General features: G+C 62.1%; 60 protein-coding genes and 1 pseudogene. 42 read left to right on the top strand and 19 right to left on the bottom strand.

All coding sequences use genetic code 11. The features are described from left to right. The first annotated feature begins 15 nt into the window (after window positions 1–15). Together istA (ACI6S0_RS26560) and istB (ACI6S0_RS26565) are read left to right on the top strand one after the other, a co-directional pair. On the top strand, window positions 16–1,509 hold the full coding sequence (gene istA / locus ACI6S0_RS26560; RefSeq protein WP_228168055.1) for an IS21 family transposase: 1,494 nt from the start codon (window positions 16–18) through the stop codon (window positions 1,507–1,509). Further along, window positions 1,506–2,273 (top strand): IS21-like element ISSsp5 family helper ATPase IstB, encoded by a 768-nt coding sequence (istB, locus tag ACI6S0_RS26565; RefSeq protein ID WP_228168054.1) that lies wholly within the window; start codon window positions 1,506–1,508, stop codon window positions 2,271–2,273. The genes istA (ACI6S0_RS26560) and istB (ACI6S0_RS26565) overlap by 4 nt, the downstream gene beginning before the upstream one ends. 88 nt (window positions 2,274–2,361) lie before the next feature. Here the strand turns inward: istB (ACI6S0_RS26565) and ACI6S0_RS26570 are convergent. After that, a pseudogene (locus ACI6S0_RS26570) lies at window positions 2,362–2,676 on the bottom strand (recombinase family protein); the annotation flags it as partial. On the opposite strand from ACI6S0_RS26570, the gene ACI6S0_RS26575 reads away from it, so the two are divergent. Together ACI6S0_RS26575 and istB (ACI6S0_RS26580) are read left to right on the top strand one after the other, a co-directional pair. Further along, the gene (locus ACI6S0_RS26575) at window positions 2,675–3,790 is read left to right on the top strand and encodes a DDE-type integrase/transposase/recombinase (RefSeq protein ID WP_010409293.1); all 1,116 of its coding nucleotides are present in this window, start codon (window positions 2,675–2,677) and stop codon (window positions 3,788–3,790) included. The pseudogene ACI6S0_RS26570 and the gene ACI6S0_RS26575 overlap by 2 nt on opposite strands. Then, complete coding sequence (istB, locus tag ACI6S0_RS26580; RefSeq protein ID WP_006949666.1) at window positions 3,787–4,632, top strand: IS21-like element helper ATPase IstB; 846 nt, start codon at window positions 3,787–3,789, stop codon at window positions 4,630–4,632. The genes ACI6S0_RS26575 and istB (ACI6S0_RS26580) overlap by 4 nt, the downstream gene beginning before the upstream one ends. Window positions 4,633–4,686: 54 nt before the next feature. Here istB (ACI6S0_RS26580) and ACI6S0_RS26585 read toward each other — a convergent pair whose 3' ends face one another. The 3 genes from ACI6S0_RS26585 to ACI6S0_RS26595 all read right to left on the bottom strand — a co-directional run bounded on the left by ACI6S0_RS26585 (window position 4,687) and on the right by ACI6S0_RS26595 (window position 7,443). Then, window positions 4,687–5,295 (bottom strand): TetR/AcrR family transcriptional regulator, encoded by a 609-nt coding sequence (locus ACI6S0_RS26585; protein ID WP_228168052.1) that lies wholly within the window; start codon window positions 5,293–5,295, stop codon window positions 4,687–4,689. Between the two features lie 121 nt (window positions 5,296–5,416). Beyond that, window positions 5,417–6,616, bottom strand: a complete 1,200-nt coding sequence (locus ACI6S0_RS26590; protein WP_228168051.1) for an MFS transporter — start codon at window positions 6,614–6,616, stop codon at window positions 5,417–5,419. Between the two features lie 59 nt (window positions 6,617–6,675). After that, the gene (locus tag ACI6S0_RS26595) at window positions 6,676–7,443 is read right to left on the bottom strand and encodes an IclR family transcriptional regulator domain-containing protein (protein WP_228168050.1); all 768 of its coding nucleotides are present in this window, start codon (window positions 7,441–7,443) and stop codon (window positions 6,676–6,678) included. A 105-nt stretch (window positions 7,444–7,548) separates the two neighbouring features. On the opposite strand from ACI6S0_RS26595, the gene ACI6S0_RS26600 reads away from it, so the two are divergent. Genes ACI6S0_RS26600 through ACI6S0_RS26625 form a run of 6 tightly spaced genes read left to right on the top strand, consistent with a single transcriptional unit; the run spans window position 7,549 to window position 14,246 of the window. Beyond that, the gene (locus ACI6S0_RS26600) at window positions 7,549–8,787 is read left to right on the top strand and encodes an aromatic ring-hydroxylating dioxygenase subunit alpha (protein ID WP_434406037.1); all 1,239 of its coding nucleotides are present in this window, start codon (window positions 7,549–7,551) and stop codon (window positions 8,785–8,787) included. Then, on the top strand, window positions 8,784–9,260 hold the full coding sequence (locus ACI6S0_RS26605; RefSeq protein ID WP_228168048.1) for an aromatic-ring-hydroxylating dioxygenase subunit beta: 477 nt from the start codon (window positions 8,784–8,786) through the stop codon (window positions 9,258–9,260). Before ACI6S0_RS26600 ends, ACI6S0_RS26605 begins: the two co-directional genes overlap by 4 nt. Next, a complete protein-coding gene (locus ACI6S0_RS26610; RefSeq protein WP_228168047.1) occupies window positions 9,257–10,270 on the top strand; it encodes a 4-hydroxythreonine-4-phosphate dehydrogenase PdxA in 1,014 nt (337 codons plus the stop codon). The genes ACI6S0_RS26605 and ACI6S0_RS26610 overlap by 4 nt, the downstream gene beginning before the upstream one ends. Continuing rightward, entirely contained in the window at window positions 10,267–11,277 is a 1,011-nt protein-coding gene (locus ACI6S0_RS26615; RefSeq protein ID WP_434406033.1) for a 2Fe-2S iron-sulfur cluster-binding protein, read from the top strand. Before ACI6S0_RS26610 ends, ACI6S0_RS26615 begins: the two co-directional genes overlap by 4 nt. Window positions 11,278–11,326: 49 nt before the next feature. Further along, the gene (locus ACI6S0_RS26620) at window positions 11,327–12,697 is read left to right on the top strand and encodes an MFS transporter (protein ID WP_228168046.1); all 1,371 of its coding nucleotides are present in this window, start codon (window positions 11,327–11,329) and stop codon (window positions 12,695–12,697) included. Then, window positions 12,690–14,246 (top strand): alginate export family protein, encoded by a 1,557-nt coding sequence (locus tag ACI6S0_RS26625; protein WP_228168045.1) that lies wholly within the window; start codon window positions 12,690–12,692, stop codon window positions 14,244–14,246. Before ACI6S0_RS26620 ends, ACI6S0_RS26625 begins: the two co-directional genes overlap by 8 nt. Before the next feature lie 143 nt (window positions 14,247–14,389). On the opposite strand, the gene ACI6S0_RS26630 is transcribed toward ACI6S0_RS26625, so the two are convergent. From ACI6S0_RS26630 to ACI6S0_RS26680, 11 genes are all read right to left on the bottom strand, one after another. After that, window positions 14,390–15,022 (bottom strand): tyrosine-type recombinase/integrase, encoded by a 633-nt coding sequence (locus ACI6S0_RS26630; protein WP_228168044.1) that lies wholly within the window; start codon window positions 15,020–15,022, stop codon window positions 14,390–14,392. A 178-nt stretch (window positions 15,023–15,200) separates the two neighbouring features. Then, the gene (locus ACI6S0_RS26635; RefSeq protein ID WP_266102919.1) at window positions 15,201–16,001 is read right to left on the bottom strand and encodes a sigma-70 family RNA polymerase sigma factor; all 801 of its coding nucleotides are present in this window, start codon (window positions 15,999–16,001) and stop codon (window positions 15,201–15,203) included. 80 nt (window positions 16,002–16,081) lie between these two features. Further along, complete coding sequence (locus ACI6S0_RS26640) at window positions 16,082–16,240, bottom strand: hypothetical protein (protein ID WP_434406034.1); 159 nt, start codon at window positions 16,238–16,240, stop codon at window positions 16,082–16,084. Between the two features lie 88 nt (window positions 16,241–16,328). Beyond that, a complete protein-coding gene (locus ACI6S0_RS26645; protein ID WP_228168065.1) occupies window positions 16,329–16,889 on the bottom strand; it encodes a recombinase family protein in 561 nt (186 codons plus the stop codon). A 275-nt stretch (window positions 16,890–17,164) separates the two neighbouring features. Beyond that, complete coding sequence (istB, locus tag ACI6S0_RS26650; RefSeq protein WP_434406035.1) at window positions 17,165–17,944, bottom strand: IS21-like element helper ATPase IstB; 780 nt, start codon at window positions 17,942–17,944, stop codon at window positions 17,165–17,167. Continuing rightward, window positions 17,938–19,455, bottom strand: a complete 1,518-nt coding sequence (gene istA / locus ACI6S0_RS26655; protein ID WP_434406038.1) for an IS21 family transposase — start codon at window positions 19,453–19,455, stop codon at window positions 17,938–17,940. The genes istB (ACI6S0_RS26650) and istA (ACI6S0_RS26655) overlap by 7 nt, the downstream gene beginning before the upstream one ends. Before the next feature lie 104 nt (window positions 19,456–19,559). Beyond that, entirely contained in the window at window positions 19,560–21,908 is a 2,349-nt protein-coding gene (locus tag ACI6S0_RS26660; RefSeq protein ID WP_434406036.1) for a VirB4 family type IV secretion/conjugal transfer ATPase, read from the bottom strand. Next, the gene (locus ACI6S0_RS26665) at window positions 21,895–22,239 is read right to left on the bottom strand and encodes a type IV secretion system protein VirB3 (protein WP_006949650.1); all 345 of its coding nucleotides are present in this window, start codon (window positions 22,237–22,239) and stop codon (window positions 21,895–21,897) included. Before ACI6S0_RS26665 ends, ACI6S0_RS26660 begins: the two co-directional genes overlap by 14 nt. Window positions 22,240–22,245: 6 nt before the next feature. Continuing rightward, window positions 22,246–22,587, bottom strand: coding sequence for a TrbC/VirB2 family protein (locus ACI6S0_RS26670; RefSeq protein WP_004213202.1), 342 nt, complete (start codon window positions 22,585–22,587; stop codon window positions 22,246–22,248). 21 nt (window positions 22,588–22,608) lie between these two features. Continuing rightward, a complete protein-coding gene (locus ACI6S0_RS26675; RefSeq protein ID WP_020819812.1) occupies window positions 22,609–23,274 on the bottom strand; it encodes a lytic transglycosylase domain-containing protein in 666 nt (221 codons plus the stop codon). A gap of 397 nt (window positions 23,275–23,671) precedes the next feature. Then, window positions 23,672–23,980, bottom strand: a complete 309-nt coding sequence (locus tag ACI6S0_RS26680) for a hypothetical protein (RefSeq protein ID WP_020819813.1) — start codon at window positions 23,978–23,980, stop codon at window positions 23,672–23,674. A 255-nt stretch (window positions 23,981–24,235) separates the two neighbouring features. Here ACI6S0_RS26680 and ACI6S0_RS26685 point away from each other — a divergent pair, with 255 nt between their 5' ends. The 14 genes from ACI6S0_RS26685 (at window position 24,236) to ACI6S0_RS26750 (ending at window position 34,645) form a co-directional block, all read left to right on the top strand. Continuing rightward, window positions 24,236–24,388 carry a hypothetical protein gene (locus ACI6S0_RS26685; protein ID WP_006949649.1) on the top strand — a complete coding sequence of 51 codons (153 nt, stop codon included), beginning with the start codon at window positions 24,236–24,238 and terminating at the stop codon, window positions 24,386–24,388. Between the two features lie 302 nt (window positions 24,389–24,690). Continuing rightward, on the top strand, window positions 24,691–25,473 hold the full coding sequence (locus tag ACI6S0_RS26690) for a hypothetical protein (protein ID WP_006949648.1): 783 nt from the start codon (window positions 24,691–24,693) through the stop codon (window positions 25,471–25,473). A 111-nt stretch (window positions 25,474–25,584) separates the two neighbouring features. After that, window positions 25,585–26,466 (top strand): DUF7146 domain-containing protein, encoded by an 882-nt coding sequence (locus ACI6S0_RS26695; protein ID WP_006949647.1) that lies wholly within the window; start codon window positions 25,585–25,587, stop codon window positions 26,464–26,466. Further along, window positions 26,460–27,050, top strand: coding sequence for a thermonuclease family protein (locus ACI6S0_RS26700; RefSeq protein WP_006949646.1), 591 nt, complete (start codon window positions 26,460–26,462; stop codon window positions 27,048–27,050). The genes ACI6S0_RS26695 and ACI6S0_RS26700 overlap by 7 nt, the downstream gene beginning before the upstream one ends. Window positions 27,051–27,166: 116 nt before the next feature. Beyond that, window positions 27,167–27,502: a hypothetical protein gene (locus ACI6S0_RS26705; protein ID WP_434406032.1), complete on the top strand. Its 336-nt coding sequence runs from the start codon at window positions 27,167–27,169 to the stop codon at window positions 27,500–27,502. Window positions 27,503–27,790: 288 nt separating this feature from the next. Next, window positions 27,791–29,566 carry a ParB/RepB/Spo0J family partition protein gene (locus ACI6S0_RS26710; RefSeq protein ID WP_021319980.1) on the top strand — a complete coding sequence of 592 codons (1,776 nt, stop codon included), beginning with the start codon at window positions 27,791–27,793 and terminating at the stop codon, window positions 29,564–29,566. 483 nt (window positions 29,567–30,049) lie between these two features. Further along, window positions 30,050–30,922: an ArdC family protein gene (locus ACI6S0_RS26715; protein WP_004213405.1), complete on the top strand. Its 873-nt coding sequence runs from the start codon at window positions 30,050–30,052 to the stop codon at window positions 30,920–30,922. 147 nt (window positions 30,923–31,069) lie between these two features. Next, window positions 31,070–31,330, top strand: a complete 261-nt coding sequence (locus ACI6S0_RS26720; RefSeq protein ID WP_006968047.1) for a hypothetical protein — start codon at window positions 31,070–31,072, stop codon at window positions 31,328–31,330. 3 nt (window positions 31,331–31,333) lie between these two features. Further along, window positions 31,334–32,614, top strand: a complete 1,281-nt coding sequence (locus tag ACI6S0_RS26725; RefSeq protein WP_006968049.1) for a Fic/DOC family protein — start codon at window positions 31,334–31,336, stop codon at window positions 32,612–32,614. A gap of 327 nt (window positions 32,615–32,941) precedes the next feature. Further along, window positions 32,942–33,331, top strand: coding sequence for a DUF3768 domain-containing protein (locus tag ACI6S0_RS26730; RefSeq protein WP_013054018.1), 390 nt, complete (start codon window positions 32,942–32,944; stop codon window positions 33,329–33,331). Window positions 33,332–33,342: 11 nt separating this feature from the next. After that, window positions 33,343–33,630: a hypothetical protein gene (locus tag ACI6S0_RS26735; RefSeq protein ID WP_006953883.1), complete on the top strand. Its 288-nt coding sequence runs from the start codon at window positions 33,343–33,345 to the stop codon at window positions 33,628–33,630. After that, window positions 33,627–33,893 (top strand): hypothetical protein, encoded by a 267-nt coding sequence (locus ACI6S0_RS26740; protein WP_004213311.1) that lies wholly within the window; start codon window positions 33,627–33,629, stop codon window positions 33,891–33,893. The genes ACI6S0_RS26735 and ACI6S0_RS26740 overlap by 4 nt, the downstream gene beginning before the upstream one ends. 12 nt (window positions 33,894–33,905) lie before the next feature. After that, window positions 33,906–34,115, top strand: coding sequence for a hypothetical protein (locus tag ACI6S0_RS26745; protein WP_004213310.1), 210 nt, complete (start codon window positions 33,906–33,908; stop codon window positions 34,113–34,115). After that, entirely contained in the window at window positions 34,112–34,645 is a 534-nt protein-coding gene (locus ACI6S0_RS26750) for a hypothetical protein (protein WP_007016089.1), read from the top strand. Before ACI6S0_RS26745 ends, ACI6S0_RS26750 begins: the two co-directional genes overlap by 4 nt. 41 nt (window positions 34,646–34,686) lie before the next feature. Here ACI6S0_RS26750 and ACI6S0_RS26755 read toward each other — a convergent pair whose 3' ends face one another. Continuing rightward, window positions 34,687–34,977, bottom strand: coding sequence for a hypothetical protein (locus tag ACI6S0_RS26755; RefSeq protein ID WP_006953889.1), 291 nt, complete (start codon window positions 34,975–34,977; stop codon window positions 34,687–34,689). Between the two features lie 465 nt (window positions 34,978–35,442). On the opposite strand from ACI6S0_RS26755, the gene ACI6S0_RS26760 reads away from it, so the two are divergent. The 9 genes from ACI6S0_RS26760 to ACI6S0_RS26800 all read left to right on the top strand — a co-directional run bounded on the left by ACI6S0_RS26760 (window position 35,443) and on the right by ACI6S0_RS26800 (window position 39,865). Further along, a complete protein-coding gene (locus tag ACI6S0_RS26760; RefSeq protein WP_006953891.1) occupies window positions 35,443–35,679 on the top strand; it encodes a hypothetical protein in 237 nt (78 codons plus the stop codon). A gap of 399 nt (window positions 35,680–36,078) precedes the next feature. After that, window positions 36,079–36,339 (top strand): hypothetical protein, encoded by a 261-nt coding sequence (locus ACI6S0_RS26765; RefSeq protein ID WP_006953895.1) that lies wholly within the window; start codon window positions 36,079–36,081, stop codon window positions 36,337–36,339. Between the two features lie 496 nt (window positions 36,340–36,835). Next, window positions 36,836–37,084 carry a hypothetical protein gene (locus ACI6S0_RS26770; RefSeq protein WP_006953897.1) on the top strand — a complete coding sequence of 83 codons (249 nt, stop codon included), beginning with the start codon at window positions 36,836–36,838 and terminating at the stop codon, window positions 37,082–37,084. After that, on the top strand, window positions 37,081–37,359 hold the full coding sequence (locus tag ACI6S0_RS26775) for a hypothetical protein (RefSeq protein ID WP_228168060.1): 279 nt from the start codon (window positions 37,081–37,083) through the stop codon (window positions 37,357–37,359). The genes ACI6S0_RS26770 and ACI6S0_RS26775 overlap by 4 nt, the downstream gene beginning before the upstream one ends. Window positions 37,360–37,370: 11 nt before the next feature. Further along, entirely contained in the window at window positions 37,371–37,991 is a 621-nt protein-coding gene (locus ACI6S0_RS26780; RefSeq protein WP_007016086.1) for a DUF6884 domain-containing protein, read from the top strand. Between the two features lie 256 nt (window positions 37,992–38,247). Beyond that, window positions 38,248–38,505 carry a hypothetical protein gene (locus ACI6S0_RS26785; protein WP_006953903.1) on the top strand — a complete coding sequence of 86 codons (258 nt, stop codon included), beginning with the start codon at window positions 38,248–38,250 and terminating at the stop codon, window positions 38,503–38,505. A 221-nt stretch (window positions 38,506–38,726) separates the two neighbouring features. Continuing rightward, complete coding sequence (locus ACI6S0_RS26790; protein WP_006953908.1) at window positions 38,727–39,044, top strand: hypothetical protein; 318 nt, start codon at window positions 38,727–38,729, stop codon at window positions 39,042–39,044. Between the two features lie 297 nt (window positions 39,045–39,341). Further along, a complete protein-coding gene (locus ACI6S0_RS26795) occupies window positions 39,342–39,563 on the top strand; it encodes a hypothetical protein (protein ID WP_004213291.1) in 222 nt (73 codons plus the stop codon). 62 nt (window positions 39,564–39,625) lie between these two features. Further along, complete coding sequence (locus ACI6S0_RS26800; protein ID WP_006953912.1) at window positions 39,626–39,865, top strand: hypothetical protein; 240 nt, start codon at window positions 39,626–39,628, stop codon at window positions 39,863–39,865. A gap of 17 nt (window positions 39,866–39,882) precedes the next feature. Here ACI6S0_RS26800 and ACI6S0_RS26805 read toward each other — a convergent pair whose 3' ends face one another. After that, complete coding sequence (locus tag ACI6S0_RS26805) at window positions 39,883–40,143, bottom strand: hypothetical protein (RefSeq protein WP_225870704.1); 261 nt, start codon at window positions 40,141–40,143, stop codon at window positions 39,883–39,885. 32 nt (window positions 40,144–40,175) lie between these two features. After that, complete coding sequence (locus ACI6S0_RS26810) at window positions 40,176–40,433, bottom strand: helix-turn-helix domain-containing protein (protein ID WP_081215339.1); 258 nt, start codon at window positions 40,431–40,433, stop codon at window positions 40,176–40,178. A 125-nt stretch (window positions 40,434–40,558) separates the two neighbouring features. Here ACI6S0_RS26810 and ACI6S0_RS26815 point away from each other — a divergent pair, with 125 nt between their 5' ends. The 9 genes from ACI6S0_RS26815 to ACI6S0_RS26855 all read left to right on the top strand — a co-directional run bounded on the left by ACI6S0_RS26815 (window position 40,559) and on the right by ACI6S0_RS26855 (window position 47,008). Further along, complete coding sequence (locus tag ACI6S0_RS26815) at window positions 40,559–41,317, top strand: sigma factor-like helix-turn-helix DNA-binding protein (protein WP_051768229.1); 759 nt, start codon at window positions 40,559–40,561, stop codon at window positions 41,315–41,317. Then, entirely contained in the window at window positions 41,307–41,999 is a 693-nt protein-coding gene (locus ACI6S0_RS26820; protein WP_030540873.1) for a recombinase family protein, read from the top strand. Before ACI6S0_RS26815 ends, ACI6S0_RS26820 begins: the two co-directional genes overlap by 11 nt. A 393-nt stretch (window positions 42,000–42,392) precedes the next feature. Further along, window positions 42,393–42,707 carry a single-stranded DNA-binding protein gene (locus tag ACI6S0_RS26825; RefSeq protein WP_030540874.1) on the top strand — a complete coding sequence of 105 codons (315 nt, stop codon included), beginning with the start codon at window positions 42,393–42,395 and terminating at the stop codon, window positions 42,705–42,707. Between the two features lie 108 nt (window positions 42,708–42,815). Next, window positions 42,816–43,067, top strand: a complete 252-nt coding sequence (locus ACI6S0_RS26830) for a helix-turn-helix transcriptional regulator (protein ID WP_059153604.1) — start codon at window positions 42,816–42,818, stop codon at window positions 43,065–43,067. Between the two features lie 9 nt (window positions 43,068–43,076). Next, on the top strand, window positions 43,077–43,424 hold the full coding sequence (locus ACI6S0_RS26835) for a hypothetical protein (RefSeq protein WP_228168057.1): 348 nt from the start codon (window positions 43,077–43,079) through the stop codon (window positions 43,422–43,424). A 30-nt stretch (window positions 43,425–43,454) separates the two neighbouring features. Continuing rightward, window positions 43,455–44,213 carry a ParA family protein gene (locus ACI6S0_RS26840; protein ID WP_197524567.1) on the top strand — a complete coding sequence of 253 codons (759 nt, stop codon included), beginning with the start codon at window positions 43,455–43,457 and terminating at the stop codon, window positions 44,211–44,213. Next, a complete protein-coding gene (locus ACI6S0_RS26845; protein WP_059153603.1) occupies window positions 44,210–45,235 on the top strand; it encodes a ParB/RepB/Spo0J family partition protein in 1,026 nt (341 codons plus the stop codon). The genes ACI6S0_RS26840 and ACI6S0_RS26845 overlap by 4 nt, the downstream gene beginning before the upstream one ends. Window positions 45,236–45,426: 191 nt before the next feature. Next, entirely contained in the window at window positions 45,427–45,978 is a 552-nt protein-coding gene (gene mobC, locus ACI6S0_RS26850; protein ID WP_021245545.1) for a plasmid mobilization relaxosome protein MobC, read from the top strand. Continuing rightward, window positions 45,965–47,008, top strand: a complete 1,044-nt coding sequence (locus ACI6S0_RS26855) for a relaxase/mobilization nuclease domain-containing protein (protein ID WP_021245546.1) — start codon at window positions 45,965–45,967, stop codon at window positions 47,006–47,008. The genes mobC and ACI6S0_RS26855 overlap by 14 nt, the downstream gene beginning before the upstream one ends. Here ACI6S0_RS26855 and ACI6S0_RS26860 read toward each other — a convergent pair whose 3' ends face one another. Continuing rightward, complete coding sequence (locus tag ACI6S0_RS26860) at window positions 47,009–47,239, bottom strand: hypothetical protein (protein ID WP_020819802.1); 231 nt, start codon at window positions 47,237–47,239, stop codon at window positions 47,009–47,011. Window positions 47,240–47,701: the final 462 nt, after the last annotated feature.

The raw sequence follows: 47,701 nt of genomic DNA on the forward strand, positions 1-47,701 counted from the left end.
GTGGGGATCTACAGCGTGGAACTTTATCTTCAGGTCCGTTTGGCTTGCGCGGATGGCATGAGCCAACGGGCGGCGGCGAAGCGTTTCAATGTGTCGCGCGATACGGTGCGCAAGATGCTGTCGTTTTCATCGCCACCGGGTTACCGGCGTCAGTCTGTACCGCAGCGCCCGAAGCTGGACGGGTTTGTAGCGATCATCGATGGATGGCTTGAAGGTGACCGCGGCGTCCCGCGCAAACAGCGGCATACGGCGAAGCGGGTATTCGACCGCTTGCGCACCGAGCATGGTTTCACCGGCGGCTATACGATCATCAAGGATTACATCCGGGAGCGCGAGCAGCGCAGCCGGGAGATGTTCGTGCCGCTGGCGCACCCGGCGGGAGATGCGCAGGCCGATTTCGGGGAAGCGCTGGTGGAGATCGGCGGGGTGGAGCAAAAGGCCTACTTCTTCGCGCTCGATCTACCGCACAGTGATGCCTGCTATGTGCGGGCCTATCCGGCGGCAGTGGCGGAAGCCTGGGTGGACGGACACGTTCATGCCTTTGCGTTCTTCGGCGCGGTGCCGCGCTCGATCGTCTACGACAACGATCGCTGTCTTGTGGCGAAGATCCTGCCAGACGGCACGCGCAAGCGTGCCACGCTGTTCAGCGCTTTCCTGTCGCATTACGTGATCCGCGACCGCTATGCCCGCCCGGGCAAGGGGAACGAGAAAGGCAATGTGGAAGGGCTGGTTGGTTACTGCCGCCGCAATTTCATGGTGCCGATCCCGAAGTTCCCGACCTGGGAGGCCTTCAACCTGTGGCTGGAGGAGCAATGCCGCAAGCGCCAGCAGGACAAGGTGCGCGGGGAGAGCGAGACGATCGGTGAGCGCTTGCAACGCGATCTCGCGGCCATGCAGCCTCTACCCGCTACACCCTTCGAGGCCTGCGATCAGGCGGGCGGGCGGGTCTCCTCGCAATCCCTGGTGCGCTACAAGACCAATGATTATTCGGTTCCGGTGGCCTGGGGCCATCAGGAGGTCTGGATCAGGGCCTATGTCGATGAGGTGGTGATCGGCTGCCGCAGCGAAGTCATCGCCCGTCATCCTCGTTGTTATGCCCGCGAGGAGGTTATCTTCGACCCGCTCCATTATCTCCCGCTGATCGAGCAGAAGATCAACGCATTCGACCAGGCTGCCCCTTTGCAGGGCTGGGATTTGCCCGAAGCGTTCACGACACTGCAGCGGTTGATGGAAGGCCGCATGCACAAGCATGGCAGGCGTGAATATGTACAGGTGCTGCGCCTGCTGGAAACGTTCACCGTCGCCGATCTCCAGGCGGCGGTGGAACAGGCCATTGATCTTGGCGCCATCGGCTTCGATGCCGTCAAGCACCTCGTCCTGTGCCGGGTCGAACGCGTACCGCCCAGGCTGGACCTGGACGTCTATCCCTTCCTGCCACGCACCACGGTCGAGAAGACTTTTGCCAGAGCCTATCTGAGCCTGCTCTCCGACCAGCAGGAGGCCGCATGAGCGATCAGGCCCCGGAGATCCTTCTCGCTCACAATCTCAAGGCGCTCAAGCTGCCTACGTGCCTGCGAGAGCATCACAAGCTCGCCCGGCAATGTGCCGCCGAAGGCGTCGATCATATCCGCTTCCTCGCCCGTCTCGTCGAGATGGAGATGATCGACAGGGAGCGTCGTATGGTCGAGCGGCGCATCAAGGCCGCGCGCTTCCCCGCCGTCAAAAGCCTCGACAGCTTCGACTTCGCCGTCATCCCCAGGCTCAACAAGATGCAGGTGCTCGAGATGGCGCGCTGCGAGTGGATCGAGCGGCGTGAGAACGCCATCGCTCTGGGACCATCGGGCACCGGAAAGACGCACGTAGCTTTGGGGCTCGGACTGGCAGCATGCCAGAAAGGGCTGTCGGTGGGCTTCACCACTGCGGCGGCGCTGGTCAGCGAAATGATGGAGGCGCGCGACGAGCGGCGTCTCCTGCGCTTCCAGAAGCAGATGGTCGGATACAAACTGCTCATCATCGACGAACTGGGCTTCGTACCGCTCTCCAAGACCGGCGCCGAACTGTTGTTCGAGCTGATCTCCCAGCGCTACGAACGCGGCTCCACCTTGATCACCAGCAACCTACCCTTCGACGAGTGGACCGAAACCTTCGGATCCGAGCGTCTCACCGGCGCGCTCCTTGACCGCCTGACCCATCACGTCAGCATCCTCGAGATGAACGGCGAAAGCTATCGCCTCGCTCACAGCCGGGCCCGCAAGGCTAAAATCAGACCCTGAAAAGCAAGCCAATGCGGGGGGAGTGGCCCTCGGGCTACGCCCTCACGCCACTCCCCCCGGGCATGTAACACGATGGCCTGGTTTTACGCCGCCCCATGGCCGACTTTTGCTCCGCCGTTGACATCATCGCGACCACCGACACGCGCCAGCCCGACAGCCGGTTGAGTGTATCGAGCAGGTCCTGGGTCGAACGCCCCCAGCGACTGAGTTCGGTAACGAGGATCGCATCGATATGGCGTGCCTGCGCCAGCTTCATCACCTCAGCCCGCGCCGAACGGTTTGCCTTCATGCCCGACGCGGTTTCGCGGAAGACCTCGACCACTTCATAGCCGCCACGCTCGGCAAAGCCGGCCAGGTCGCGGAGCTGCCGTTCGCACGACTGGTCGGCTGTCGAAACGGGCATGTCGGATTTCTTTGACGCCCGCGATCTGAAGGTCACCATCTCCGGCAATCCGAGCCCGCACCTGATCTATCACTTCGCGCTGGTCTATTCCGGGTGGGAGCATGCCGAGGTCGTGCTGGGAGGAGAAAGCTTCACGGCGCTGGCCTGCGGCCTTCAGAATGCGCTGTGGCAGCTTGGCGGCGTGCCGCACGAGCATCGCACCGATAGCCTCTCCGCGGCGTTCGCCAACCTGGAGCAAGATGCCCAGGAAGATCTGCGGACCCGCTATGCCGCCCTGTGCGCCGATTACCAGATGGAGCCCACCCGCAACAATCGCGGGGTCGCCCATGAGAATGGGTCCATAGAAAGCCGTCATGGTCACCTTAAGGATCGGCTCGATCAGGCACTCCAGTTGCGCGGGACACGTGACTTCGCCTCCATCGAGGACTGGCGCACGTTCCTCGCCCAGATCGTGGGCCGCCACAATGCCCGGCGGCGCGATGCCTTGCGCATCGAAGCTGAGCACCTGCGCCCGTTACCTTCACGCCGCAGCTGCGATTATGATGAAGCTACGGTGCTCGTCACCTCATCGGGCGGCTTCGTGCTGCGCAAGGTCTTCTACACCGTGCCTTCCCGGCTCATCGGCCATAGCCTGCGAGCCAGGATCTTCGATGACCGGATCGACCTTTATCTGGCCGGGCAGCCCATCGAGACCCTGCCACGCGGGAGGGCGCCCGATCGCGGACGGGGCGGTCATGACCACGTAGTCAATTATCGGCACGTGATCCACAGCCTGCGTACCAAGCCCCACGCGCTGGCAAACCTTGTCTATCGCGACAAGCTCTTCCCTCGCAGCGAATATCGCCGCTGCTGGGATGCTCTGGAGGGTGCGCTTCCCAAAGCCGCCGCATGCCGCAGCATGGTGGGGCTGCTGTGGCTTGCGCATGACCAGGCCTGCGAGGCTGAGCTCGCCGCGACCCTGACCGGCATACTCGATGGCCAGGGTTTACCCGATCTGAGGGATCTGCAGGAGCGCTTCCAACGCCCCGGCAAAGAGCCGGCCGATGTGGTCGTCGATATTCCCCAGCCTGACACATACGACGATCTGCTCACCGCCAGGGAGATGGCCGCATGAGCATCACTGTCGACACCGCCCAGCTGCCCATGTTGCTTGGCACGCTGCGTCTGCCCACCATTGCCCGTCTCTGGCCGGACTTCTGTTCACGAGCGGACAAGGAGGGGTGGCCGGCTTCGCGCCTGCTGGCAGCCTTGGCCGAACTGGAACTCGCCGAACGCGAACAACGCCGGATCCAGCGCCATCTTACAGAAGCACGGCTGCCTCCCGGCAAGACCCTGGATGCCTTCGACTTCAGCCTCGTTCCCACCTTGAGCAAGGCCCAGGTCATGGCTCTGACCCAAGGAGATGCCTGGCTCAAGGCGGGCCACAATCTTCTGGCATTTGGTCCGCCCGGTGCCGGCAAGAGCCACGCCGCAGCCGCCATCGGCAACGAGCTCGTCGCGCGCGGATACCGGGTCTTCTTCACCCGAACCACCGATCTCGTCCAGCGTTTGCAGGCCGCACGTCAGTCCCTGACCTTGACCCAGGAGATCGCCAGGCTCGACCGCTTCGACCTGCTCATCCTCGATGACCTGTCCTACGTCCGCAAGGACCAGGCAGAGACCAGCGTCCTGTTCGAACTCATCTCTGCCAGATACGAAAGGCGCTCCATCATGATCACCGCCAACCAACCATTCAGCGGTTGGGATTCCATTTTTTTGGATAAGGCAATGACTGTCGCTGCCATCGACAGGCTCGTTCACCACGCCACTATCCTGGAAATGAACGTCGAGAGCTATCGCAGGCGATCCGCCCTGGCCTCAGCGACATCGCTCCGCGACAGTGCTCCTGATCCAGCGACATCGCCCAGCGACATCGAAACCATGCCAGCGACATCGCTGCGCGACAACGCCTCTTGATCCAGGCCAACCTCGTGTGACACTATCCCCAACGTCACCGCTGACACATCACCATCAATGTCGCTGACCAGTCACCGACGATGTCGCGCTACACGCATCCACGCTTTCGCCATGGCGGATTGCCAGATCGCGCCAGAACGCCGTTTCAGCGAACATTTCCTCGCGCAGCGCCTCTTCGATAGCGGTCTGACCGCTGGCGACGGCCTCGTTCTCCAGTTCCTGCAAAAGTGCCATCACCATACGGCCGGTGCTCAACCGATCCTGCAACAGCGACGTGAACACGTGATCAAGCTCGGCCCACCTCGGGGCACCCTCTTCCTGTAAAGCGGCCTGCGACTGCCGCCAGCGGCTAGATACCGCGATAGCCTTGAACGCGATCTGCGCGATGAGCCGCTCGCGATTGCCGATGTGGTAATTGATTGCCGACGGGCTCATTCCTGTCTTTCGCGCCAGACTTCGTGCGCTGAGCGCTGCCAGACCGCTCTCTTCGGCAAGGTCATACGCGGCCGTGCCCCATGTTTGCAACAGAGCCTCCTCACGCAAGACAAAGGCTCGGTTCTTGCAGGTTCTTACCGCGCCGCTGCGGTGATCGCAGCGTCGATGGCCGGGCGGGCTCCCGCCACCGAGGGAGAAACGGGCCGCGTCGGGGTTAAAGGGTTGCATCGTGTCGAGCTGCCTGCACGCGGCGCGTCCGCTGCTCTCTATCCCTCGCCAAACCTCGAAGCACGAGCGCTATCTCACCGCCTCGCACCCCTGCCGCGCAGCGGCTTCGTGCGGTGGGTCATTACCGCCACCGTCCACCCAAGCTGGATATTGTAAGCAATGCGCAAGCGTAACAGCCCGCCACCAGCAACCACCCATACATGAAGTTGCCGGTCGAACTGAGCGGAATGCTCATCGCGAGCGGCCCAGATGCGAACCCCAGATACATGCCGGTGGCGATCGTGGCAGAGGTTGCGCCTGCTCGAGATGGAGGAGCCTCGCGGATGGCGCCGGCCATGATGATAACGTTGCTGCCGATGGCGGTTGCGCCGTGGAGCACGACGCCTACCCAGAGCAGAGCATGGACTGCGAGGATCTGCGCTAGCACTAGGCACGCTACGCCGCCAAACGCCACGGCCGCTAGGCGCAAGAGCAGTGTCGCAGCATCGCCGCCGCGTTCCATCACCTGGCCCCAGAATATGCGTGCGGACAGGCCCACGGTCCCGGCCAGCGCCACCGTCAGCCCGGCCATCACCTCACTGAAGCCAAGAGCCTCATGCGCGAAAAGGGGAAGGTAGACGTTGGTGGCTTGCAAGCCTGCACCCGAGAACATCGCATAACCGGCAAAACGCAGGACCAGTCCGTCGGGCGCGGAGGGCAAGAACGAGGGCTGGTCGTCACTGCGACGGGGAGGCGTCGTCGGGCCCTCGGGCGCGGCATGACGTCCCAAATACGAGCTTGACCATAGCAGCAACAAAAGCAGCGCAACGGCGAGCACCATGACGCTCACGCGCCAACCCGCCAGCGCTGCGGCCACCGGCACGATGAGCCCGGCGAGGGCTTGGCTGCATTGCACGCCTGATTGCTTGATCCCCATCCACCGTGCGCGCAGCCGTTTCGTCACGCGCGTGGCGATCACCCGGTTGGTCAGCGGATTGGACAAGGCATGGGCCGGACCGCTGATGATCGCCGCCGCCAAGGCCCACCACAGGTCGCGAGCCGCTGCGAGGATCAGGAACGACAAGGCAGCAAAGGCGAAGACGGTCGCGAGTTGCACGCGCACTGAGAGCCGGTCGCTTGCCCCGGCGAGCAACCGCGAGAACACGGTGGCGCTGACGAAGCTTGCCGTGGCGAAGAGTCCGAACTGCGCCGGATCGATCCGCAATTCGGAGGTTAGAAGCGGCCCAAGAACGGTCGCAGTGTAACTCACCATCGGCCCTGCCGCCATGATGAGCACGAGCACGATCAGGAGGCGTGGCTGTGCCGTACCATTGGCTGGCAAGCGCTGCTCCTCCGCCGCGTCCGATCCGTCTGACAATTCCGTTCTCACCCGGCCTGTTCTCACCCGCGGATGGCCGACGCGACGGCTTCCAGCCTGGGGAGATAGACACGCTTCATCTCGTCGAGGGTCACCCGGGATGCAGAGGTGCTGAGGCTACACGCGGCGATGATGTCTCCCGCCACGTTGTGGATCGGGACCGCCATGGACCGCATGCCCAGTTCCAGTTCCTCGTCGCTGAAGCTAACACCTTCCATCGAGGCCTGCCCGATGAGAGCCTTCAGCGCCGCCAGGTCGGTCACGCCCTTGGGAGTGCGCGCGACCGGCTTGATCCGGCCGAGATACTGGTCGACCTCCATGGGCTCTAGGCCCGACAGAAGGACGCGGCCGGTAGCGCTGCAATACGCCGGGATGCGCGCACCGAGCCGCACACCCGTGGACACGATCCGGTGCGCCTCCGCGCGCGCGATGAACAGCGACGCATCATTGTCGAGCACAGCAACCGATATCGGTTCGTTGAGCTCCTCGCACAATTGCTCGATCAGCGGCTGCGCCCGTTCGGCCAGGCCGGTGGCGTAGGCAGCAACGCCGCCTAGGCGGCGAAGGCGTGCGCGCGGGGCGAAATACTTTCCGTCGAACTCGACATAGCCCAGCCCCTCCAGCGTCAGCAGACAGCGACGTGCGGCGGCACGGGTCAGACCCGCGCCATTGGCCGCGTCCGAAACCGTGAGGCGGGGCCGTTCCAATCCGAACAGTTCGATAATCGCGAGCCCTTTCGCAAACCCTCCCATGATCTCGACCCGAGCACCGCCCCCGTCCGCACTTGACATCGTCGCTATCCCTCGTAAATGTAGTTCGAATAACGCACAGTATGTTCGGATAACGAACGATAGTCAAGAGAGGTCTGCATGGCCGTTGTTGAAAAAGAACTCGGGATGGCCTCGTTGAACGGCCCGGCCCAGTGGGCTCCCGATCAGCTGACACGGATCCCGTATTGGCTATTTCAGCGCGAGGATGTGTACGCGCGGGAGCAGCAGCGCATCTTCAAGGGCGACAGCTGGAGCTATTTGTGCCTTGAGGCCGAGGTCCCCGAGATCGGCGATTTCGTCGCGACCCGCGTCGGCGACCAGCCCGTGCTGGTTACGCGCGGGCACGACGACCAGATCTACGCTTTCGAGAACCGGTGTGCGCACCGCGGCGCGTTGCTGGCGCTGGTGGATCGCGGCAACGCGAAGGATTTCACCTGCGTCTACCACGCGTGGACTTACAGCCTGGAAGGCGACCTGACCGGGGTGGCCTTCGAAGGCGGGGTGAGTGGCGTCGGCGGGATGCCGGAAAGCTTCTGCAAGACCGCGCACAGCCCCCGCAAGCTTCGCGTGACCAACCTTCACGGCCTGATCTTCGGCAGCTTCTCCAACGACGTGCCCGCGATCGAAGAGTACCTGGGCGAGGAGGTGCTGACCCGGATCGAGCGCGTGCTGGGCGGGCGCAAGCCAGTGGTGATCGGCCGCTTTACTCAGATGCTGCCCAACAACTGGAAGCTCTATTTTGAGAATGTGAAGGACAGCTATCACGCGTCCATCCTCCACCTGTTCTTCACTACCTTCGAGCTCAACCGCCTTTCCCAGAAGGGCGGCATCATCGTAAGCCCGGACGGCGGTAACCACGTGAGCTACTCCGCGATCGACCCTGATGCCGAACGCGATCAGCACTATGCCGATCAGAACCTGCGGTCCGAGAGCGCATACCAGCTGAAGGACCCATCGCTGCTGGAAGGCTTCGATGACTTCGGCGATGGGGTGACGCTGCAGATTCTGTCGGTGTTCCCCGGCTTCGTGCTCCAGCAGATCCAGAACTCGCTTGCGGTGCGGCAGATCCTGCCAACTGGCACCAATCGAACCGAGCTGAACTGGACGTACCTGGGCTTCGATACCGATACGCCCGAGCAGCGGCGAGTGCGGCTGAAGCAGGCGAACCTGATCGGTCCGGCCGGCTTCGTCTCGATGGAGGACGGCTGCGTTGGCGGCTTCGTGCAGCGCGGTATCGCTGGCGCGCAGGAGGCGGCGTCGGTGATGGAGATGGGTGGTCACGACGCCCTGTCGAGCGCGAGCCGCGTCACCGAAGCGTCGATCCGCGGCTTTTGGAAGGCCTACCGCCGGGAGATGGCGCTTTGACCGAGATCGATAGCCTGTTCCGCCGGGTCGGTAGCTTTCATGCCCGCTACGCGCGCGTGATCGACGATGAGGGCGCACAGGGCTGGCCCGAGCTGTTCGCGCCAGAGTGCCTTTATGTTGTGACTACGGCAGCCAACCACCGCGCGGGCATGGAAGCGGGGCTCATATACGCCGACTCTCGCGGCATGCTCGAGGATCGCATCACCGCGCTCAACGAAGCCAACATCTACGAGCAGCACGTCTATCGTCACCTGATCGGCCAGCCGTCGATCAGCGTGGAGGCCGACGGGGCGATAACGAGCGAAGCCAGCTTCCTTGTCGCGCGCATCATGCGCACCGGCGAAACGGAGGTGTTTGCGACCGGCCGTTACCTTGACCGTTTTGTCGAGTGCGGTACCGACCTGCTGCTGCGAGAACGCATCGTGGTTTGCGACAGCAATCGCATCGACACGCTGCTGGCGCTGCCGCTGTGAACGACGGCGCGGTCCGTCGGATCGGGGTGACACTCGGCGATCCCAACGGCATCGGTCCCGAGATCGCCGTCAAGGCGGCACTCGCGGAAGCCGACGCACGGCTCCTTCTCATCGGTGACCCGAAGGTGGTGCAGCACTATGCCGCAGGACGGGCAGTGCGCGAGGTCGATCCCGCTTCGCCTCCGCCGGCCGAGCCTGGCGTCATCGATCTTGTGCCGGTCCGATCGCTGCCAGGCGATGCATTTGCGCCCGGGCGCTGCGACGCGGCATCGGGACGCGCGATGGTCGCCTACACGGAGCGCGCAGTCACGATGGCGCACGCTGGGCAGATCGATGCGATCGTCGGCGGACCGCACCACGAAGGCGCTGTGCACGCCGCGGGTGTTCCCTTCTCGGGCTATCCTTCGCTCATCGCGCGGCTGAGCGGTGCCCAAAGCGACGCAGTGTTCCTGATGCTGGTGGGTGGCGGGCTGCGGATCGTCCACGCGACGCTGCACGAGCGACTGGCGGACGCGCTGGAGCGGCTGGATACAGGGCTGGTAGTCGCGGCGGCCCAAGCTGCTGATGGTGCCTTGCGGCGGCTCGGCATCTTGCAACCGCGTATCGGCCTGTTCGGGATCAACCCGCACGCGAGCGAGGACGGGCTATTCGGAGACGACGATGCCCGAGTAACCATCCCTGCCGCCGCGGCGCTGCGCCGCTACGGGCTCGACGTGGTCGGGCCGACCGGCGCTGACCTCATCCTGGCGCGGGACGACTGTGACGCTTTCGTCGCGGCCTACCATGACCAGGGCCATATCCCCATCAAACTCCTGGCCGGACGCGAGGCCACCGCGTTGACGATCGGCGCGGACCTGATCTTCGCCAGCGTGGGTCATGGCAGCGCCCCCGATATCGCCGGGCGCGACATTGCGGACCCCTCAGCGATGCTGCGGGCGGTCAAGCTGATCGCCACTACGGGGCACCCGGCCGAGCATGCCCGCCCCACCGTTACCGGAGCCATGACTTGACCGACTACATCCACGTCGAAGGGCGGGACATCGCGATCCCGTTTGAGGATGGGCAGACGATCCTCGATGCCGCCGAAAAGGCTGGATACGCTCTTCCATATTCCTGCCGAAAAGGCGTCTGCTCGAGCTGCAAGGGCGGGCTCGTCTCGGGCGAGCTGATCATGGGTCGCCAATCCAGCCTGTCCGGCCGCCATGAGGACGTGCTCTACTGCATGGCCCATCCGCGCGGCACGGTCGAAATCGCGCCCAAGTGGATCGAAGCGCGGGAGGCTCCGGCGCGGCGGCGCTTCACCGCACGCGTACATCGCATCGATCGACCGGCGCCGGACGTCGCTATCGTGCACCTGCGGCTGCCGATCGGCCGGCGCATGCCGTTTCGCGCGGGGCAGTACGCCAAGGTGTTCCTGGAAGACGGCGAAAGCCGCAACTATTCGCTCGCCAATCCTCCCCACGACAATGACGTGGCGACCCTGCACGTGCGGCGCGTACCCGGCGGACGCTTCTCGGACCAAAGGCTGGCGTTGCTCGAACGGGGAAGTGAGCTCGATATCGAGCTGCCGTACGGCCTGTTCTCCATGAGCGCGCAGGAAGGCACGCCCGCCGTGATACTCGCTACGGGCACCGGCTTCTCTTCCATACGGTCCATGGTGGAAGACCTCGTGCGGCGGCGTCAGCGACGAGCGGTTCATCTGTTCTGGGGCGGCCGGACCATCGGCGACCTCTATGCGCTGGAGGAGGTGCGCCGTTGGGCAGAGCGGCACGCTTGGTTCGAGTTCACGCCCGTGCTGTCGCGCCCCGACGCCGGATGGGGAGGCGCGACGGGCCACGTCCATCGCGCCGCCTTGGCGCGCTATCCCGACCTTCGCGAGTACGAGGTCTACGCCTGCGGCAATCCGGGCATGATCGACGATGCGCGCGCGTTGCTGACCGGGTCGGCGGGGCTCGCGGAGGACAACTTCTACGCCGATCCCTTCGTGCCGGCGGGGGAGCCGGTGCCTCTGCCCTGAGCACGCCTCGTCCCGATGACGCCAAAATAAGAACACAAGGAGAGAGATAATGACGGCCCAAGCATCACCGTCGATCGCCACACTGATCGACGACAGACCGATGCGCCCGTCTCAGTGGATGACCGTGCTCATGTGCGGCCTGGTCATGTTCCTGGACGGGTTCGACACCCAGGCAATCAGCTATATGGCGCCGCATATCGCAGAGGAATGGGATCTGCCCCGCGCGATGCTGGGGCCGATCTTCTCGGCCGCGCTGGTAGGCCTGATGGTCGGCTACCTCTTCTTCTCACCCTTGTCGGATCGGTTCGGCCACAAGCGGATGGTGGTTTGGAGTACCGCCGCGTTCGCAGCATCGACCCTGCTGTGTCTGATCGCCGGCAACGTGACCACGCTGGTCCTCTTGCGGTTCCTGACCGGTGTGGGCCTAGGCGCAGCAACACCGAGCGCGGTGGCCCTCACCAGCGAATACAGCCCCAAGCGCTGGCGCGCCTCGTTCGTTCTCGCGATCTACTGCGGCTTTTCGCTCGGCTTCGTCGCTGCGGGGCTGGCGGCTGGCTGGTTGATCCCGGCGCACGGCTGGCGCTCGCTGTTTTGGATCGGCGCCATCTTGCCGCTTGCGCTCGTCCCAATCCTCTTCCTCTTCCTTCCCGAAGCAATCACGACGCTGACGCGACCCGGGGCCGACCGGGATGTGGCGCTCGCGCAGTTCCGGCGCCTTGATCCCGCTTTTCGACCCGAAGATCTTCCGCACGCGCCGGTGGGCGAAACAGGCGCGCGGCCGCGCGCGCCGCTGCGGATCATTCTTGCGTCCAACCTGCGGTTTGGCACGCTGCTGTTGTGGCTGGTGTTCGTCATCAACCTGGGCACGTTCTACGCGATGCAGAGCTGGATGCCGACGATCCTCACCGATCTGGGTTATCCGACTGGCACCGTCGTTGCTACCACCACGATTTTCACCGTCGGCGGGATCGTCGCCGCGCTGATCGTGGGGCCGCTGATGGACAGGGTAAGTCCATATTTGGCGCTGGCGGGACTATACGCCGCCGGCTTCGTATGTGTGGGTGCGATCGGGTTGCTGCTGGGGTCGGGCGCCGCGGCCTTGCTGGCCACCAGCTTCCTTGCCGGCATTTGCGTCAGCGGCGGGCAGAAGAGCGTGATCGCCCTTGCAGCGGTGTTCTACGATGCGCAAGTCCGCTCCACCGGCGTCGGCTGGGCACTGGGGATCGGTCGCGTCGGCGGTATCGGCGGCCCGCTGATCGTCGGGACGGCATTGGGCGCCGGCCTCTCTCCGCAAGGCGTGTTCTACATGTTGGCCGTGCCCATGCTGGTAATGGTTGCCGCCATGCTGATGTTGAGTGCGAACGCGCGGCGGGTACGCGCCGATGCGTCCCGCGCCGCGCAGGAGGCGCCGCATGGCTAAGCACGTCTCCGCCGTCATCGCCTTTTCGCTGCTATCCAGTGGCACGGCTTACGCACAGGACGAGAGAGCTGGGCAGGGCGCCCTCATCGTCGACCAGCCCGCCGCTCCCGTCACAGATGCACCCACCTCGAAAACCGTGGCACCGGTCCCTGCCGCGGGACCGGTGCAGCCCTCCGCGCCGACCAACCCCACCGAGCTCAATCGCTTTCCGCCTGAGGAAACTGGCTTCGGGGCAAAGGCGGGGCCGCGCTACTCGGTGTCGCGATGGAACGAGGATTGGTCGTTTTTGCGTGACCCGGGCAAGCGGCGCGACACCTTCGATCCAGTGAAATACATTCCTCTGAACGGGGAGGGCGACGCGTACCTGACCTTGAGCGGCCTCTCTCGCCTGCGCTACGAGACGTACAGCAATCGTGGGCTGCGCGAGACACCCGAGCAGGACAACCTGCTCCTGCGCACCATCGTCGGCGCCGACTTGCATCTGGGCAAATCCGTGCGGCTCTATGGCGAGTTGGCGAGCGGACAGCAGAGCGGCTCGTCGGCCGTCAACACCAATCAGCGTAACGACCTGATCGTGCAGCAATTGTTCGCCCAAGTGAGTGGCGAGATCGCCGGGCTGGACGCTGGCCTCATCGTAGGCCGGCAGCACTTCCTTGACGGCCCGATCCAGTTCGTGTCGACGCGGGAAAACACCAATATTCAAATCACATGGCAGGGCGTGCGCGCCTATGCCAGAGGCAAGCGCGCACGCGCCGACGTGTTCTCCTTCCGATCGGTCGAGCTCGGCGGCGGCGCGTTCGACGACCCCACCGGGGATCGCCGCTTTCGCGGCGCGCTAGCGAGCTTCGTCGTCTCGCCGGAGGCCGCCAAGAAGCCGCTGCTCGTGGATCCTTTCCTATTCTCCTCGCGCGAGACACGGACATGGGGCGGCCGGACCGGGCGGGAGCATCGCGACTTCTACGGCGTGCGCGTACACGGTGGGCTCGGAGCGGCATCGATCGACTGGACCGCGGCATACCAGAGCGGAGACTTTGCCGGGCGGCCGCTGCGTGCCTGGTCAGTTTTTACCGATCAATCTCTTGGCCTTGGAAGCGACGGGTGGAAGCCCAGGATTGGCTTCCACGCCGACGCGAGCTCGGGCGGCGGGGCATTTGGTACGGGAACATTGCGCAATGCAGACACGCTGTTCGGGGTGCTTCCGTATCTCAGCGACGGATTGTCTTTCGGCTTCATCAACCTCGTCGACGTGTCGCCGACCTTGAACTTCGCCCCCGCAAAGGGCGTGACGGTCCGGAGCGAATTCAACTTCCTGTGGCGCACCAATTCGTCCGACGCGGTCTACATGGGCACGAAGGTGCCTTACGCCGGGACCGAGCGTGTCACCGGAAGCAGCGTCGGCCAGCAAGCGAGATTGCGCGTCGCGTGGGTTCTGAACCCGCATGTCACGCTTGCCGGCACGTTCGAGCACGTGTTCGCCGGCGACGTGTTAAGGCGCGCAGGATACAAGGACAGCACGTTTACCGCGAGCCAGATCACGTTCAAGTTCTAAGCGTGCGCAGGTGAGGTAGCCTGCGCCACTTGATACGACAGCTGCCGGCATTGCCAGGTGAAGACCACCATCTGAATGAGCGTCTGAAGTCGGGGAGCGCCATGGACAAGCTGAACGTCCATTTGTGGGTCGAGATGGCCGAGTCAGATCTCCGTACGTTCCGAAAGCTCGAGGGCGTCTTCGACATCGACGCCAAGGTAGCGCACGGTGCTCTCGATCTTAGCGTGCCCGAGCAGGATCTGGACGGCGCGCAGATTACCTGTCGCCTTGTAGATGATCGATGCTTTGGTGCGGCGGAGCAAGTGGGTACCATAATCCTCCGCTTGTAAGCCGATGCCGACGACCCACTCCCGAACCAAGCGGGCATACTGCCTCGTGCTCATGTGGGTCATGTAGTCATTTCGGCTCGGAAAGACGAAGTCGTTCAGCGTGCCGCCTCGACGTTCGAGCCAAGCGAGAATCGTCTTGCGAGCAGGCTCAACCAATTCGAACTGCACGGGGCGCTTCGTCTTTTGCTGCACCACGACGGCACGATCTCGGATGCGCCCACCAGCAACGATGTCGCCTATACGAACCTTCACCACGTCACATCCGCGTAGTTTGCTATCGATAGCGAAGTCGAACAGCGCTCGATCCCGGAGCCGTCGATGCTGATCGAGCCAGAAGCGGATGGCCCACACCTGCTGCGCTTTGAGCGCACGCTTTGCACCGATCACGCGACCTTCGTTCCAGGGGCGGAGTTCTTGGAAGGCGGGATCGATCGAAGAGTGACCCATCGCTCACGTCCATGATGTCGAGTCGGGCAAAGACGTTAAGGAGGCTGGGGTAAAAACGCGGTTCAGCAGTGTGGTTGCCGCGCCTTTCACATCATCTATGAATGAACGAGGGACTATGACTGAGGCGAATTGGAATGGCGGTCGAGGGCATCCTCTGGGTAACCTCACGTTCTCCACTTCAATGCAAATGCCGCAGCTTGTCGGGGTTCCGTACGATGTAAATCGCGACGATCCTACCGTCTTTGATGTCCAGCGCGGTTGTCTGGAGCTCGCCGTCCGCTTCGCGGGTGATGAAGCCGGGCACCCCGTTGATCGTGGTAGTGCGCACCAGCTGAGAGCCGTACTTGCGGAACAGCACCGCGAGGCCCTTGTGCAAGCGCAGAACCTGCCTAAGCCCAGTGACTGCTGTGACCGCCGCAGCGCGCTTGCCGCCGCCGTCTGATTGGAGGCTTACGTCGGCGGCTAACATTGCGCCCAGCGCGGTCATGTCGCCGCTTCGCGAGGCGGCGAAGAACGCCTGGGCAATCTCCTGGCCGCGCTGCTTCTCTACCGCGTAGCGCGGGCGTCCGGCTCGCACGTGGGCACGACCGCGCGCGGCGAGCTGGCGGCAAGCGGCGGCGTCGCGCGCGATCGTAGCAGCCACTTCTTCAAAACCGAGGCCGAACACGTCGTGCAGCAGGAATGCGGCGCGCTCGAGCGGGGACAGGCGCTCCAGCGCGAGCATCAGTGGCAGCGTGACGTCCTCTCCTTCCTCATCTTCGACCACCGGCTCGGGTAGCCAGGGGCCCACGTAAGTCTCGCGCCGATGCTGCGCAGACTTGAGCTGGTCGAGGCACAATCGTGTCACCGTGCGGCGCAGGAAGGCCTCGGGTTCGAGCACCAGCGCCCGGTCGGCACGCATCCAGCGGATAAAGGCCTCCTGCATCACGTCCTCGGCGTCGCTCACCGAGCCGAGCATGCGGTAAGCAACGCGCAGCAGGCGAGGGCGCTAGGGGCCGAAGCTGGCTGCAGCGTCCTCCACCGCCGGGAAGAGGTGAACGCTCCCGCCTGCCGCCAGCATTAGGCCGCAGCCTGGAGCTTGCGGGTGGCGTCCGTCTCGAGCCACATGCGGAAGCCGACGGCGATGCGGTTCCAGGCACCGATCACGTTGATGACGAGCGTGAGCTTCACTTGCTCCTCCTGCGTGAATTGCGCCTCCAGCGCTTCGTAGGCTGTCAAACGGCGTTCAAAAGGGACCCCCGATCGGCGTCGCCTCAAGGTTTTTGCGCCAGACAACGATTTTCCGGACATAATGCGAACATTTGCGTCAGGTGGCGGCGCGGAGATACTGGTATAGCGTTTCACGGCTGATACCCAGTTCGCGGGCGATGGCTGCCTTGCGCTCACCGGCGGCGGCGCGGCGATGCAACTCAGCGATCATTTCGTCGGACAGGGACCGTTTTCGTCCGCGATAAGCGCCACGTTGCTTGGCGACAGCGATGCCTTCGCGTTGTCGTTCTCGGATCAAAGCGCGCTCGAATTCGGCGAACGCGCCCATGACTGAAAGCATCAGGTTGGCCATGGGAGAATCTTCGCCGGTGAATGCCAGGCTTTCCTTCACGAACTCAATCCGGACACCTCGATTGGTGAGCGATTGGACGAGCCTGCGCAGGTCGTCGAGATTGCGTGCGAGGCGGTCCATGCTGTGCACGACCACGGTATCGCCCTCACGGATGAAAGACAGCATGGCTTCAAGCTGGGGCCTGTTGACGTCTTTGCCCGAGGCCTTGTCGGTAAAAACCCGGTCGAGCGTAACACTGTCCAGCTGGCGATCGATATTTTGATCGAATGCACTGACCCTGACGTAACCGATCCTTTGACCCTTCATCGTCGCCACCAGCCAATTCTGTCAGTTTGAAATCTATGACATGACGCAACAGGCGTCAACTAATTCTGATCGCCACCCTATCCTGACATAAATCGCAACATCCCCTGACGTCCGGTTAGGCTATACTCCAAGCTGACATCAGAAAATCAAATCCCTCAAAGATGGCGTCAATTTGTTGAGTAGCGCCGAGAATTGACCCGGGATTATCACTGAGAACTGACCCGGGCGGGTGTGGGTTATGTGCTGCCCATGGCGGGCAAGGTCAAGGTTTGGCTTTATCCCTTTCTGGCTTTTGGGGTGGCGGAGCTGGCCCTGAAGCGGAAGCTGTCATTGCCGGTTTCCAGGATGTGGCAGTGGTGAGTAAGGCGATCGAGCAGGGCCGTCGTCATCTTGGCATCGCCGAAGATACTGGCCCATTCGCTGAAGCTCAGGTTGGTGGTGATCACCACGCTGGTGCGCTCATAGAGCTTGCTGAGCAGATGGAACAACAGCGCGCCGCCTGACGGACTGAAGGGCAGATAGCCCAGTTCATCGAGGATGATGAGGTCGAGCTTGAGCAGGCGTTCGGCCAGTTGGCCAGCCTTGTTGGCCGCCTTTTCCTGTTCCAGCGCGTTGACCAGATCGACGGTGGCGAAGAAGCGCACTTTTCTGCGGTGATGCTCGACAGCCTGGACGCCAAGGGCGGTGGCGATGTGGCTTTTGCCAGTGCCAGGCCCGCCAATCAGCACAACATTGTCGGCGCTGTCCATGAAGTCACCACGGTGGAGCTGACGCACCAGAGCTTCGTTGATCTCGCTGGCGGCAAAGTCGAAGCCGGCCAGATCCTTGTAGGCCGGGAAGCGGGCGGCCTTGATCTGATAGGCGATCGAGCGGACCTCGCGCTCGGCCATCTCTGCCTTGAGCACCTGGGCCAGGATCGGCACAGCCGCTTCGAAAGCTGGTGCGCCCTGTTCGATCAAATCGCCCACGGCCTGAGCCATGCCGTACATCTTGAGGCCGCGCAGCATCACGACGACGGCGGCACTGGCGGGGTCATGACGCCCAGATCTCAACATGCGCGCATCTCCCTGAGCTTGTCGTAGATCTCGACATTGGCCCTGGGCTCCTTGTCGAGGCGCAAGGCTTGTGGGGCATCGATGGGTGGGGCCGGTGGCGCCTTGCCGTCGATCAGGCGATGTAGGATATTGAGAACATGGACCTTGGTCGGCACACCATCATCCAGGGCCAGTTCGACGGCGGATAAAACAGCCTGTTCGTCATGGTGCAGGACAAGGGAGAGGATCTCGACCATCTCCTTGTCACCGCCAGGCCGCTTGAGCAGCCCGGCCTGCAATTGCCGGAAGGCTTGGGGCATCTCCAGGAACGGCGCACCGTTGCGCAGGGCGCCCGGCTTGCGCTGGACAACAGCCAGATAATGCCGCCAGTCATAGATCGTGCGCCCCGGTTTCTGGTGAGACCGGTCAATGATCCGCCCGTGTTCGCACAGGACTTGCCCTTCCGCCACCACGACAAGCCGTTCAGGGTACACGCGCAGGCTGACCGGCCGGTTGGCGAAGGAGGCTGGCACGCTGTAGCGGTTGCGCTCGAAGGCGATCAGGCAGGTGGGCGACACGCGCTTGGTCTGTTCAACAAAACCATCGAAGGGGCGCCCCATAGGCATCAGGCTGGCCACCTCTTGCGCGTGCACATCCGCGATGGTGCCGGGTAGCGCGCCGTGCTGGATTTCTGCCCATTGCGCGACGCATTGCTCTTCAAGCCAGGCATTGAGGGCGGCGAGGTCCGGGAAGCTGGGCATGGGTTGCCACAGGCGGTGGCGGGCATCCTGAACGTTCTTCTCGACTTGCCCCTTCTCCCAGCCCGATGCTGGATTGCAGAAGTCCGTCTCGAACAGATAATGGCTGGCCAGCGCAGCAAAGCGCGCGTTGACTTGGCGCGCCTTGCCGCGACCGATCTTGTCGACCGCGGTCTTCATATTGTCGAAGATCCCACGCTGGGGAACGCCGCCCAGCACCCGGAAGGCCTGCGTCAGGGCGTCGAACAGCATCTCATGCGTCTGTAGCAGATAGGCCCGAACGATATAGGCTCGACTGTGCGACAGCTTGGTATGGGCCACCTGCAGCTTGACTTGTCTACCGCCCAGGACGGCATAATCCTCGCTCCAGTCGAACTGGAAGGCTTCGCCAGGCTGGAAGACCAGCGGCACGAAGGTCCCGCGCCCGCTGGTCTGCTGCTCATACTGGCGTTCACGCTTCCAATCGCGGGCAAAGGCCGCCACGCGAGTATACGAGCCGTCATACCCGAGTGCGACGAGATCGGCATAAAGCTGCTTGGCAGTGCGCTTCTGTTTGCGCGACTTGCCCGATTCCACCCTAAGCCAACCCGTCAGCTTCTCGGCAAATGGGTCCAATTTGCTCGGCCGGTCTGGCACCTTGAACACCGGCTCCACCGCGTCGGCACGAAGATATTTGCGGATCGTGTTGCGCGACAAGCCGGTGCGCCGCTTGATCTCGCGAATGGGAATGCCTTGGCGAAAGTGCCAGCGGCGGATCACACTGAGTAGGTCCATGTCGATCACTCCAATGCCTCCCGACTGTCAGCCGGGGGCGAGGAAAGCATGGGTCAATTCTCAGTGATAATTTCTGCCCCTCCCGGGTCAATTCTCGGCGCTACTCAACACTTCGGATCATTGCCCAGTTCGGCAATCACTTCGCGGGCCACGCCCGTTGTTTCAGCGCGGCCCGACAGCACGGCCAGTTCATCGTCCATGCCAATGAGATCCAGGCCGACCACAACGGAGTCATGGCCCTGCTTCACGAGGAATTTGCGGCTTTCCGGCGACAGCTCTTCGCGCACCAGCTTAAATTCCGCCTCCGAGAGCGAGAAGCCTTCGATGTAATCCCGGCGCTGGCCGAACGGATTGGGCAGGAAGATTTTCGTCGCGACCTGCTCCAAGATCGAATGGCTGATCGTGGACCGCAGCGCGTCCGCAGGCGACTGTGTTGCAAAGACGAGGAACGCATTGCGCTTGCGGTATGTCTTGAGGCCATCCTGCGCGAATGCCGTGAACGCCGGATCGGCCAGCGCCTTCCAAAATTCGTCAATCGCAATAACCATGCGCTCGCCTGTCAGGAGCGCGTCTATCCGCTCGAACAGGTAGAGCATGACCGGCGTGCGGATTTCCGCGTTTTCGAGGAAGTCGGTCATATCGAAGCCCACGAAACGGGCTTCGAGAGACATGGAATCTTCCTCATTATCGAAAACCCAGCCAAGGTTCCCCTCGGAGGTCCACTTGACTAGGCGCGCGCCGACGCCGCCCGAGTCCGACATGCCGAGCATGGTCCGCAGCGCCGACAGCGAGCGTTGCTCGCGTGGCAGCTTCATCACGGCTTCGATGCCATCGTCGATCAGGTGCGATTCCTGCACCGTGATCGGCGCCCCCTCTTGCTTCACCAGCTGGCGGATGAAGCGACCGAGGAACGCGCGATGGGAAGCCGTATTGTCGAGCGCCTTGAGCGGAGCGAAGCCCGTAGGTTCCCCGTTGCGCAGCGCGAGATAGGTGCCGCCGCTGGCTCGGACAAAAATTTCCGCGCCTTGATCCTTGTCGATGAAGATATGGCGCGCGTTGAACTTTTCGAGCTGCGCCATCAGGAAGTTGACCAGCACCGTCTTACCGCCGCCCGATGGACCAATGACCATCGAATGGCCCAGGTCTGCCGAATGGAAATTGAAGTAATAGGGGCTGCGAGCGCTTGTCTTGAGCAAGGCGACCGCAGGCCCCCAATGATTGCCGTCCTCGTGCCCTGCAGGGAACGTATGGAAGGGCGAGAACGCCGAGAAATTATATGACGTGATCGGCGCGGGGCGCGCCCTCCACGCGAAGTTGCCGACCAGCTGCGACCAATAGGCAGCTTCCAGCGCCGCGCTTTCGCGGGCGGCGACCATGCCCGTATCGGCCAGCGCCGCGCGCGCGATCGACATGTTATCGCGCAGCTTCTTCAAATCTTCCGCGAACACCGTCAGCGTGAAATGATGGTCCCCCAGCACAAAGCGGTTCGATTGCAAATCGTCGGCCGCGTCGATCAGCTCATCCATCTGGCTGATCGCCTTGTCACCGGCGTTCGCCATTTGGGTCTGGCGAAGCCGAAACCGTTCTGTTGCCGCTGTGCGCGACAGGAACGTGAACGACTGCGTTATGGCGAGGCTGAAATCGACCGAAAGCAGCGATTCAAACTGGCGCGGCGTTGTCGATGACGGATACTCGCGAATGCCGAAAATGCCGCCGAACATCGAATGATCGGCGTCGCGGACCTCAAATGTCTCAGCGCCGATGATGGCGCGGCTCGCATAGAGCGCCGAGCCGAGACGGCCACGGACCAGAGGACAGCGCCGATAGCGCCCGGTCATCACCTGGTTCAATATTTCCAGCGGTTCGGAGAACAGGAGACCCCGGTGCTCATAGATGCCGACACGGCGCGGACGAACGCGCAGCAGTAGCTTTTCCAGATCGCGCACCTTGTCTTCCAGCAGCTCTAGAGCTTCCGCGATATTGGCGTTCTTGTCCTCCTGCTTCTTGCGCAGGAAATCCATCAGCTTGTCGGTCGCGTTTGCTGTTGGGCGGATCACGACCGTCATGAAGAAGCGGTTGCGGAACATGCGTTCGGCCGTCATCCGCTCATAGTATTTTTGATCGAGCTTCGCGGCGAAATGCGAGCGGAACGTGCCGCCTGGATAGTCGCGCACGCGCATCCGCAACATGTGCGTCCAGATCGAAAGCCGCTCGTCATGAATATTGCGCCAGACCCCGTTGAGGCGCGTGTGCCAATCGTTCAGATCGCGCACGTCCGAAGTCTCGAAGGGCCGTCCATCCAGTTCGAGCATGAGCATCAGATCGCCGTTATCGAGGGCGACCACATGCTCATTGACATGCCGCGAATACGGCAAGAATTTCTCGGGCATTTCCTCCCGCTTGGCCTTGTCAAAAGGCACCTTCTCCGCGAGCGCGCTCTTACCGAACACCACGACCAAATCCCTTTCGCTTGATTCCGTAGAGCGGCAGCGGCGTGTAGCTCGACCCACCCCAAAAGACGCGGTTCCGGTTCGCCGCTTTGGTCCGGCCCCACAGGAAGATCAGCCGGAATGCGTTCACGTCATGCCGAACGATAAGCCGCGCCATCGCATAAAGCGCGACGGCGGCCGCGCCGCCGTAGAGAGGATTGCCCGAACCAACCAACGTGATTGCGCCCGCCATGATGATGAGCGCGCCCGCCTCAATGGGAACACCCGCCCACAAAGCGGGGCGGGTGACGGCCAAGAACAGCGGGTCTTTTGTCATTTCTTCCTGACCGTCCATCCCCGATCACCCCGTAATCGTGTCGACGATCCAAGGCGCGGAGAACACGATCACCACGCCAACTACGACCGTGACGAGCATCTGCACCGACGCGCGGCCCAGGAACCACAGAAGGCCGACGACGATGATCGCGATGATCGCCAGCGTGCGGAGCAAACCGTTGCTCAGCAGGCCGAGAATATTGTCGGCCAGGCCTTCAAAGTTTGCCTGCGCAAAAGCCGGCTCCGCTACGAGCAGGCTTGCCAGCAGCGACAGGGGCAGCGCGCGCGCCATGAGCGGCGAGGGCTTGAGACGCGCGAGCAGCGCATCGAGCCGGGATTCAGCCTTGATCTTCCAGATACGAAACATTCGACAACTCCTATCTTCGCCTTACGAACCAATCCGCGCGTGTTGGGCGCGGCCGAAAACATCCCACGCAGGCGGTGGAGGCGGTGGAGCCGCCTCCATGTTCTCCGCTGCGATTTCCGCCAGCTCCACCGGCACACGACCGGCGCCAGTGTCGCTCACGGCGGCGCTGGCGGGCTGATCGCCTACGATGACAGTCGGGATTGCGGTCGCAGGCCGACCGCTGACGCGGCGACCTGCGTTCTCCACGCGGGCGACATAGCCGTTGCGGAAACCTCTCGATTGAGAGCCTGTGTTATACATGCTGAGTGCGACCCGAAGGGCCTCTTGCGGGGTGCGCCCCGTCTTGGCCGAACGGAAATTGGACAGGAGCACCCGCCCTGCCGCTTCGACATTGGCGCACTGCTTGAAAACAGTGTCCCACGTCAGGCCGAGCCAGCCCATGTTGCGTGAATTGATTTGGCCGAGGCCGAGATCCACGCTGTAGCCGCGAGCCACATAGGAGCGCGCGGTTGCGATGGCCTCAGCCTCATTACGCGGACGGCGCGGCTGACTGGCCACGCCGTTGACGTTGATCGCAAACACATAGTTCGAAGATTCCGCATCCACGATCGCGGCGATCGTATGCGGTGCTACTGCTGGGGCGCATTGCGCCGCCAGCGAAAGAACGGCTCCGGTTTCGAGGAACACGTTCCCGCTCCCGGTCAGTTGCGCGGCTGATAGTAGGTCTGTTGCCGCCCGTCAGTCCAAGTGACCGTCAAGCGACCAGGCCTCCCATCATCCGGCTTCTTGTATTTTGTCTTGGCGATACCCCCGCCCGTGCATGTCGGGAAGCTGCCGCCGAGAGCCAGCACCCGCCACAGTTTCGTTATCGGTGGAACACAGGCTGGATATTGCGTCGGACCACCCGGGTTGGAGATGCACAGAACAACCTCACATGCCCAAGTATTATCCGACGCTACAGCGGGGGTCGATTGCACCGCAGCCCCCACCAAGGCGGCCGCGAGCGCGAAATTAAAAGCTTTCATCGCTTTCTCCCTCGTCATCGAGATTTATGCACATATCACGATGAGGGGGAAAGGGAAGCCTAAAACGCCAATTTGTTGCTGCATTGTTTGTCGGGGACCAATCGGATATGGTCATCCTCATATCCGTAATCGAGCACGACATGCCGCACGGCACTTGACAGTCGCTTGTATGTTTTAAGCGTCGGTTGCTCGAATAGGCAGACATTCAGCCACTTATCGCCATGCCACGATACTTTAACGTTGATGATCCATTCACTCGACGGCAACTGCGCAATCTCGACCGCTTGGATCATTCCCCCAGCGGGGCGGCGGGTGGTTAGTTCGCGTTCCAGGATCGGATCATACTGCCAATCGTCGCTATGCGGCATCGTGATTTATTCCCTTTTACCGATAAGGATATGTCTATCCTCGCTTTGACGGCGAGGGCAACCCGGCTTGTCCTCTCTTGCCGTGCAACCACATTACAGCCATTAAGCGTGTCAACACGCTTATTCCGGCACCACATCAACCTCTTGTGTTTTAGACCTATGGCTCGCCCGAAAAGACAGGAAGACCCCCTTCTCCCGGTTCCCTTGCCCCGGCGTCGGCCGAGCCGCGCGAACACGCGCAATCTCGCAGCGTCGGTGAAACCCGAGCTGGCGGCAGAGATCAAAAACCTTGCTGAGCGCGAACAAACGTCCGTTGCCGCCCTGGTCGAAGAGGCGACGATTAATCTCTTGAAAGCACGCGGGATCGAATATCCCGACTATCTGCGCCACTACCGCAAGTTGGCGTGACGAGCGCGTTATAAGCGTGCGCGCACGCTTATTCTTGCCAACCCCTTAAACTTGAGCCAGTTATGACGCGCTGATTCCGCCTTGGAGTCGGCGATTCATCTGTTGCGTGCGGGGTGGCTCCCCGAGGCGACAGGACAACAAAAAACCCTCGCTTGGCTGAGCGAGGGCTGTTTGTGCCACCGAAGTGAGCGCTTCTAACTTGGCTCTCTTTATCGGTGGTGCTGCGGCGAAAGTCAATCTCGAAAGCGTGCTTTCGGGAGCGATGGTGCTTGGCCTCGCGGGACCGACGAAGGGAGGTCCGCATGACCACTTCCATAGGCGCCGTGCTGCGTAGCACCGGCCTCGCCACGATCGACCGCGCCTTGCTTGCGCGTGCCGAAAAACCGCGCGTCAAAGTCTGGGCCGGCAGCATCGCCGTAGGCCACGAAAAGCGGGCCAAGGCTTACACACCGATCCGCAATGCTCGCCAGATGCGCGAGATGATCGAAGCCGCAAAGCTCTACGAGCGGCAAACGCTCGCGCAGCGGCGGACAACCACACCGCGCATTCGCAACGGAGCTATCGGACAGGCCGGCATCCAGATCATCGAGTTCCTGGCCCGCGTCATCGACTATAGCACTGGCGCGCTGTTCCCCAGTCTTCACACGATCATGGATGGAACCGGCCTCAGCAAGAATTGCGTCGTTCAGGCGCTTTCGCGTCTCAAAGACGCGCGAATTATCGACTGGTTCAGGCGCTACGAGCCGGTTCCCGACCACGAAGCGCAAGGCGCTGGCCCGCGCATCAAGCAGGCCACGAACGCCTATCGCTTCCTCTTCCCCGCCTTCCTCTCGAAAATCTTCGCTGCTCGCCGCCGTCGCGGCGTCGCGGCCGATCCAGCCCCCGCTTGCGAACAATATCGCCAGATCGAGGCGGCGCGCGACATGGAGCGCATGAGGGATCAGCTGCCCCTATGGGAGCTAACCCGCGAAGAGCGGGACAAGCGCGAGCTGGCGGACATTCTCGCCAGCCTGGGCCAAGCGATTGAGGCGAAAGAACGTGAGTCATCCGCAAGTGAAGATAACCGGCGGAGATATTTATATTGAATGGCCCTAGTCGGGCCATGCGCGATATTGGCATGTATCCCGACCGTTTGCCCGCCATCGTGAAATGTGTATAAATCCCAATGTCGGGATACCGTTGACGAAAGAAGTTCGATGCAGATGGACGTCGAAGCACGCGCACGTCAGATCGTAGCGGATATGGGCGGCCACTGGCGCGGCTCATATGGCATGGTTTGCTGTCCAGCCCACAACGACCGCAATCCGTCGCTCCAAGTCACCCCCGGCAAGAAGGCCGTCCTATTCAAATGTTGGGCCGGTTGCAGTCAGGAAGCCGTCTGGTCCGCGCTCAACAGCCGCAAAATCAATCGCCACACGAGCGGTGAAACGGTCGATCGCGCGCCCGAACCCTCGCGCCGGAAGCTCGCCCTCCAACTATGGGATTCCGCCGCGCCGATCGCAGGCACCGCGGCTGAACGCTATCTGCGTTCGCGCGCAATCGACCCGACCGGCCTCAAGCTCCGCTTCGCTCCGCGCTGCATCGTTGGTCCGCCCGACGCCCGCGAAGAGCATCCTGCCCTTCTCGTGCCGTTCGAGGCCGACGAAGGCATAATCGCCGTGCAGCGGATCTTGCTCGATCCAGCAACCGGCGAGAAACGCTACCATGCGGCGCTGCGCGAGGCGAAATTGACGCTCGGCCTGGTCCGACACGCCGCCATGCGGATCGGCGGCCAGCCAACCGGCGATGTTCTGCGCCTCGCGGAAGGCTTCGAGGAAGCCGTTTCCGTCACCCAGCTTAGTGACGGGAAATTCAAGGTGTGGGGCGCTGGCGGCATTCGCCGCTATGGCCTGATCGCGATCCCCGAACGCATCCGCAAAATCGTCATCTACTCGCAACACGGCCAGGAAGCCGCACAGGCCATAGAGGACGCGCGCGACCACCTCACTGCCAACGACCGCGAACTGAAAATCATCCTCCCGCCAGCCCCGGCGCCGATGGACTGGAACGACATTCTTCAGGAGAGAGCCAGGTGCTGATCCGAGGTTTCAAAAAATGGCCGCGAAATCAGCAAATCGCGTTGCCCATTCTCTCTGTTTTCGCGTTCGGCGCGCTGTTCAATCAGATGCAGGCGAGGAATAGCGAGCCGGTTTCAATCCATGTCGAGAACCCGCGCATTATCGACGGCGATACGCTCGAAACGCTCGATAAAAAGCGGGTGCGGTTGTCGGGAATTGATGCGCCGGATGAGGACGGCAAGGGCAATGTGCCCAAGATCGCAGCGCAGCTCTATTTGGAAGAGCTGGTGAAGCAAAATGGCGGCATGGATTGCACGAGCGATTTTCAGGACGAAAAGTTGACGATCGAGCCGATATGCAACACGCGGCGGACGAGCTGGGGCGGGTCTAACCTGTCGTGCCGGTTTCGGTCGAATGGGGCATCTGTTTCGGCAACGATGGTACGCCATGGATATGCCGTTGATTACAGGCAACATTCAGGGCTGGCCTATGCCCGTTTCATGAAAGACGCTGCCGATGAGCGACGAGGCCTTTGGGGTGTCGATTACGAGGCGATGAGGAATCTGGCGATCGAGAGGGGCCAGCTGCCGAACAAGTGCAAATGATCGGAGCCGGGAACCTGCCCTATTCCACCACACGGCTGCGCCGCGCGGCTCCACGGAGCCAGCAAAGCCGTCTCCGCCCATTCGGGTGACGGTCAGGGCTATAAGGGAAGATCAGCATGAATGATGCGACGCGAACGACGATGCAGGCCGCGCCCAGGCACAGTGCATCGCCGCGCATCGAGGCAATCGCGGCATGGCTGATCGCCGCGCTCATTCTCGCAGGCGGCGGGATCGTCGCACGCCTGATTGTCGATTATCCGCAGTTCCTGCCGAACAGCTATATCGGCTTCCTGATCTACCGGGCCGGTCCCGCCGCCACCTTGCTATGGGCCTGCGCCGGCGCGACCATCACCGTCAGTGCAGCGCCGAGGCGTCCCGTTCTCCTGATCGCTCTGGTTGGCTCGATCGCATTGTCGCAAAGCCCCCACGCCGCCGCTGGTTCTCCTTCTTAAAGCGACCGCAATAGTTTGAGCGGCCCAGGGCCGCGCTCCGTCAGTGGTGGCAGCTGCCACCGGGGGAACACCAAGGGCACCCGCCCTTTCGTTCCCGAAGCATAATCGACAGGACCGGGTTGCCCGACAAGTTCGGCCAGTTCCGGCGCGCTCGCGCGCGCCGGGGCCTCCCTAGTCGCGCCGCCCGCACCACTCCCATCGATTTTGCTCCCCCCTCCCCATCCCGCGCTTCGCCAGCGGGTCAGAGCCGCAGGCCGCAGGCAGCGGCTTCGCCTAAAGGAGTGAAAAATGACCATCCAGACCATCCAACTGAACAAGCTGGCGCTTTCCGACCTCAACGTGCGGAAGGTGAAGCCCAAGGAAATCGAAGCCCTCGCCGCCGACATTCAGGCGCGGGGCGTGCTGCAAAACCTGATCGGCTATGATGAAGACGGCAAAATCAGGATTTGCGCCGGAGGGCGGCGCTATCGGGCCTTGAAGCTGTTGCAGAAGGCAAAGGCCATCCCCGGCACTTTCGAGGTTCCCGTTGAAATCCGCAGCAAGGACGAGGCGCTGGAAATCTCGCTTGCCGAGAACGCGCAGCGCGAGGACATGCACCCCGCCGATGCCATCGCAGCCTATCGGGCGATCATCGACAGCGGCAAGGACGTTGACGATGTTGCAGCATCGTTCGGCGTCTCCCCGGCCTATGTCCGCCGCGTGTTGAAGCTGGCGGCGCTGCACCCGACCATTCTCAAAGCCTTCCAGAAAGACGAAATCGGCATGGGCGCGGCGCAGGCTTTCGCGCTGACCGACGATCAGGACCGCCAGCTTGAGGTTTTCAAGCGCACCGGCGACAACGCCCACCAAATCCGCGCCATGCTCACCCAGGAGAAGGTTGCCGATACCGACAAGCATTTTCGCATTGTAGGCGAGGAAGCCTATTGCGCCGCAGGCGGCACCTTCACCACCGATCTTTTCGGAGAACGTCGCTATTGCGATGATGCGGGCCTTGTCATGGACCTTGTGCAAGATCGGCTCGACGCCATCGCCAAGGCGGCGCGCGAAGATGGCTGGCGCGATGCAGAAGGGCAGCTCTACCGGCCTGATTCCTACTGGATGCGCGGCCATCTGGAACCCGCTGGCGAGCGCGATCCGACCGAGGAAGAAACCGCGCAGCTGGTCGAGATCGAGGCGGCAATCGCCAAGCGGGAAAGCGAGGTGGACGAGGACGATCACGACTATGACGACGAGTTGCGCGCCCTGACCCGCAAACAGGACGCTATCGTATCGGCTTGCCGCGTTTTCACCGCCGAGCAGAAGGCCGAGCACTCGCTTATCGTCTTCATCGGCCATGACGGTATCGAACAGGTCGCGTTCACCCGCACCGCCAAGGGCACCGCCGCCGATGGCCCCAAGCCTCCTCGCCCCGACTACTCGCAGAAAGTCATGGATCAGCTGGGCGGCATCCGCACGATGGCGGTTCGGGAAGCCCTTGCCAGCGACCCGGAGCTGGCGCTGGACGTGCTCTTAACGGGCCTCTTGGGGCAGGTTCGCGGCAACGCTTATTCGTGGCAACAAGCCGCCGAAATCACCGCCGAGAAGAACCGCTTCCATGTTGACGATGCGGTCATGGGCCATTCCACGATTGCCGACATTGACGAGATCGCAAGGGCCGATCTTGACCGCTTGGCCGAAACACCCACGCTGGACGACATGCGCCAGATGGACAGCGAAGCGAAATTGCGGCTGCTGGCCTACTGCGTTGCCTCGCAGATCACGAGCCTTTCGTTCCACAGCGACCGCGACCGCCAGCTGGCGCAGATCGTCGGAGCCGCGCAGATCAACATGGCCGACAAGTGGGAACCTAATCAGGTATTCTATGACCAGCTTAGCAAGGCCACGCTCTTGAAGCTGCTGGCCGAAGGTTGCGGCAACGACGCTGTAGAGAATTGCCAGACCATGAAGCGCTCTGACCTTGCCGTGACGGTCAACGAGCGCCTTGCGGGGCGGCGCATCCTGCCCCCCGCCCTTCGACCCTCTGCCTTGCCCGATGCCGCCGATAGCGAAAGCCAAGCGGCATGACGGCACGGGGAGCGCGCTTCACTCCCGCGCTCCCCGCAAACTTGGGGGCGGTGGCAGCTGCCACCGCCCGGCCTTTGCGATTAGCGAATGCGCCTGTTGAGGAAGAAAATCCCGATGGGTGCGACGAACAGCACAAAATCATGCAAGCCGCCGCCAAAATGAGCGGCCAGGGCCGCGCGCTTCGTAGTCTGTCAGCTGCCACATAGGATCGAGCGGCCCAGGGCCGCGCTCCGTCAGTGGTGGCAGCTGCCACCGGGGGAACACCAAGGGCACCCGCCCTTTCGTTCCCGAAGCATAATCGACAGGACCGGGTTGCCCGACAAGTTCGGCCAGTTCCGGCGCGCTCGCGCGCGCCGGGGCCTCCCTAGTCGCGCCGCCCGCACCACTCCCATCGATTTTGCTCCCCCCTCCCCATCCCGCGCTTCGCCAGCGGGTCAGAGCCGCAGGCCGCAGGCAGCGGCTTCGCCTAAAGGAGTGAGGAAAATGGCTAAGGAAACGAACCGGATCGACATTTATCAGGCCGTCACCGACGACATTCTTGCGATGCTCGAAGCGGGCACCAAGCCTTGGGTGAAGCCGTGGAGCGGTGGGCCGACCATTCCGCTCCGGCACAATGGGGTCGCCTATCGTGGGATCAACGTCCTCAGCCTTTGGGCCAGCGCCATGCGTCAGGGCTTCGCCTCCCCCTATTGGCTGACCTTCAAACAGGCATTGGAGCTTGGCGGCAATGTCCGGAAGGGCAGCAAGGGGACCACCGTTGTCTATGCTAACAAGCTTGTCGTGAAGGACTCCGAGACGGACGACGAGCGCGCCATTCCGTTTCTGAAACGATACACGGTTTTCAATGCCGATCAGGTCGAGGGACTGGACGGCAAATATCCCGCGCCCGCCCCGATCATTACCAATCCCGAAACCCGCGACGTTGAGCTTGAAGTGATGTTCTCTCGCATCGACGCAACCGTTCGCATCGGCGGATCGCAAGCCTATTACCACACCCGCGACGACTATATCCAAATGCCTGCTTTTGAAGCGTTCCATTCCGCCGACGACTACTATGCCACGCTTGCGCACGAGGCCGTGCATCATGCAGGGCATGAAAGCCGCCTCAACCGGAAAACCCTGATTTCAACGAGCCGCGCCGACTATGCGAGGGACGAGCTCGTAGCCGAGCTGGGCGCATCCTTCATCGGCGCGATTGTCGGTTTCAAGGTCGAGGAACGCGAAGACCATGCCGCGTATATCGAGCACTGGTTGACCGCGCTCCGCAACGACAAGCGCGCGATTTTCGAGGCTGCCCGTGAGGCTCAGAACGCCGCCGACTACCTGTTGGCGATGATGACCGACCAAGCGGATTGAATGACCCGCCCTGCTAAATGCACGAGACGCCGCGCAAGCGCGGCGTCCCATTTCAGGAAAGTGAAATATGGGGGCTACTCAATGTGGTTTATATACAAATCCCGACATGTTAACTATGGGCGGGAGCAGGTCGTTTTTAGGTGCAAAATGGAAAATATCATCGACACCTACAGGAATCGCATCAAGGCGATGGGGTATGAGCCGCGTCGGCAGGAAGAGATTCCTGACGTGATGGCAGCTTATTGCGAAGCAATCGCAAATTGCAAGATTGAAGGACTTGAATTGGTTTCGGATGACCACTCTTTTTGTTTGCTGTTGGTCGAAACCCAAATTCCCGTCGATGTGGCGATTGGTCTGGCGCAGGACTACAACCGTGATGTTCTGTCCCGCCAGAAACTCGCTGCATGACAGGTGAGCGACCCTTACACCTGGCGTAACAGCGACGTTCTTCGGAACAAGCTGGGAATCCGCGACGATAATATCCTCAAGGAGCGAGAAGCTTTCTTCTCGGTTGTCCGACATGGCGAGCTGGTTGTGCAGCGCGCCGCGCCGGCGACGAACGCGCGCGAGTATCGCGAACTGCACAATCATCTGTTTCAGGACGTATATGATTGGGCGGGGCGCTTTCGGACTGTGGACATAAGCAAACCCGGCAGCACTTTTGCCCGAGCGCACTTCATTGCCCGCAGCATGGAGCACGAATTTAAGCAGCTGCCCGACCTCCAAACCCTCAAGTCGATGGATCGTGATCGCTTTGCGGATACCATGGGGCGGCATATTTCCGAATTAAATGCCGTTCATCCGTTCCGTGAGGGCAATGGTCGCACCATGCGGCTGCACTTGCAGCTACATTCCCTTGCGGCCGAGAAATTCGTCTCGATCCAGGCAATGGGGCCGAAGGACTGGATGGAGGCGAGCCGCGACAGCTTCCATACTGGAAATCACGCCTCCCTCGCCAAAGTCATCCGTGATGCCATGCCCCTCGAACAGAACCGCGTCGAGCCAGCGCGTGGGCCAGCGGGCATCGCGTTTCCACCCTCGATGGAATCTCTCATGCCAGTTGGCGAACGACGCGCAATGAGTATCGAGCAGGCCAAGGATCAAATCAGCCGTTACCTACCTACTGCGCAAACCGTTGCGTCGCGGCAGCATGAGCAGCTTAATCGGATCGCGGAAACGTCCGCTGACATGCGCCAGCTGGCCGCGCGTTCAGCGCAGGAGCTTGCCTTTTTCCGCGATCCCAAAGGGCCGATGCACCACCTTCAGCTGATTGAGCAACGCCGCTATCATCAGATCGAAGTCAATTGGTCCGAGGGTATGGACCCGCTGCAAAGAGTCCGCGCCATCAGCGCGGGCGCCGCAGATTTCCTTTCGAAAATGACCGACCGCGACATTCAGGCCGCCGATCGCGCGCTACGTCTGCAAGTCATGCCTCCCGGCGTCAGTCAGGTTGATCTACGCCTTGCCGCGCAATTCGAGAAAAACTCGCCTGAGCAGAACCGCGCCGATGCCAGGTTCGCGCAATTCCAGCTCGCCATTGATAAGCGCGTCGCGACAGCTACCGAGCGCGGCGCATCGAAGGAACAGCTGGCGCAGATCGTCGAAAGCGCAAAGGCCCATGTCGCCGCAACATTGCGCGAAGGCAAATCACCGACGCCGACCGCCGAGAAATCAAAGGACCGCGAGCGCTGAAAATGAGCGGCCAGGGCCGCGCGCTTCGTAGTCTGTCAGCTGCCACATAGGATCGAGCGGCCCAGGGCCGCGCTCCGTCAGTGGTGGCAGCTGCCACCGGGGGAACACCAAGGGCACCCGCCCTTTCGTTCCCGAAGCATAATCGACAGGACCGGGTTGCCCGACAAGTTCGGCCAGTTCCGGCGCGCTCGCGCGCGCCGGGGCCTCCCTAGTCGCGCCGCCCGCACCACTCCCATCGATTTTGCTCCCCCCTCCCCATCCCGCGCTTCGCCAGCGGGTCAGAGCCGCAGGCCGCAGGCAGCGGCTTCGCCTAAAGGAGTGAGGAAAATGGAAGCGACAACTGACCAGATCGCCACCGTTGCGGCGCTGAACGACATTGCGCGGCGAACGATGGGCGTGACTTGTCGCACCGTGATTACGCAAGGCATCGCGGCGCTGGACGAGAATACGCAGTCCGACATTCTCAAGATGATCGAGGGCTTTGAGGATTTCACACCCGACAACGATCCTCACGGCGAGCATGACGCCGGTTTCCTTTATCGCGATGTGATCGGCCAATGGCATACCCGCTGGACTGACGACAGCACGCGCCCAGCCCTCTCGGTCATGTGGAAGTTCGACTATTACGACCGCGATCTTGAATTTGGCAGCGCCGAACCATGGAATCCCGATGCCACAACCCGCGTGCTCACCATTCTCCTAACCAGCGAATATTGAGGGAGGCCACCATGACCAAATCGCCCCCCGTGATCGAGCTTAGCTGGCGTGATGAGAATTACGGTTCCGTCTGCGCTGTCGCCGCCTTCCGCAACTATGCGGGCACACTGGATTGGAGCGACCGCACCCACCAGCGGTTTCGCGGATGCCTGAAACGCGCAGGCTTCGCCTTCCACGATGGCCGGTGCAGCTACATCGCCACCAGCGGCACCCGCGAGGATCGGCAGCGCGCCCTTTGTGACGAGCTGGCCCGCGCAGGCTTCCAGATCGACAGCGGCGACGTGAGGGCAGAGGCATGAACCGCGAACGCCGCAAGCAGATCGCCGCCGCCCGCGTGCTGATCGACAAGGGCAAGGCCCTGTTGGATGAGGCGCGCGACATGCTCGAAACCGTCAAGGATGACGAGCAGGCCGCCCGCGAAAATCTGCCACCCAGTCTTGAGGACAGCGAACGCGCGCAGGCGATGGACGCCGCAGTTTCCGAACTGGAAAGCGCGATTTCAGCCCTTGAAGACTTCGACGCCGACGAGATCGGCACGCAACTCGACACCGCCAGCGAATAGGAAGGATTGACCATGCAACCCATGCGCCACCTAGATCGAGACACGCGCCGCGCCCGCCTTCTGGCGGCGCGCACGCGCCCCGTCGGCGGCATCAACCGGCGCGGCATCTTCACCGGCCATTGGGACGGTGGCGATGTTGTGCGCCAGTTTCGCGGCGATAACGGATCGTGGATCGGCCTTGCCGCCTACAAGGCGAAGGAAGAGCCGGAGCCGCAGCCATGAAAATCAGCAACACGGCGAGCGCCGTTCGCGTCACCCTCTCCCCCACCGAGATCAGCGATTTGCAATTTGTGATCGAGGCGGCCGAGCGCGCGGGGCATTATATGCCCGCGCGCGTCCTCAACATCATGGCGGCGCTGACGCGCAGCGCCGACGATGTTCGGATGAAACAGGCCATGAAGCGGGCGGAAAAAGATCGCGTGACGCGGATCGAGCAGGACCGACGCGCGCGCGAACGCCAATTCATGCTAGGCGACCGATACAGCGTCATGGCGAGCCGCGCCGACTACGCCGATGCGTCTTCTGATCCGGACGCGCGCCAATGGGTTGACCTGGTGTTTCATGAAATCATGCAGAGGCCGCTTCCCGATCAATACGAACTCCGGCGCGACGTGTGGCGTGTCCACGTTGTCCAACTGGACGGCGGCACGCTCGGCGCTGTTGTAGGCGGCGATTGCACTCAAACCGCCGACCCCGCCGAAATTACTTCCGTAGCGGAACAGCTGATCGCCCGCTTCGAGGCCAGAGCTTGACGCGCGTGGAGCGGTGGCAGCTGCCACCGCTCCAGAGAGATCTAGAATCTGGCGATGAGAGGCAGCAGCGCCGCCGCTTGGCTTCCCAGGACCGGCACCCAATAATTCGCGGCGCGGTAATCAGGGCCGTGATCGACCGCCATCACCCCAAAGACATATCCGATCATTGGCAGCGTCCACAGCAGACGCCCGCCCAGGTCCACGCCCATCAGCACCAGCGCAACGCCAAGCACAGCCCAAAGCGGAATCAGTCGTTCCATGATTTCGCGATGACGGATTATTCGCCATGCACTTTCCCGGTCATCGGCGCTAACCTGCGATACGAGGCCCATAGCTTCCCCTTTTCATCAACGGTCGCCGGCGATCATCCAACGGCTTCACGAAAATGTGAAGCGCGTTTCGCGCGCATTCTCGCCAATCCGTTGTATAGCCCCCATCGAGCGAGGGCGAGGGACTGTGACAGCGGCCCTTCGCAAATCCTCTCGCTCAAAGGAGGTGATGTGATTTGACAGCATATGAAGCAGCTCAATTGACGATCGCAGCCGTCGCGCTCGTGATCGCAATTGTGAAGCTGGGGAAGTCCGATAAGGGCTGATCTAGCGGGGCGGGTGGTCTGACAGGGCCGCCCGCCCTAAATGTTTGAACCCGCCGTGTGACAGCACGGCGGGTTCAGGTAGGTGCGTGAAATGAATCAGCACACGAAGCATTGCCTATATAGCCCTTTTCCCTTGCCAATCCAATAACCGACGCGCGCGCGAGGTGTTCCCCGTCTGTTCCCTTTGGCGCATAAGCGCCCAATGGCCGCGAACTACAACCGCCCCAAGCCCATTGATCCTATCTGGTATCGGCAAGGCTGCTATCTGCGCATCTATTGCGCTTGCGGTCGCCGCGTTGTCGCCCCGCTGGGCGACTTCGCCCGCTCGCGCCGCATTTCTTTCGATACCCGCATTTACGAGCTGATCGCGCGGCTTCGGTGCAGCCAGTGCCGCCGCAAGCCTTATGCGGACGTGTCGCGCAACCGCTCGGGCAATTAAAATGACGGAGGATCCGATTGCTCGGATGCTTCCGGCGCTATCCGTTGGGCATGTCGCCGGCGACATGCCGCAGCGTCCTCTAGGTCACCGCTATGCTATGACCTGGCGGGCGCTTTTCCCTAGATTGAGGCGGCAATGCCGCCGCGTCCGCTGTTCGACTTTGGGGCCTGTTCCTGCCCCCTGCCGCAAGGGCTGGACCGTCTCGGCCGCTGTGCGGCCTCGCTTGGCGATCAGGCGGGTTTCCCCGCCCTTCCTTCGCTACGCTCCGTGCAGGACGGGTGATCCCCCTCCCCCCTGATCGGCCCTGATTTGCGGCATTCCCCGGCCCTGCTCGCCGCTGGGCAGAAGTCGATGACCCGTCATCGCCTTCGGCTCCATTCTAGGCAGGGAAAACAGCACATGACCGACATTCCGTTGGCAACGATTCTTCGGATCAACGCCGCCCGCACCATTCCGCTCGCTCGCTATGAGGAAGAGGGCAATTTTGACCGCTTCGGCTACATCAAAGACCTTGCCGAAAATCATGGCGCTGACCTTCCCGCCGTCATCGAGATTGCCGACCTACTAGGACCGGATGAAGATTTTGACGGCCTTGTGACCACCATCGAGGACGCCGCCGAGGGCTTCGGCTTTGGTGCTCTTATCCTCGGGGGGGCGTGAGCATGGGCCAGGAGCTTATGACGCCCGCGCAGATTGCGGATATTTGCGACGGCCGAGACAAGGCCATAGCCCTTTGGCTCGGCCTCTATGACACCTACCATGCAACCCGCGACGAGGCGGCGCGCCTGACCCTTGGCGGCCCACTATCGCTGTCATGTGGCCGCGACTGGACCGAGGACACGTTGACTCGCGCTTTCAGCTGCCACCGCCTGTCCTGGCGCAGATTGAGGCGGCAAGCCGCCGCGCTGATTTGTCGCGTTTGGGGCCTGTTCCTGCCCCCTGCCGCAAGGGCTAGACCGTCTCCGCCGCTGCGCGGCTCCGCTTGGCGATCAGGCGGGTTTCCCCGCCCTTCCTTCGCTGCGCTCCGTGCAGGGCGGGTGATCCCCCTCCCCCCTGATCGGCCCCGTTTGCGGCATTCCCCGGCCCAGCGTCGCCCGCTTTCGGCAGAAGTCGATGACCCGTCATCGCCTTCGGCTCAATTAGGAAGGGAAAGCCCATGAAAATCCGTATCTACCGCCAGACCGAGCAGGACTTTGACCGAATCGAGATCGAGGGCGCGACCTTTGAAACCATCGTCAGCCGGGCAGCGGTCGAGGGGCTTCAATGCAGCGGTTACAACAGCAATCCGAGCCAGCGGCTTGAGTTGCAGGGCGCACCGAAATTCAAGGGCGTTTGCGGTCCTATGTGGGATGGCGATGCGATCCGCTACGAGTGCAGCGCCACCTATGCGGAGTTGAGCGCATGAGCGCCGCCGCCGCGATACGCGCCGCGTTGCTTCGCAGCTTTTCCGCGCCGTCGCCCTGCCAGCAGGAACGCGGGGCCGAGCATTGGCCGATCAATCTTCACGGACCTTGCGCCGAGGATAAGGCATGGTCCTTCATCATCGGGATCGAGGATGGTTGGTTTTCCTATGATCGTTCCGGGCATCTGCAATGGTCCCCCATGGGCCGCGACCGTTACGCGGCAGGCGATAGCGCCAGCTTCACCGAGGCGAGCGGCCAGACCGCTTTCGCCTTTTGAGGGGATCGAGCATGGCCCGCCATTGCATCCGCGAACCTCGCTACGTTCCCCCGGTGCAGCGCATCGGGGAGCAACCCGACTTGTTCGGTGGACCGACCCTTAGCCACGTTGCCGAGCGCCAAGGACCGCCGAAAGGATGGCAGCGCCAATTGCAGAAATGGGGCCGCTGCACCGTCATTGCCGATCTTGAGGCAGCGCCGCCGTCTGTCATCGACCCTCCCCCGTCCCCGTCTCCGGTTTTCCTTGTCGCTTGCGTTGCTGCGAAGCTGGACCGCCCCGCCCCGGCGCGCGATCTTTACGCATCGCCATGGTTCCAGAAGGCCCGTGCCTATGTCGAACGACAGGGCGGCGCATGGTTCATCCTGTCAGCAAAGCATGGCCTGATCGCCCCGGAAACCGTCATCGCGCGCTATGACGAAACGCTAGGCGCGATGAAGGCAGGCGCGCGCCGCCTTTGGGGCGCGCGCGTGATCGAAGCAATGGCCGAGCAGATCGACGCCGCCGCGCCGCTGATCGTTCTCGCAGGCCGCAACTATCGCGATCCCCTTTGGCCGCAGATCGAACGGCGCGCATCGGTTCCGATGGAGGGGCTTGGAATCGGTCAGCAGCTCGCTTGGTTAAGCGACAACTGAAAGCGAGAATTGTCGCGGTCCATGCGCAACTTCGCGCGATGCGCTTCGAGGGGGCATCTGTTTGTCGCGCCGCCCTTTCAATCTATCCAACGCCATTTGGCGTTGTGAGTTTGAGGATTATAGGCCCATCAACGGCCCAAGCCCCCCGGTAGGGCCGCCCACTCTCGGCAAGCGCAAATGGCGTAGTTTGCGCTTGCCGGGAGACCAGTTGCCCTCTCTATATGGCAAGGTGACTGCCCCCACACCGACAGCGCCCTTGTGGACCCAAGATCAGGCCATTGCCTATGAGGCAGCCCTTGAGGCCATCAACGATGTTATCGCCGGTTACAGCGAGCAGATCGCGCTTGAGCATGGTCGCGTTGTGCCGAACACGGCGCGGATCGCTTGGCTCGAAATGCGGACGGATCAGGCATCGGCCACCGGCCATGCGCTCAATGTGATGGATGATGAGAATGTCCGACAAACGCTGCTGGAATACAGCGCGATCGTTCGGGCGCGAGACGGCGCAGGGTGAAGGTCCGCCCGATGGGCGGGCGTTAGTTCGTTAAATCCCCCCGTCAGTGTCTTCCTAGCATGAGGGCTGCACCAGGCCGCATCAAGGATCGGCGGTTCCCCCAATTTGCTGCGCAAATCGGCTCCCCCACCGCCCGCTAGCGCGGCCGCTTCGCGGTCCCTGACCCGACCCGGCGCTGCCCTCCCCTTGGCCTCGCCAATTCCGGCAACAAGGAGGTTGTTATGTCTCATCGTCTGTTCGCTCAGCTGGCTTTCGAGCGTGCGCTTGGAAATGCTGCGATCGAGGCGCTGGCGACCGCGTTGAACGATAAGGATCATTTCGACGCGGAAAGCATGTGGCCGAAAGACCCGATGTTTATCGGCAAGACGAGTGCTGACATCGAGGCGGTTGCGGCCGAGCTGGGCCAGATCATCGAGGACCGTATCAAGGACGTGCTCGACGGCCCCGGCATCCGCAACATCGAGCGCGGCGAATGCGTCTATCCGCAAGTCGTCGCGGTCGTGCTGGCGGCCAAGGCGAAGCGCGGCCAATCCGGCTGACGCCGGAGGGGCGGGCTTAGCCCGCCCCTTTTCGCCCGCTGGGCGAAACCGATGATCTCGGTGCCATGCAGAGCGCGGGACGGGGCATCGAACCCCGCCCCGCGCAATCTCTTCTCTCTGTGTGTCGTGGCATTTTGGCATGGGTGCGCGCCAGCTTTCAAGGATCGGCGGTTCCCCCAATTTGCTGCGCAAATCGGCTCCCCCACCGCCCGCTACCGCGGCCGCTTCGCGGTCCCTGACAGCCGGCGCCGGTGCCCATGCCGGGTGTCTCCCGTCACCAACGAGAAGGAGAACCGGATGCACATCAAATTGTTTAGAGCACTGAAAGCGGCTAATCTGTCCGACGACGCCGCAGCGGAAGTTGTAGAGGCTATTGAGGAGTATATCGCCGTGAAGGTTCAGGAGGCGAACAAGGGAATCGAAAGCAAGCTGACGGCACAAACTTGGGTCATCGGCAGCGTCGGTTTCGTCCTCGCAGTCATCGGCCTCGCGCCCGCTTTCATCAAACTGTTCCAGTAAGACAAAGGGAGGCTTCGGCCTCCCTTTTTTTGCCGAACCGACTGATTGTCAGGAGACGCAAATTGACCGACTTCGCACAAGCACGGCTCGATATGTTCGAGAGCGGTTTATTCGGCCAGGGCAATGCTTTCTGGCGCTGGATCGCCACGGACGAGGCGCGGCCCTATCTGGCCGCTTTCGCCGCCGATCGCGCGCCACCCAGCGGAAGCGAGTTTTTCGCGGCCGATCTTACCGCCGAGGATCTACTTGATTCCGATCACCTGGCCGAGCTTGCCCAGAAGATCGAAGCGGCTCACGGCTAGCGCCGTGCGCGCCGGGGCTATTTGCGAGCAGATGTGCGCTGTTGCTCCGCCACGTCGCGGATCATAGCTGCCCAGCATCCCAAGATCATGCCCTCTTCATTATCGACTTCGCTTGTGGCGACCGCATAGATACCCAGCAAGTTTGCAACCTCGCTCGCCTCGACAATGCCTTGACGCGCAAGCAGCGTGGCAAACATCGAGAGTGCTCCCCCCATTGCCCGCACCAGCGGCGCATCTTGTAGCAGTCGGTCAAATTCGCGGGGCGGGTTACTGGACATAGATTGTTCCGATCAAATAAAGCGACTGCCTTTCAGGACTTGTCGCGGGAAGTGCTATCCGCTGCCAATAATTCGACAGCCGATAATCCGAAAGCATCGGCAAGGCTCTCCAAGGTAGCAAGCGTTGGATTACCATGTCCGCGCACCATGTATGAAATATGTGACGCCGCAACGCCCGAGCGTTCGGACAACTCCCCTTGAGTTATGCCTAGTTTCTTTAGTTCGCGAGCGATGTTGGCCCCGAGCTGGGCCATCAACGGCGATGTTCGTTTCAGGTATATGGTTGGCATCGTGTTCGCGTCCTTCTGGCTAGGCGCAGAATGTCGGCACGGGCAGCATGGCGCAATAGGGTTGCTCTAGAAGCTATTTGCGCCATGGCTTTCGCGCCTAGCGCAGATGGTATAGATTGTGCGCCATGTTCGTGCTGGAACATGGGATAATGAACATGCAGTCACCGATCGCGCTGTTTAATGCGAAGCTTGCCAAGACGGCGAACCATAGCGCAACGGCTTCGGCTGATAGCCTCGGCGGCAGCGCGATCGAGCGGATCAACGATCCTCACATTATGGACAAACTGCTAGCAACTCTCGAACCGCGAGAAGAGCAAATTGTGCGCCTAAGGATTGGTGGTCCCGAGGGGGAAGCGCAAACGCAGCGAACAGTGGCAAGTGTGGTGGGGCTTTCGCCTGGTTCGATCGGACAGATCGAAGCAAAGGCCTACAGACGGATGCGATGGGTGATGAACAATCTCGGCACGGACGCGGCCGTGCTCGATGCGCTCATTGCGAAGCGAAATGCTGATAGGGCGCGGGAAGAGGAAGTTGCCGCTAGCGCGGCCGAAGCAGCGGCCAGAGAGCAGGACCAAAAAAGGATTGATGCTCGACACCGCGATGAAAGGCGGCGCGCGAAAGCTCGAAAGCGAGCGTGGGAGCGCCAGCTACGCAAGGCGGAGGAACAGCACCAGGCCTTGAATGATGAGGCGGCTTATCTTGCGCAGCGCATAATCGCGCTAGAAGGACGGAACCGGGTCATTCGCATGTTTCTCCCCCGCAATTCTGAGCTTGAGCGATTGCGCGCAAGAGCGCGCCAGTGCGGAATTGAAATCGCACAAGCGGACGCAGGCATTGCCAAGCTTCGCTCATCGCCGCCCGAGGGGCCTGACCTTGCTGACTGAGAACGTTCCTTCCCCTGCCCCACAGATTGCCCGCGTCTATCTGCGCGTCAGCACCGACGCGCAGGATTTGCGTCGCCAAGACGCGATCGTGGGCGAAGCAAAGGCCGCAGGCTACTATGTCGCGGCGGTCTATCGAGAGAAGGCATCGGGTGCCCGCGCCGACCGCCCCGAGCTTTTGCGAATGATTGCCGATCTTCAACCCGGCGAAGTAGTGATCGCGGAGAAGATCGACCGGATAAGTCGTCTCCCCTTGACCGAGGCTGAGCAGCTGGTTGAGACAATTCGTGCGCGAGGCGCGCGACTTGCCATTCCCGGCGTCGTGGACCTGTCCGACCTCGCGGCCGATGCCGATGGCATCGCCCGCATCGTGCTCGAATCTGTTCAGGCGATGCTCTTGAAGATCGCCTTACAGATGGCCCACGACGATTACACCGATCGCCGCGAGCGACAGCGCCAGGGTATCGCCTTGGCAAAAGCCGCAGGTCGCAGCGGAGGGCGCAAAGGCGATCGGGCAACGCACGCCCGCATTGTGGCATTGCGCGAGGCGGGCAAGAGCATTGCCAAAACGGCAGAGCTGGCCGATTGCGACCGCAGCACAGTCAAGCGAGTATGGGCGGCGCATCGCGCCGCCCAGGTGCAAGAACCCAGCCCTCAGCGAAATCACCGTGAGCGGAAACGCTGATTGCCCTTTCTGTTCGGCTTCGCGCCGGTGGCAGCTGCCACCGGCAGTCCCCTGCCCGCGTCAACGGACTGCCAGCCAGGGAAAGAGCGGCGGAGCCGCGACAGGGTTTTCCAATCGCCCCCATGCCGATCGAGCGCAGCGACCTATGGGCGCCAATGGCCGGTGGCAGCTGCCACCACCGCCAGTCCAAATTGCTGCATCTACTCGGGCGGTTTCCTTTGGGCGTTGCTGTCTGACGGATACGAACTGCGCATCGCCACTAATGCGGGCAAGCAGAAAACCGGCCTTCGGCCTTGGGTTTCCGCAAGCGGACCCTCCCATTTTCAGCTTGCCCGCGTGGCTCAGCTCCGCCGCAAAAAATCCGTCAGCAACGCTTATCCAAAGGAGACTACCATGCAGAACATCGCTGAATTTCGGATCATCGGCCGCGTTGGCAGTGTCGATACGACCGATAAAGTCACCCACGTTTCCGTCGCCGCGAACTACAACCGCAAGGATGGCGATGAATGGAAGACCGATACGCACTGGAACCGTGTGACGTTCTTCCGCCAGCTGGCAGAGCGCGCCGCTGATCTGGGCAAGGGCGACCTCGTTCACATCACCGGACGGGTCCGCCAGAACAGCTACGAGAGCAATGGCGAAACCCGCTACTCGGTGGACCTGATCGCTGAGGGGCTGGGCATCCTGACGAGGGGCGGGGCTGATTAAGCCCCCTCCCTTTCCCCATAAGACGGGCGGCCTAGCGGCCGCCCTTTTTTGTGGACAATGCCTCTCATAGACCCTAACGATAATAGGGTTTAATTTTGCGAGGCATTTGTGGCGGCCAAACTGTTCAATCGTGTAGCGAGCTTGCGCATCGCTGCCGGACTTACGCAATCCGAGCTGGCGGCGAGGATTCACGTCTCACCTGAAACAGTCGCCGCCATCGAGAACGGCAGGCAGGACGCCACTTTGATAACGGCGCTCCGAATGTCCCACGCACTGCGAACTCAAGTGCCGAACATCTTTAGGGAGCAGCCTTTCCCTAAGCTGATCGGCTCCGATCGAGGCGAGAGCCGCACAGCTTAGGAGGTCACTATGCGCCGTCAGATCGTCAGCAAACTCCGGCGTGCAGCAAGCGCGCTACGGACGGCTATGCTTTTGGCGTGGCTTATCCTGCTGATCGCAGCTGGCGCGCTCATGCTGATCGTGGCTCTTATTGTCGCCACGCTGGCCCACGCTGCCTTTGGCTGGTGGGGCGTGGCCGTGGTCGCAGCTTTCGTGCTGGCGGCTATCTTCGGCAAAGATCCACCGACCGAACCAACCAGCCCGCGTCGCAAGCGCAAGGGCCTTCACCTGAATGACGATCCGAACCCATGGTATATGCAGTCGCAGTATCGCTTCGGATCGGGAAATAGCGCCGCCCATAACCGCTGGCACAAGTAGCCCGTGGCGCAGCCATTGAAGGGATTCTCAATGCGAACAATCGTAGTGACTAATGAGCGCGGTGGCATCGGCAAGACCACGCTTACCTGTCATATCGCGTGGCATCTGGCCGAGCAGGGCAAGCGTGTCGTGGTCCTTGACCTGGACAAGCAATGCCACAGTGCCGGAATGCTGAAAGCCGAGTTCGAGCAGATCGGGCCGGTTCAGTCGATACTCGACTTCGCCCCCGTCGAGGAACCTCCGGCGCTGGCTTGCTTCAAGAACACGAGGCAAGTGGTCGAACTGACGACTGACGGCCCGCAGCAGGGCCAGCACATCGCCGCCTATGTTCGCGCCATTCGTGCCGGCCTTGCCAAGCACTACGACTATTGCGTGATCGACACGGCCCCGGCTTGGGATGGCCGCAACCTTATGGCGCTGATCGCATCCGATTATGTCGCGGTGCCTTTAGACCCCGACAAAACCGCACGGCAATCGCTCAACGAGATTTCGCAAAGCATCAGCCTTGCCAATAAGGTTCGGGGGGAGGGCAACGAAACCCGCTTCGGGATCGTGTTCAATCGTGTGCAGACGACGAGTGAAGTGTCTAAAATGCTCATGGAGCGGATCGGGCAGGCGCTACCCGCCAATGTTGTCCCGCATACCATCCCGCACCGCGAGCATATGCGCGAGGCGGCCCTTCTCGAAATTCCCGTGTGGCGACTTGCCAAGGATACGCGCCGCAGCGCGCCGGTCCTGCGCGAAGTCGTCTCCTACATTGTCGATCAAGCTGAGAGGGAAGCCGCATGAGCAAGGCAGCTGTCAAACCGGCGAAGAAGAGCTTTGCCGACTTCGATATGGACGCGATGGATTTTTCGGCCGTCCCCGCGAATACCGAGTTCAAGGCAGCTGGGCGGTTTCAGCGCCTTCCGCTCGCTGACATTGATCCAGACCCCGCGCAGGTTCGCCGGGAGTTCGACCAGGCCGAGATTGATGCACTGGCCGCGACCATCAAGGACCGCGGCTTGCTGCAACCCATCGTCGTCGCGCCAACATCGAACGGCCGCTACATCATCCGATACGGCGAGCGGCGCTACCGCGCGTGCCGCCAGCTTGGTTTCGACCAGATCGACACCGTTCTGGATCAGGCCGACGCCGAACGCGATATTGGCCTCGACCAGTTTCTTGAGAACGAACAACGCCAAGCCCTAAGTCTGGCCGAGCGCGTCAGTTTCATCGCGAGCCGCGTCAGTGACACGCTTTCGACAAAGGATCTAGCCGCGCGCATCGCCAAGCCGCATTCGGAAGTGAAGCGCCTCTACTCGCTGCGCACCTTGCCCGAGGACATTCTTGCCGCGTTGAAGAATTGTTCTCCGCGCGCCGCCGTCGCCATCAAACACGCGATCGAGCTGGACGAGGAGGCCACGCGCAATTTCGTGGTCACGAATGAAAATCCGACAGCCGCCGCCTGCGAGCAGTTTCTTGCCACGCTCCAAGGCGGTCCCGATGAAGAGAGCGCTCAGGCCGGCGCCGCTAAACCGAATGACGATTCAGCGCTGCCCCAAGAATCGCGCGCGCCGGTGGCAGCTGCCACCAGTGCAGCAGATGAGCGTCGGGAGCGGCCCGAACTGGATGCCGGCGACGACGAGCGGGAAGGGGAGGGCGCTGCGCTTGCCGAGCGTTCCGATCACAAGCCGCGCACCCCCCGTCAGCCGAAAGAGGCCAACGACGCACCGGCCATCATCATTCAGGGCCGTCGCGGGATTGTTCTCAGCGGCCAGGTCACGGTTCGGTTCGACGGCGAGGCTGCGCCCCAAACCTTCGACTTCTGATAGCTTTTACCGTCCACGTTCACTCAGCATTGAGGCGGCGTGGAATTTTGAAGCGGTGGCAGTTGCCACCGCTTTTTGTTTGTGGGGTAGGTATCTACTTTATGGCAGGATAAGCCTTGCGGCGGCTAATGTTAACCGATACGCTCAATCCTATCGGATCGCGCTTCACGGTTGGGAGATACCTACCCCACATGGAAAAGACGCTGGGCTTCAAGATCGAGGCGGCCAAGCTCGCAAAGATCGACGCGCTCGCGCAGACGAGGGGAGGGCGCGGCCCCTTCATGCGTCAGCTGGTTGACGCGGTGCTCAGGCAGTCCGGGGCGGCCATCGAGGCCGCGCCTGTTGCCGACCGCGAGGCCGCTGGCGAGCACCGCCTTTATCTTCGGCCCACCGAAACCGAACTGGCCGTGATCCGCCATCGCGCAAAGGAGCGCCGCATGACCCCGGCGACCTGGGCGATGGCTCTTGTGCGGCGACACATCGGCATTGCCGCGCCTGTCGATCGCGAGTTGCGCGAAGAGCTGTTGAATTGCCGTCAGGCGTTACAGCGCATTGGCCGCAACGTGAATCAGATCGCCCGAGCGGCGAACAAGATGGCGCTGGCGGACAATGCAGCGGAGATCGCCGGCGAGCTGCATAAGGTCAACGACCTGCGCGCGGCGATCGGCGCGGCCGTCGAAGGTATCGGTGCAGCCACGAAGGCCGATCTTGTCTATTGGGAGGTGCCCGGTGAGCGACTTTGACAGCAGCTTTGAGGCGGGCCAGCTCGCCGCGCTGTTCAAACCAAAGCTGACCAGCGACCCGAACAGGCGCGGCGCCGACATGTTGCTGCGCTCGCTTAGTTCGAGGCGAGCAGGCCAGGGCGGGAGCACCCGGGCGCGGCTTGCTCGCATTGTCAGCCGTGCTCCGGAGGTCATGGTCAAGGTTACGGGCAGGCCGAAGGGCAAGAACCACGCGGCTGCGCATTTCGACTATATCGGCCGAAAAGGCGATGTGCCGCTTGAAACGCGCGATGGCGACATTCTGACTGACAAGGAAGATCGGGCGGCGCTGGCGCGCGATTGGGGCGATCCTGTCTATTGGCGTGACAATTCTACCGTAGCCGCCGTGAGCATGGTTTTTTCGATGCCGGCAGGCACAGACCCCGACAAGGTTCTTTCAGCGGTGCGCGAAGTCGCGCGGAGCGAGATCGGGCATGAGTGGGATTACGTCCTGGCGCTGCATACGGACACACCACGGCCTCACGTGCATGTGACGGTTGCAGCGCGCGGTGACACGGGGAAACGCTTCAACCCGCGACCTCAAACGCTGCATCATTACCGGGAGCGCTTTGCCGAGGAATTGCGGGCGAGGGGGGTTACTGCCGAGGCAACGCCTCGCGCAGCGCGCGGTGTCGGCCGAGCTGGTCAAAGCATGGCCCTGAATCGGATGCGGCAGCGCTACATGGCCGGCACCGCACCTGCACCGTTTGCCAATCAGAAGATCACTGCGGCCGCGCGAGACCAGCTGGCGGGGCGGTCCACCGCTCCGGATTTCGTGGTGCGCGGGCGGCAGGCATGGACTGAGACGCAACACCGCTATCTAGCCGCCGCCAAGCGCCTTGAGGCAAGCAGCGATCCAGCTGACCGCCAGCTTGCCGACCAGGTGCGGCAATTTGTGGGGGCAGGGCGAACGCCTACAATTCATGAGCGATCGGTAGCCGCGATGGAGCGGAAGCGGCAGAGCGAACGATCTAGGAACCGCGATCGTTCGCGGGAAGGGCCAGGACGATAGTTACTGGCCGTGCTTGGTCCAGCCAACGCTGTTTGCGCGTTCCAAAGCGACCAAGGCGTCTGATACCGCCTTCTGCGCGACTAGAAGATAACCTTCGGCAATACTGGGCCATGTTAACTCATCGAACGGATTTGTGACGTTGCCGTTGAAATAATCGAGAGCTTCATGGGCGCGTGCAGCCGCCTCGATTACCTTGGCGGTTTGTTTCTTTGCCCTGTCAGATTTCTTCATCGTGCCTCATGAGGCCATAGCCCATCAAGAGATCGCAAGCGGTGGCAGCTGCCACCGCTCTACCTTCCGTCAGTTTTGAGCCCGCCACGATCTACGGACAGCTGGGGTATCATCGGATACTTTAAGGCTTCACGCTCCCGCGCCCGACCTTCATCTATCCCGTATGATGCGCCAATCATCAAACCTACGAAGAACACGGGGATCATGAGCAGGAGCATCGAGCCGAAGCGTGCTCTACGGCGAGAGCTTTGGATCGCGAGCGCATCACGTTGCAGCTTGAGGGCTGTTATGATCGTCTCGGTAGCAAGGGTGATTTCATGGGCGTCGTCGCCCACATTTGTAAGCAATTGCTCAACGTGAGAACGGCGGAGCAATATTCGGCCACGCTAGTGGCGGGATAGTCCCGCTGCGGGCGGCGTAAAAGTCGTCCACCTTGAAGCCTTTCTGCCAAGTCAGGGAGGT

Origin of the sequence: Sphingobium sp. DN12 (assembly GCF_051058005.1) — a bacterium.
In the GTDB taxonomy this organism is placed as follows: domain Bacteria; phylum Pseudomonadota; class Alphaproteobacteria; order Sphingomonadales; family Sphingomonadaceae; genus Sphingobium; species Sphingobium yanoikuyae.

What these genes read in the sequence shown, in the direction of transcription:
- ACI6S0_RS26810 (WP_081215339.1), bottom strand. Translation starts at nt 40,433, where the DNA reads ATGCCAACCATATACCTGAAACGAACATCGCCGTTGATGGCCCAGCTC.
- mobC (WP_021245545.1), top strand. Translation starts at nt 45,427, where the DNA reads ATGGAAAAGACGCTGGGCTTCAAGATCGAGGCGGCCAAGCTCGCAAAG.
- ACI6S0_RS26775 (WP_228168060.1), top strand. Translation starts at nt 37,081, where the DNA reads ATGAGCGCCGCCGCCGCGATACGCGCCGCGTTGCTTCGCAGCTTTTCC.
- ACI6S0_RS26825 (WP_030540874.1), top strand. Translation starts at nt 42,393, where the DNA reads ATGCAGAACATCGCTGAATTTCGGATCATCGGCCGCGTTGGCAGTGTC.
- ACI6S0_RS26860 (WP_020819802.1), bottom strand. Translation starts at nt 47,239, where the DNA reads ATGAAGAAATCTGACAGGGCAAAGAAACAAACCGCCAAGGTAATCGAG.
- ACI6S0_RS26770 (WP_006953897.1), top strand. Translation starts at nt 36,836, where the DNA reads ATGAAAATCCGTATCTACCGCCAGACCGAGCAGGACTTTGACCGAATC.
- ACI6S0_RS26790 (WP_006953908.1), top strand. Translation starts at nt 38,727, where the DNA reads ATGTCTCATCGTCTGTTCGCTCAGCTGGCTTTCGAGCGTGCGCTTGGA.
- ACI6S0_RS26735 (WP_006953883.1), top strand. Translation starts at nt 33,343, where the DNA reads ATGACCAAATCGCCCCCCGTGATCGAGCTTAGCTGGCGTGATGAGAAT.
- ACI6S0_RS26845 (WP_059153603.1), top strand. Translation starts at nt 44,210, where the DNA reads ATGAGCAAGGCAGCTGTCAAACCGGCGAAGAAGAGCTTTGCCGACTTC.
- ACI6S0_RS26645 (WP_228168065.1), bottom strand. Translation starts at nt 16,889, where the DNA reads ATGAAGGGTCAAAGGATCGGTTACGTCAGGGTCAGTGCATTCGATCAA.
- istB (WP_434406035.1), bottom strand. Translation starts at nt 17,944, where the DNA reads ATGTTGAGATCTGGGCGTCATGACCCCGCCAGTGCCGCCGTCGTCGTG.
- ACI6S0_RS26595 (WP_228168050.1), bottom strand. Translation starts at nt 7,443, where the DNA reads ATGTCAAGTGCGGACGGGGGCGGTGCTCGGGTCGAGATCATGGGAGGG.
- ACI6S0_RS26755 (WP_006953889.1), bottom strand. Translation starts at nt 34,977, where the DNA reads ATGGGCCTCGTATCGCAGGTTAGCGCCGATGACCGGGAAAGTGCATGG.
- ACI6S0_RS26840 (WP_197524567.1), top strand. Translation starts at nt 43,455, where the DNA reads ATGCGAACAATCGTAGTGACTAATGAGCGCGGTGGCATCGGCAAGACC.
- istB (WP_006949666.1), top strand. Translation starts at nt 3,787, where the DNA reads ATGAGCATCACTGTCGACACCGCCCAGCTGCCCATGTTGCTTGGCACG.
- ACI6S0_RS26670 (WP_004213202.1), bottom strand. Translation starts at nt 22,587, where the DNA reads ATGTTTCGTATCTGGAAGATCAAGGCTGAATCCCGGCTCGATGCGCTG.
- ACI6S0_RS26710 (WP_021319980.1), top strand. Translation starts at nt 27,791, where the DNA reads ATGACCATCCAGACCATCCAACTGAACAAGCTGGCGCTTTCCGACCTC.
- ACI6S0_RS26620 (WP_228168046.1), top strand. Translation starts at nt 11,327, where the DNA reads ATGACGGCCCAAGCATCACCGTCGATCGCCACACTGATCGACGACAGA.
- ACI6S0_RS26795 (WP_004213291.1), top strand. Translation starts at nt 39,342, where the DNA reads ATGCACATCAAATTGTTTAGAGCACTGAAAGCGGCTAATCTGTCCGAC.
- ACI6S0_RS26815 (WP_051768229.1), top strand. Translation starts at nt 40,559, where the DNA reads ATGTTCGTGCTGGAACATGGGATAATGAACATGCAGTCACCGATCGCG.
- ACI6S0_RS26730 (WP_013054018.1), top strand. Translation starts at nt 32,942, where the DNA reads ATGGAAGCGACAACTGACCAGATCGCCACCGTTGCGGCGCTGAACGAC.
- ACI6S0_RS26750 (WP_007016089.1), top strand. Translation starts at nt 34,112, where the DNA reads ATGAAAATCAGCAACACGGCGAGCGCCGTTCGCGTCACCCTCTCCCCC.
- ACI6S0_RS26600 (WP_434406037.1), top strand. Translation starts at nt 7,549, where the DNA reads ATGGCCTCGTTGAACGGCCCGGCCCAGTGGGCTCCCGATCAGCTGACA.
- ACI6S0_RS26695 (WP_006949647.1), top strand. Translation starts at nt 25,585, where the DNA reads ATGCAGATGGACGTCGAAGCACGCGCACGTCAGATCGTAGCGGATATG.
- istB (WP_228168054.1), top strand. Translation starts at nt 1,506, where the DNA reads ATGAGCGATCAGGCCCCGGAGATCCTTCTCGCTCACAATCTCAAGGCG.
- ACI6S0_RS26705 (WP_434406032.1), top strand. Translation starts at nt 27,167, where the DNA reads ATGAATGATGCGACGCGAACGACGATGCAGGCCGCGCCCAGGCACAGT.
- ACI6S0_RS26835 (WP_228168057.1), top strand. Translation starts at nt 43,077, where the DNA reads ATGCGCCGTCAGATCGTCAGCAAACTCCGGCGTGCAGCAAGCGCGCTA.
- ACI6S0_RS26680 (WP_020819813.1), bottom strand. Translation starts at nt 23,980, where the DNA reads ATGCCGCATAGCGACGATTGGCAGTATGATCCGATCCTGGAACGCGAA.
- ACI6S0_RS26630 (WP_228168044.1), bottom strand. Translation starts at nt 15,022, where the DNA reads ATGGGTCACTCTTCGATCGATCCCGCCTTCCAAGAACTCCGCCCCTGG.
- ACI6S0_RS26665 (WP_006949650.1), bottom strand. Translation starts at nt 22,239, where the DNA reads ATGGACGGTCAGGAAGAAATGACAAAAGACCCGCTGTTCTTGGCCGTC.
- istA (WP_434406038.1), bottom strand. Translation starts at nt 19,455, where the DNA reads ATGGACCTACTCAGTGTGATCCGCCGCTGGCACTTTCGCCAAGGCATT.
- ACI6S0_RS26585 (WP_228168052.1), bottom strand. Translation starts at nt 5,295, where the DNA reads ATGCAACCCTTTAACCCCGACGCGGCCCGTTTCTCCCTCGGTGGCGGG.
- ACI6S0_RS26780 (WP_007016086.1), top strand. Translation starts at nt 37,371, where the DNA reads ATGGCCCGCCATTGCATCCGCGAACCTCGCTACGTTCCCCCGGTGCAG.
- ACI6S0_RS26715 (WP_004213405.1), top strand. Translation starts at nt 30,050, where the DNA reads ATGGCTAAGGAAACGAACCGGATCGACATTTATCAGGCCGTCACCGAC.
- ACI6S0_RS26625 (WP_228168045.1), top strand. Translation starts at nt 12,690, where the DNA reads ATGGCTAAGCACGTCTCCGCCGTCATCGCCTTTTCGCTGCTATCCAGT.
- ACI6S0_RS26720 (WP_006968047.1), top strand. Translation starts at nt 31,070, where the DNA reads ATGGAAAATATCATCGACACCTACAGGAATCGCATCAAGGCGATGGGG.
- ACI6S0_RS26690 (WP_006949648.1), top strand. Translation starts at nt 24,691, where the DNA reads ATGACCACTTCCATAGGCGCCGTGCTGCGTAGCACCGGCCTCGCCACG.
- ACI6S0_RS26805 (WP_225870704.1), bottom strand. Translation starts at nt 40,143, where the DNA reads ATGTCCAGTAACCCGCCCCGCGAATTTGACCGACTGCTACAAGATGCG.
- ACI6S0_RS26740 (WP_004213311.1), top strand. Translation starts at nt 33,627, where the DNA reads ATGAACCGCGAACGCCGCAAGCAGATCGCCGCCGCCCGCGTGCTGATC.
- ACI6S0_RS26745 (WP_004213310.1), top strand. Translation starts at nt 33,906, where the DNA reads ATGCAACCCATGCGCCACCTAGATCGAGACACGCGCCGCGCCCGCCTT.
- ACI6S0_RS26575 (WP_010409293.1), top strand. Translation starts at nt 2,675, where the DNA reads ATGTCGGATTTCTTTGACGCCCGCGATCTGAAGGTCACCATCTCCGGC.
- ACI6S0_RS26760 (WP_006953891.1), top strand. Translation starts at nt 35,443, where the DNA reads ATGGCCGCGAACTACAACCGCCCCAAGCCCATTGATCCTATCTGGTAT.
- ACI6S0_RS26765 (WP_006953895.1), top strand. Translation starts at nt 36,079, where the DNA reads ATGACCGACATTCCGTTGGCAACGATTCTTCGGATCAACGCCGCCCGC.